We start from the raw sequence: 56872 nt of genomic DNA, 5'->3' as shown, positions 1-56872 counted from the left end.
CATCTGCTGCCGGCACAGCTGCGGCACGGCGCTGACGCCCAGCCCCTCGGCGACCATGCGTCCGACCGTCACCAGTTGATGACTCTCGAACGCCACCGGCAGCTTGCCGTGACTGGCGGTCACGCTGTCTTCCAGCAGCAGGCGCACCGCCGAGGGCCGCTGCAGGGTGATGAAGGGTTGCTCCAGCAACTGCGCCCAGGTCAGCGCCGACTGCCCGGCCAACTCGCTACCAGCCGGCACCACGGCGACGAAACGGTCCTCATACAGCGCGGTGAACTGCAGGCCATCGAGGGTCGCCGGCTCGAAGGCGATACCCAGCTCGACCCGACCATCGCGCACCATCTCCATCACCTGTTCGTTGATCACGTCATGCACCGCCACGTTGACCCGCGGATAAGCATCGCGAAAGGCGCGCAGCGCCGCCGGCAGGCGGTTGCCGGCGAACGACGGCATGGCCGCTACCGCCACTTTGCCCATCTGCAGGGTGAAGTGCTGACGCAGCAGATCCTCGGCGTTGTCCCAGTCGGCCAGCAGGCGCACGGCGATCGGCAGCAGGGTTTCGCCTTCCGGGGTCAGCGCGACGCTGCGAGTGGTGCGCACCAGTAACTGCCCGCCGAGGGACTGCTCCAGGTTCTTGATCGCCAGGCTCAGCGCCGGCTGCGACAGATGCAGGCGTTCGCAGGCCTGAGCAAAGCTCAGGCTCTGCGCCACAGCGAGGAAGGCGCGTAGCTGCTTGACGGTCATTGATTTATTTACCTGATCAATCGAGAGGAAAAACAAACTTAACAAATAAGCCTGCAGCGCTGAAGCTTGGCCACACCTTGGCAGTGCGCCACAACAACAAGAGGCAGCCTCGAATGAGCGGACTCGACAAACGCGTCGGCAGCTATGAAGAAGCTCTGCACGGCCTGCAGGACGGCATGACCGTACTGGCTGGCGGCTTCGGCCTGTGCGGCATCCCCGAGAACCTGATCGCAGAGATCCGTCGCCGTGGCGTGCGCGATCTGACCGTGGTCTCCAACAACTGCGGCGTCGACGGCTTCGGTCTCGGCGTGCTGCTGGAAGACCGGCAGATCCGCAAGATGATTGCCTCCTACGTTGGCGAAAACGCCCTGTTCGAGCAGCAACTGCTCAGCGGCGAGCTGGAAGTCGAACTCACCCCGCAAGGCACCCTGGCCGAGAAGCTGCGCGCTGGCGGTGCCGGCATCCCCGCTTTCTTCACCGCCACCGGCTACGGCACCCCTGTCGCCGAAGGCAAGGAGGCGCGCGAGATCAACGGCCGCCACTACATCCTCGAACCCGCCATCACCGGCGACTTCGCCATCGTCAAAGGCTGGAAGGCCGACCACTTCGGCAACGTGGTCTACCGCCATACCGCGCAGAACTTCAACCCGGTGGTCGCCACCGCCGGGCGCATCACCGTGGTCGAGGTCGAAGAGATCGTCGAACCGGGTGAACTCGACCCGACGCAGATCCACACGCCCGGCATCTATGTCGACCGGCTGATCTGCGGCAGCTTCGAGAAACGCATCGAAAAACGCACCCTGCGCAGCTAGCAGGTTGTTGAAAACGTTAACGAGGCAGCCGAGACAAGGCAAAAACAGGCGAAAAGCGGCCGGGGTCGCGACCGACTTTACGAGCTGTAAATGAGCATTTTGAGCCTGTTTTTAACGCCGTATCGGCAACGCAGGTAGTTTTCAGCAGCCTGCTAAGAGGACAAAGACCATGGCACTAACCCGTGAACAAATGGCCCAGCGCGTGGCCCGCGAGCTGCAAGACGGCTTCTACGTCAACCTCGGCATCGGCATTCCCACCCTGGTGGCCAACTACGTGCCCGAAGGCATGCAGGTGATGCTGCAGTCGGAGAACGGCCTGCTCGGCATGGGCGCCTTCCCTACCGAGGAGGAGGTGGACGCCGACATGATCAACGCCGGCAAGCAGACCGTCACAGCGATCAAGGGCGCAGCGATCTTCGACTCGTCACAATCCTTCGCCATGATCCGTGGCGGCCATGTGGACCTCACCGTGCTCGGCGCCTTCGAGGTGGACGTGCGCGGCAACATCGCTTCCTGGATGATTCCCGGCAAGCTGATCAAGGGCATGGGCGGCGCCATGGACCTGGTGGCCGGCGCCGAGAACATCATCGTCACCATGACCCACGCCTCCAAGGACGGCGAGTCCAAGCTGCTGGAGCACTGCAGCCTGCCGCTGACCGGCTGCGGCTGCATCCGCAAGGTGCTGACCGATCTGGCCTATCTTGAGATCGAGAACAACGCCTTCATCTTGCGCGAGCGTGCGCCGGGTGTCAGCGTCGAGGAAATCGCCGCCAAGACCGCCGGCAAGTTGATCGTCCCCGAACACGTCCCGGAAATGAGTTTCTAAGTTGTCTACCGTTCCGTAGGCGTCACCACGCACGGCGCCTGCGGAACGTTTTTCTACATTGTGGGAGGCGCTTTCGGCTCGGGCATCCTGCTTCGCTCTACCTCCTGCATCCATGCAGTCGTAGCGGCGAGCCTTTCCCGTCGAGGCTCAAGCCCCTCCCACAAGACACGGCCCATCAGCCGAGAGGAGTCATCCCATGCAAGATGTCGTCATCGTCGCCGCCACCCGTACCGCCATCGGCAGCTTCCAGGGCAGCCTGGCCGATATTCCTGCGCCTGAACTCGGTGCCATCGTGATCAAACGCCTGCTGGAGCAGACCGGCCTCGACGCAGCCCAGGTCGATGAGGTGATTCTCGGCCAGGTGCTCACCGCAGGTTCCGGGCAGAACCCCGCCCGCCAGGCAGCCATCCGCGCCGGCCTGCCGCACGCGGTGCCGGCGATGACCCTGAACAAGGTCTGCGGCTCGGGCCTGAAAGCCCTGCACCTGGCCACCCAGGCCATTCGCTGCGGCGATGCCGAGGTGGTGATCGCCGGCGGTATGGAGAACATGAGCCTGTCACCCTATGTATTGCCCAAGGCCCGTACCGGCCTGCGCATGGGCCATGCGCAGATGCTCGACAGCATGATCGTCGACGGCCTGTGGGATGCCTTCAACGATTACCACATGGGTATCACCGCCGAGAACCTGGTGGACAAGTACGGCATCAGCCGTGAAGCGCAGGATGCCTTCGCCGCTGCTTCGCAGCAGAAGGCCGTGGCCGCCATCGAAGCCGGTCGCTTCGACGCCGAAATCACCCCGGTACTGATCCCGCAGCGCAAGGGCGACCCGATCGCCTTCGCCCGTGACGAACAGCCGCGCGCCGGCACCACGGCCGAATCGCTGGGCAAACTCAAGCCCGCCTTCAAGAAGGACGGCAGCGTCACCGCCGGTAACGCTTCCAGCCTCAACGATGGTGCCGCTGCCGTGCTGCTGATGAGTGCAAGCAAAGCGCAGTCGCTCGGTTTGCCGGTGCTGGCGAAAATCGCCGGCTACGCCAATGCCGGTGTCGACCCGGCGATCATGGGTATCGCCCCGGTGTCCGCCACCCGTCGCTGCTTGGACAAGGCCGGCTGGAGCCTGGCTGACCTGGATCTGATCGAAGCCAACGAAGCCTTTGCCGCGCAGGCGCTTTCGGTCGGCCAGGAGCTGAGCTGGGATGCTGACAAGGTCAACGTCAACGGCGGTGCCATTGCCCTCGGCCACCCCATCGGTGCCTCGGGCTGCCGCGTGCTGGTGAGCCTGCTGCACGAGATGATTCGCCGCGACGCCAAGAAAGGTCTGGCCACCCTGTGCATCGGTGGCGGTCAGGGCGTGGCGCTGGCTATCGAGCGCGTCTGAGCGCCAGACAATCGCCGCTGAAGCGCCTCCCACACTGCCCGCCTGGCTCCTGTGGGAGGGGCTTTAGCCGCGACGATTTATAACGAGGTAGCCCGGATGCAATCCGGGGAGAAAAACCATGGACCTCCCGGATTGCATCCGGGCTACGCAAACAGCTCGGCCTCGTGCCGGGCTTTGTCGTATCCACCGCAACGCCCAGGCACAGCCAACCCAGAATGCCTGGTCAAAGTCCTTACACAACCATAAGAAAGAGGCATCCCCGCATGTTCAACACCCTCACCCGCATGAGCGTGGGCCTGGTACAGAAGTACCTGCCCTCGCCTTTCGTGTTCTCCGCCCTGCTCACGCTTGGCGTACTGGCTGCCGGTATCTTCTCCACCGGCCAGTCGTTGCCGGCCATGGTGCAGCACTGGAGCGGCGGCTTCTGGACCTTGCTCGGCTTCGCCATGCAGATGGCCCTGATCTTCGTCACCGGCCATGCCCTGGCCAGTGCGCCCATCATCAACCGCCAGCTCGACCGCCTGGCCGGCATCGCCCGGACACCGGGGCAGGCCATCGTCATGGTCACCCTGGTGGCGCTGCTGGGCTGTTGGGTCAACTGGGGCTTCGGCCTGGTGATCGGTGCGGTGTTCGCCCGCGCCCTGGCACGCAAGGTCGATGGGGTCGACTATCCGCTGTTGGTGGCATCGGCGTACTCGGGCTTCCTGGTCTGGCACGGCGGCCTGGCCGGCTCGGTACCGCTGTCGATGGCAACCGGCGGCCCGGATCTGGCGCGCATCACTGCAGGCGTTCTGACCGACCCGGTAAGCATTACCGAAACCCTGTTCAGCCCCCTCAACCTGACCATCGTCGCGTTGCTGGCAATCGGCCTGCCGCTGCTCAACCGTGCCATGCACCCGCGTCAGGGCGCCAAGGTGGCCGACCCGGCCAAGCTGGTGGAGTCGAAAGCCGAACTGCCGTCGCGCGAAACGCCGGCACAGCGCCTGGACGACAGTCGCATTCTGGGCCTGGCGCTGGTGGCCATGGCCGGCATCTACCTGTTCAACCACTTCGCCAACAAGGGCTTCGTCCTGGGTCTGGACGTGGTGATCGCGATCTTCCTGTTCTGCGGCCTGCTGATGCACGGCACCCCGGAACGCTACATGCGTGCCGTGGATGAGAGCGTGCGCGGTATCGGTGGCATCGTTCTGCTGTTCCCCTTCTACGCCGGGATCATGGGCATGATGATGGGCGCCAACGCCGACGGCATTTCCCTTGGCCGGCAGATCACCGAGACGTTCATTTCCTGGTCCTCGGCCGATACCTTCCCGCTGCTGGCCTTCCTCAGCGCTGGCGTGGTCAACGTGTTCGTGCCATCCGGCGGCGGTCAGTGGGCCGTACAGGGGCCGATCATGCTGCCGGCTGCTCAGGCGCTGGGCGTATCGCCGACCGTCACCGCCATGGCGATTGCCTGGGGCGATGCCTGGACCAACATGATCCAGCCGTTCTGGGCCCTGCCGCTGCTCGGCATCGTCGGCCTCGGCGCCCGTGACATCATGGGCTACTGCCTGATCATGCTGCTGTACTCGGGCGTGGTGATCTGCGGCGCGTTCTATTTGCTTGGCTGACAGTACAGCGAAACCTTACAGGGTGGGCTAAGCGCTCACCCTTTTTACCCTCTCGCGATCAACTCCCTGTGAAGCCTCGCGAGCTGGAGCGATGCAAGGCAGAAGGAGGCGAGCAAGCGGAGTGTACTTTTGTGCATGAGCATTCGACCGGGCTGGCGCTCCAGCCTGCTTCTAACGCAGCAGCGCCGACGCGCAGCAGGCTGTGCCTAACTTAATCCCCCATCAGCCCCTGCGCCTTGGCCATGGCCACCGCCTGGGTGCGTCGTTGCACGCCTAGTTTGACGTTGATCCGCCGCGCATGAGTCTTGACTGTATGCAGCGAGATGAACAGACGATCGGCGATCTCCTGATTCGATAGTCCCTGCGCGATCAGCTGCAGCACCGCCAGCTCACGCGAACTGAGTAGCGCGGTACCGGCACTGGCCGGCTCATCCACTGCGGGGACGGGCTCGAACAGACGCTGGTGCAGAGCGCTGCCCGGCTCACCCGGTAGCACCTGCTCCAGCCATTGCGGCTGCCGTTGCTGCAGCTCCTGCAACGGCCTCAACAGACGCAGTTGTCGCGCCTCATCAAGGGCCTGTACCAGCATCGCCTCGGCTGCATTGTCCTGCTGCTGATGCAGCAGGCACTCCGCCAGGCTGATACGGCACTCGCAGGCCAAGCTACGATGGCCCGATAGCTGACATTCATCCAGCAACAGACGCAAGGCATGTTCAGCGGCGGCGCGATGGCCGAGCAGCAGATCACTGACGGCCAGGTAGAGCCGCAGACGCGGTAACAGGTCGTAGAAGCCGGACGGAGCCAGCTGCTGGCGCTGCTGCAACTGCTGCAGCGTCTGGGCGAACACCTCGCGTGCTCTGCCGACCTGCTCCTGACGCAACAGCAGTCGCCCCGTCTGCAACTGCAATACGCAGCGATAACGTACCTCGGGCACATGCGACCACTGCATGGCGCGCTCTGCCTTCTGCAGCCACTGGTAGGCCTCATCCACATCGCCGCGTGACTCGGCCAGCTCCAGCAAGCCCAGATAGCCGGAAATGGTGTAGGCGTCCTCGCAGTGCTCGGCTTCCTGCAGCCCTTGGCGATAGGCGATTTGTGCCGCATCGTCGAGGCCCTGGCGCGCCAACAGGCTGGCGCGTAACAGCAACAGGCGACCGACGACCGGACTATGGTTGAAACGATCACGCAGCAAGGCCAGCGACTGTTCGGCCAGTTCGGCGGCGCGTCCGGCCTCACCTCGCATTTCCAGCAGCAGGCAATGATCGGTATTGAGCAGTGCCTCGTAGATCAGGCTGCCATGCAGACGAGACAGGCGCAGCCCTTCGTCCAGCGCCTGCTGAGCCTGGGCCAGGGCGTTCTCCGCGAGACACTGTTGGGCCAGCGCCTGGTAACAGAGAATGCGCTGCGACCAGCCGCTCTCATCCAGCGCCTGCAGCGCCTCCAGGCAGTGTTGACGCGCCTCGCGGCGGCCACACTGGCGCGCCAGCACGCCACTGAGGGCCTGCCATTGGGCGAGCAGCTTGCGCTGACGCCGGGCATCGGGCTGCGGCAGGAAGTGCGCCAGCGCCTGGGTGCACTCACCGGCTTCGTCGAAGCGGGCGCAAATGATCAATGCCCAGGCTTGCAGCACGATCAGCCGCGGCGAGCTGGCGAACAACCAGGCCGGCAGTTCCTCGCGCCATTGCAGAAACTGCGCGACCGAATGCCCCTGCAGCAGTTGCTCCTGGCTGAAACGCTGCAGATAGTTGACCGCCACCTCGATCTGCCCCGCCAGCAGCGCATGCTCGACAGCTTCACGAATGTCGCCATGTTGGGCGAACCACTGGCACGCCCGCACATGCACCGAAGCGGACGCCGAGGCGGCAGGCAGCTGGCGCAGCACCTGCGCCAGCGGGTGCCAGAGGCGAAACCAGGTGCCGGTGCTGTCCAGACTGCGTACGAACAACTGGCGCTGCTGCAATCCGTTCAGCAGGTCAGCGCCGCGTCCCTCCAGCAGGTGCGCACAGAGTGACGCAGAGAAGCGCGGCAATAGCGCCAGGGCATGCAGATCACCCAGCAGTTCCTCGTCCAGCTCGGCGAGCACCTCGCGCTGCACGTAGTCACGCAGCAACGGACAGCCCGATTGCAGGCGCTGCCTGAGCGCGTCCTCATCGGCATCGAGCAGCAACAGACGAATCGCCGCCAACCAACCCTCGGTGAAGCGCAGCAAGACTCGCTGAAGGTCATCGGGCAGCTCCAGCGACAATGCCGCCAGCAGCTGTTCGAGGGCATCGGCATTCATCGCCAGGTCCTCGCCCTTCAGCTCCAGAAGGTCCCCCTGCAGCAGCAGACGCGGCAGGTTCCAGGCCGGTGTACGGCGACTGGCGACCCACCAGACCACCTGTATCGGGGAAGCCGCGAACAGGCGATCGAGGCAGGCGTCGAGTTCGCCATCCTCGGCCCTGGGGTAGTCATCGATGAATATCCACAGACGGCCGCTGCGTGCGTGCAGCAGATCGAGCAGCGCCGCCTCGCTGCTTTCATCGGCCGGCAGTTGATGCTGCAGCGCGGCAGCCAGACGCTTGCACAGTTGCGCTGAGGTCAGGCCTCGCCCGCCCAGATCGAGCCAGACACGCTCGATGGCAGTCGGCGTCGAGCGTGCGCACTGGCCCAGTAGTACGCTCTTGCCGGCGCCCGCCGGGGCACAGAGCAAGCGCAGGCGTGACTCGCTGGCCAGCAGCCGCTGAACCAGCGAAGGACGGGGAACCACGCAAGGTGGCAGTCGAGGCAAGTCGGCAGGTTGCACCTGCACCGCACTCTGATGAGCGATGGCGAGGGTTGGCATGGCAGCGGTTCTCTCTGCTTGTCATTGTTGAACCACCCGCAGATGGTACCCCGACAGCCAGCCGTGACCACCCCGTGACACTTATGGCGCAAGATTCACGCAACCGCGGCCGGCATCACCTGTGGTGACGCCGGCCGGGTCAGATTGCCTGACGCGTCAACGCACGCCGGCGTTGCGCAAGGCTGCGGGAGTGAAGTCCTTCGCTGACGCCTGAGTGCCGTATTCGATCGAGCGTTTTTCCTCGTTGGCCATACCGATCGCCAGGTACCGTCCGGCGATGATGTCGTACAGCGCCTCGAAGGCGTAGACCGGGACCTTCTCCGCGTACTGCTGCATGAGCATGGCCTCACCGACACGCCACAGCTGACCGCGACCGTCATAGTGCTCGGACAAGGCGATCTGCCAGGAGTCCTCATCCACATAGAAACGGCGCTTGGCGTAGATGTTGCGCTCGCCTTCCTTCAGCGTCGCCTCCACTTCCCAGACCCGGTGCAACTCGTAGCGAATCAGATCCTGGTTGACGTGGCCGGCCTTGAGAATGTCCTCATACTTCACGCTCGGCATGGCGACCCGGTAGTTGTTGTAGGGGATGAGCATTTCGCGCTTGCCCACCAGCTTCCAGTCGTAACGATCCGGTGCGCCGTTGAACATGTCGAAGTTGTCCGAGGTGCGCAGACCGTCGGCGGCAGTACCCGGGCCGTCGTACGCCACCTGCGGCGCCCGTCGCACACGGCGCTGACCGGCGTTGTAGAGCCAGGCCATGCGCGGCTCCTTGACCTGATCGAGCGAGTCGTGCACCAGCAGCACGTTACCGGCCAGACGCGAAGGTGCGGTGACCCGCTGCTTGAAGAACAGTAGCGCATTCTCAGCCTTGCCCGGATCGACATCGGGAATGTTCTCCGGGAAGGCCACCTCGTCCTCGAAATGCACCAGGGTGTAGGCACCGTTGGTCTGCGGTGAGGCCTGAACGATGCTGCGCTTGAGGTTGCCGCCGCGATAGCGGGTGATGTGGTTCCACACCACCTCCAGACCATTCTGCGGGATCGGGAAGGCGTAGTAGCGGCTGTCGGTAAAACCGGTCAGACCGTTGCCGCCATCGCGCAGACCGGTTTTCACCGCGCTGGTCTTGGCGGCAGCGTAGATGGAGTCCGGCACCGCGCTGCTGCGATGGCTCGGATAGACCGCCATGCGGTAGCTCTCCGGATAACGCTTGAACATCGCCAGTTGCCCGGCAGACAGCTGATCGCGGTACTGCTCCAGATTCTGCGCGGTGATGGTGAACAAGGGTTGCTCACTGGCGAACGGATCACTGAGGTAGCCACGCTCGTCGACCTGCCCGGCGTCGCTGGCCAGGCCGCCGGTCCAGGCCGGGATGCTGCCGGCAGCATTGCCGGCCATCTCCGCGCCCAACGGGGTAAGGCTGTTACCGAGCTTGGCGGCTTCATCCGGGCTGACCGCAGCCAGCACGCTGCCGGCCAGCAGGCTCAGGGAAAGTGCGCCGAGCATCTTCAGGGTTGTATTCATCTGTATTCCTCAACTGGTCCCGATGGCCTAGAAGCTCACGCCGAAGCTGAGCGCCAGGAAGTCGCGGTCCACCGCGACGTTGTAATCGCCGCCAAAGAAGTCGGTGTACGACAGGCTGGCGGTGTAGGTATTGCGGTAGTCGGCATCGATACCGATGCTCACGGCCTTGGCGCCTTCGTTGAACAGGCCATTGGGCCCGTAGCCGTCGACGTCGTGCGACCAGGAGATATTCGGTTTCAAGTTCACGCCGGCGAAGGCGTTGCTGTACTCCCAGATGCCGCGCACGCGGTAACCCCAGGAGGTACTGGTGACGAAGCCATGGGTATCGCCACGGAAGCCGTAGGCACCGAACAACGAATCACGGCCGTAGCGCATGTCTTCGCGGCTCTCCAGCCCGCCCACGTGCGCCATGCCGATTTCACCCACCAGCGTGAAACGCCCCGCGCCCATCACCTGATCGAAGAAGTGGGTGAAGGTGGTCTGCAGCTGGGTGACCTCCTTGCGCCGGTAACCGATATTGTCCTGGCCGGCACCCGCAGAGACCGGCGCAGTACCGGGGGCGATGGGGTTGAGCAGGCTCAGGGTCATATCGGTGGTGTTGATCTGCAGCGGCAGATTGGGCCGGTAGCTGAGCTCACCAGCCCAGGCTGTGCCGGTGGGCAGAGTGGTGGAGAAGCTCAGTCCGTAGAGACGGATATCTTCCGGGTATTCGAGAAAGTAACGGCCGTTACCCAGCATCACGCTTTGTGCGAGGCCGGCGCCACTGCCGGCCACGATGCCTTCGGCTGTAGCGATGATATTGGGTAGCGCGGCCAGGGTCGCCAGACCAGCATTCTGCGTGCCGACGATTGGCGTACGGCTGTGGTAGTTCATGAAGTAGGCGCCGTACTCCGTCTCATCGCCCAGCCAGCGCAGTGCCACGCCCCACTGGCCGCTGTCACGGGCATCGCGATCACCGGCGCGCGGCAGAATCACCCCTTCGCTGTCGACCCTGAAGCCCTGGCCGAAGGCGGCTGCAACCGGTTGCAGCGGTGCAATCGCCGGAGAGCCGATGTGATAGCCGTTGTCGCAACCGTCGGCGGCGACATCCGCGGTGGAGAAGAAGGTGCCGCAGTTGTCGATGACGGTCTGGTCCCACTCCAACTGGTAGAACGCCTCCATGCTCAACTGATCGGTCAGGCTCTGCGACACATAGAACATGTTGACCGGAATCAGACCTTCCTTGATCTCCGCACCCGGACGGCGGAAGGCCGCGACGTCGATGGGGTTGATCGAGTTGATGCTGTTGCCGATGAAGGTGCTCTCACCCCAGCTCACCACCTGCTTACCGATTCGCACGGTGCCGGGCAGATCACCGATGGCGTAGTTGTGGTAGAGGAACGCATCGAGGATTTCCGCCCCAGAAGACTGCGCGCCCTCCTTGCGGTTGCTGTCGTCGATGTCCTTGAACCGGCGGCTCTCGTCCTTGAGTTCGAAGTCGTACCAGTACTTGCCCCGCACGAAAACTCCGGTATCGCGGTAGCGCAGTTCGAGGTCGTGAATACCCTTGAAGATCTTCGAGAAGGTCTCGCCCTTCTTGAAGTTCAGACGGCCGTCGTCACCGGTCTGCGCCTGTCCCTGACCGCCATTGTTGGGGCCGATCAGATCACGATCCGGGCTGCGCATCGACCAGCTGGCGCCGATCGAAAGCGAGCTGTCGAACTGCCCCTCGATCTCGCCCAGGTTGAAGGTAACGGCCTGTGCCGGTGCGGCGAAACCGACGGCGACGGCCAAAGCCAAGGTGTGCGGCTGGAATAGTCCGGGCCCTGTTGTTCTTGTCATGCGGGTCTCCTAGGTATTGGGTACAACAGAGCCAACCCTAGGCGGGGAGCGAACACCGGTTAAGCGCACCAAGGAGGGATTTCGCCTGTCGCTCGAAAGGATGAATGGCGCCCTGCAGCGGGCGCGCGCGGGCCGACCTCAGCTTGCTGAATGACGGCCTATCAGGCAGGTGGGGAACTATTCGCTGACAGAGCCTGGAGAGCGCTGCCAGAAGACGGGACGGTAGGTATTGAAGAGAGCGGCAGAGCCCGGGGCCAGGCTCTGCCAGGTCGCTCAGTCGCTGCTCGTTGCCAGCTCGCGCAACAGCGCCTCGTGAAACTGCGCTGGTGCTTCCACCTGTGGCGAATGACCCAGCTCGGGCCACTCCAGCAACTTCGCATCGGGGATCGCCTCGGCCGTCTTGCGGCCCAGTTCCGGGTAGTTGCCGAGACGCTGGGCGACACGTTCTGGCGCGCGGTTGGCGCCCGGTGCGGTGCGATCCTTGCCACCGATCAACAGCAGGGTCGGCACCTCGATGTTGGCGAACTCGTGCACCACCGGCTGGGTAAACAGCATTTCAGCGGTCTGTGCCTGGTTCCAGGCGACGATTTCCTTGCCCGGCCCTGCGTACATGCCATTGAGCATATCGACCCAACGGTCGTATTCGGGTTTCCACACACCGTTGTAATAGAACTTCAGCTGGTAGTTCTTGATGCGCTCGTAACTGGTGTTCAACTCGCCCTGGTAGAGCTGATCGATGGTCGCGTATGGCACACCTTCGGCCTGCCAGTCCTCCAGGCCGATGGGGTTGACCAGCACCAGTTTCTCGACGCGCTCGGCATGGTTGAGGGCATAGCGCGCGGCCAGCATCCCGCCCATCGAATGGCCGATGACCGTAGCCTTTTCCACCCCCAGCGACTCGAGCAGCGCGTCGGTGTTGCGGGCCAGTTGGCCGAAGCTGAACTGGTAGCCACGCGGCTTGCTGGAGCTGCAGAAACCGATCTGATCCGGGGCGATTACCCGGTAACCGGCATCGCTCAGCACATCGATGGTCGCTTCCCAGGTGGCCGCGCAGAAGTTCTTGCCGTGCAGCAACACCGCGGTTCTGCCATTGGCCTTGCCGCTTGGTTTGACGTCCATGAAGCCCATCGACAAATCCTGCTGCTGCGAGCTGAAGGCGAAGCGCTGCAACGAGTGGGGATAGTCGAAACCTTCGAGCTGTGGGCCATAGGCGCTTTGCTCGGCGGCCTGCAGAGGCGCAAGGGGCAGTAGGCTGGCGGACAGTGCCGTGATGAGACGGGTCTTGTTCACGTGCGGATTCCTGGTCTAGGCCTGTGCCGTGCGTGTCGGTCACACACGTCACGCAGCGGTTGCAAAGAACCCGGGACTATAACAATGGCCCGGCCGAGCACGACCGCCATTGGTTTTCCGAATGTGACGGCAAGGCCCGTTCTAGAGCCATCAGCCCCAGGACAGAGGCGCCCGCTCGCGGCGGTTCTCAGCGCCAGCGATCCAGCAGGTTGACCGCCAGGCGATCCAGCCAACCCCACAGCCGCTGCTGGGCGCGGCGCCACCAGGGCCTGCGGTGCCAATCCGCCAGGGTAATCTCACGGCTGACGTCGAAGTCCTCGATGAAGCTGGAGGCTACTGCCCGGGTAAAATCCGGGTCCAGCGCCTCGACATTGGCGTCGAGGTTGAAACGCAGGTTCCAGTGATCGAAGTTGCACGATCCGACGCTGACCCAGTCGTCCACCAGCACCATCTTCAGGTGCAGGAAACGCGGCTGATATTCGAAGATGCGCACACCGGCCCTGAGCAACTTGGGGTAGTAGCGCTGACCAGCGAAACGCACCGGAGGGTGGTCGGTGTTGCGACCGGCCAGCAGCAGGCGTACCTCGACGCCTCGCGCCGCCGCACGGCGCAGCGCACGACGGATCTTCCAGGTGGGCAGAAAGTACGGCGTTGCCAGCCAGACGCGTTGTTTGGCACCGCGCAACGCGCGCAGCAGCGACAACAGGATATCGCGATGCTGAGCCGCATCGGCGTAGGCCACCCGCCCCAGACCCAGCCCTGCGGGCGGGCAGTCCGGCAGACTTAGGGGAACCGGCTGATGCCTGGGCCGCCAGGCAAAACGTGCGCGCCATTGATGCTCGAAGAGTTGCTGCCAGTCGCCGACCAGAGGCCCTTCGATTTCCACCATGGCTTCGTGCCAGGGGCTGCGGGACTCGTTGGGCAGCCAGAACTCATCTGTGGCGCCCGTACCACCAACATAAGCCAGGCGCCCGTCCACCAGCAGCAACTTGCGGTGATCGCGATGAAAGTTGCGCACGCCACGGCGCCAGCGCAGCGGGTTGTACCAACGCAGTTGCACGCCTGCCACGAGCAGACGCTCGCGCATCACCGCGCCCAACCCCGCCGCGCCATAGGCATCGAACAGCGCACGCACCGTCACGCCACGCTCGGTGGCGCGGCACAGGGCATCGATCAGACGTTCGCTGCACTGGCCGTCTTCGATCAGGTAGAGCTCCACTTCCACCTGTTGCGCGGCCGTTTCGATCGCCGCCAGCATACGCGGAAAGAACACCGCACCATCGCGCAGCAGCTCGAAACGATTACCCGCTCGCCAGGGGTAGATGGTGCCACGTGCCGACATGTTCAGCGCACCCTGACGCAGAGTTGAGCGACCTGCCGGTACCGACTCAGCCACGCATTGCCGCACGCCCGCTCAGCCTCGTTGCGGGCAGCGGCAGCAAGCAGTGGCAGGAGCGGTGAATGGCGCATGAGAGCTCGGATAACGGCATGTCCGGTCGGCCACCATAGCCGCCATCAGCAGCCTTGCAAAGCCCGACTTGAGGCGGTTTGTCCCACGGATGAAGGTTCCGCCCCGAAGCGAGCTGCCGCGCACAACGGCGTGTTGCAGCCCTGTTCTCGGTTCACTCGCTCGGCAGCAGCTGACAGCCCTGACGGGGCCCCATCCAGGCGGCGCTGTGGGTGCGACCCAGACCGCTGGCAGTCACGCGCTTGGCACTTTCGTCATCGAGCAGACTGCTGATCGGCACGTACTGCTGCACATAGCCTTCACAGTAAGCGGCCGGATTGCCGCTGACATAGCGACACGAGCAATACTCCTTGGCGGTGTAGGCACCGATGATGTCGGGGAAGGCCGCCAGATGTGCGCGGTTCGACCATGCCCAGGCCAGCGCCACAAGGAGCAACAGCGCCAGCACGCTGAGCACAGGATGACGGCGGATCATGGCTGCACCTCCGCGGCGAAAGCCGCCTGCACACGCTTGAGCAATTCGTTGTGCTGGAAGCTGCCGTCGCGATCATCGGCATAGCGCACCACCACCAGATTCTCCTCCGGCATCACGTACAGCCCCTGCCCCCAATGGCCCAGCGCGGCGATGGTGTCGAGCGGAGCATCCGGCCAGGGCCGCGAGCTGCCCGGCAGCTCGACATTGAGCCACCACTGCCCGCCAGGCACGGCGTCTCCCGGCGCGAACCCCTCAGGCCGGTAGCCGGCGAATGGTGTGGACACGAAGTTGACCCAGGCGGCTGGTAGCAACTGGCGCTCGCCCCAACGCCCACCGCGCTGCATCAGCAGACCGACGCGGGCCAGGTCGCGCGCGCTCAGATAGGCATAGGACGAGGCGATGAAGGTACCGCTGGCATCGCGCTCCCATGCCGCGCTGCGGATGCCCAACGGCTCGAACAGCGCCGTCCAGGGATAATCGGCATACGCCTGCTGCTCGAGCATGCCGCGCAGGGTGGCAGCCAGAACGTTGCTGTCGCCACTGGAATAACGAAAGCGCGTACCCGGTGGGGCATCGGCCTCATGCGCGGCGGTGAACGCGGCCATGTCATCGCGCCCGCGGGTATAGAGCATCGCCACCACCGAGGATTTGAGCGGCGCATATTCGTAGTCTTCCTGCCAATCCAGGCCCGACGCCCAGTTGAGCAGGTGGCCCATCTTGATTTGCGGGTGCGCGGCCATTGCCGGGTAGTACTGCGCAGCCGCCGCATCGAGCTTGAAGCGCCCTTCGCCATAGGCCACGCCGAGTACGGTGGCGAACAGGCTCTTGGCCATCGACCAGGTTAGGTGCGCGCTCTGCGCCGTGGTCGGCTCGGCATACCGCTCGTAGACGATCTGCCCATCGCGTACCACCAGCAGGGCATCGGTACGAATCCCCGTACGCCCGGCATCGTCACGCTCGGGAAAGGCGTAGCGCTCCAGCTCTGCCACGGCTGCTGTCGGCGGTGCAGCGTGTGTTTGCCAGTCGGGTTGCGGCCAGTTTTCCGCCTGGACGGTACTGGCAGCCAAGCTGAAAACGAGCGTCAGGCTCAGCCGGCGAAGAGAAGGAGTGAACATGATGGGCCTCGGTTAATGACCGAGGCGCACCCTAGCACGGCCATGATGACGGCTTGAAGCGACGAAACCGCCATCCCCCACCCTCATTTGGGCAGTTGGTAATCCTCCGGCCCCATCAGGTCGAGACCACATTCCAGGTTCTCGATCCAGTAGAGGAAGGCGCTGATCATCTCCGGGCCAACGAAGGGCCGACCGTGCTGCGGCACGATCATCGCCACATCCATCTCACGGACCATCGCCGCCCAGAGACGACAGGCCTTGTTGCCGGCCATGTAGCGACGGTGGAAGCCCTCCATGTTCGGCACATGGTTGACGAAGTCGCGCACCGGCGTGGCGTCATCGACCATCGACGCGCCCATGTCGCCGGAGAACAGGATCTTGCTCACCGGGTCATATAGCTGAAAGTTGCCCACCGAGTGCAGGAAGTGCGCGGGCACCGCCTTGAGCTTGCACTTGCCCAACGGAATGCTCTGACCACGATCCGGCAACGCGATGATGCGGTCGTAAGTATTGATGCCGCGACTCAGTGCCAGGTAATTGGCCGTCAGGTGCGGCAGGAAACGCGCCCACAGTTTGGAGCAGATCACCCGGGCACTGGTGTGCAGCAACCACTTGTCCAGCGAGGCGATGATGTCCGGGTCCTGGTGCGAGGCGAAGATGTAGGTCAGATCCTGCACCGGGATGTGCTTGGACAACTCCAGCGACAGTGGGGTGTAGGTCAGGTCACCGCCCGGATCGAGCAACAGGTACTGCTCGTTATCGGTGATCAGGAACTGGTTGGATTGCACGCCCTCGCCGCTGACCAGGTCATCGAACATCAGGCATTGGTGGCTGCCGTTATCGAACAGCACGATGGGCTCGCGGCGCATGGAAACCTCTCGGAAGAAACGCGAGGCCAGATTAAGCCCATGCCCGCAGGCCGGCACTGATATGGATCAACAGCCGGCGACAATCCGTCGCGCTTTCTCCAGGCGCTTGCTGCGCGCCGCCTCGGCAATGCGCAGCAGGCCCTTGTCACGCGCCCACAACTCGGCCCAGTGCGCCGGCCCTGCGGCCAGCGCCGCATCCAGCTCGCTGGCCATTGCCTGCTGCTCGGCGAACAGACCGGCCAGCAGCAGGTGCGTGCTGGCCGCATTGGGTGCCTGCCGCGCCACCTCGGCGCAGCCGGCCAGCAATGCCTGCAGGCGCAGCAGTAGCGGCTCAGGCCAGGCGCATTCACGCCCCACGCCGAACAGCCATGCCGCCACGGCCGTCAGCACGTGTACATCTTCAAGGGTACGGAAGGGTTTGACGTAGTCGTCCCAGCCATCGCCGGCCAAGCGTTCGCCCTGCGCCTGCTCCAGGTGCAGGCGAGCATGGCCGATGTCGGGCATCAGCGGCAGCGCCGGCAAGGCTTCGATACGCACACCTGGCGCGCCCTGACGCACAACGCCGAGAGCCAGGCGCGGCGACTCGCCCTGCGCCTCTTCGCGAGCGGCCACCAGCAGCCAGTCGGCACATTCGGCGGCGGTGACGAAATCCTTGCGCCCGCTGATCTGTAGGCCGTCGATACGCGTGCTCATATCCGCTGGCCGTGTGCTGCGGTTCTCCGTCACGCACAGCGCGCCGGCGGTCCAGGGTGCTGCAGGCCAGAGCACGCGCAACGCTGCCTGATAACCAGCTAGAAAGGCCAGCCCCGGCGTCGCCGCCTGCAAGCCGCCGACCAACGCCAGTTCGAAGGAAACCGGCGTGCCGCCCAGGCGCTGCAACAGGCGCCCATACCAATCTTCCAGACCCTGCTCGGACGTCAGGCGGTCGATGGGCTGAAACAAGTTTGACCAAGGCATTGCAGACCTCCTCACAGCAGCGCCTCAGGCCCCGTCACACAAGCATCAAAAAAGCGTCACGGTGGTGACACCACGCCAACCTAGCCTGAGATTGCCCAACAAGATCGATCGGCTGCAAGTAACCAGCCGGCACACGGAGGATCTGGCATGACTCAAACCGCTCGCCGTCTGCAGGCCGAACGCCTGCAAGGCCCCGCCGCCCTGCGTGAAGCTCAGGCCTTGCGCTACCGCGTGTTCAGCGCGGAATTCGACGCCAAGCTCAATGGTGCCGAACTGGGTCTGGACATGGACGACTACGACATTCATTGCCGTCATATCGGCGTGAGAGACATGCAGAGCGGTGAGTTGGTGGCTACCACCCGCCTGCTCGACCATCAGGCCGCTGCCGGCCTGGGGCGCTACTACAGCGAGGAAGAGTTCGCCCTGCACGGGCTGACCCGGTTGGAAGGCCCGGTGCTGGAAATCGGCCGCACCTGCGTCGACACCGCCTACCGCAACGGCGCCACCATCGCCGTACTTTGGGGCGAGCTGGCCGAAGTGCTCAACGAGGGCGGCTACCGCTACCTGATGGGCTGCGCCAGCATTCCCATGCACGACGGCGGCATACAGGCTCAAGCGATCATGCAGCGCCTGCGTGAGCGCTACCTGTGCACCGAGCATCTGCGCGCCGAACCCAAGCACCCACTGCCGCAGCTGGACCTGCCGGGCAACGTCATCGCCGAAATGCCGCCGCTGCTCAAGGCCTACATGCGCCTGGGCGCGAAGATCTGTGGCGAGCCCTGCTGGGATCGCGACTTCCAGGTGGCCGACGTGTTCATCCTGCTCAAACGCGATGAGCTGTGCCCACGCTACGCTCGGCATTTCAAGGCTGCAGTCTGAAACCTGCCGGCAGCGGCACGCTGCTACCGGCAGACAGTTTCGACGGCCATCGCCAAATGCCGCTATCCATGGATAATGCCGGCACTGGTTTTCAAGCGGAGGCCTCGATGGCCAAACTGCGTCTTTCCCTGCGCCTCTTCCACCTGGCCCTGGTGATCGCCTTCGGCGCCCTGCTGGCCGGCATCGTCAGCCTGTGCGAACGCCTGGTCCGGCATGACCTGATGCCCCTGCGTCAGCGCCTGACACGCTGGTTTCTCGCACGGCTGGCCGGTGCTCTGCCATTTCGTATCCGGGTCGAAGGCGAACTGCCCAGCCAGCCAATGCTCTGGGTATCCAACCACGTATCCTGGACGGACATTCCGCTGCTTGGCGCCCTGCAACCGATTTCCTTCCTGTCCAAGGCAGAAGTGCGTGCCTGGCCGGTGGCCGGCTGGCTGGCGCACAAGGCCGGTACCCTGTTCATCCGCCGTGGCTCGGGTGACAGCAACCTGATCGGCCAGCAGATCAGCCGCCATCTGCAGCAAGGTCACCATCTGCTGATCTTTCCCGAAGGCACCACCACCGACGGTCTGGCTGTGCGCACCTTTCACGCTCGCTTGTTGAGCAGCGCCATCGACAGCGGCGTCGCCCTGCAGCCAGTGGCCATCCGCTATCTGCGCGAAGGCCAGCCCTGCACGGTAGCGCCCTTCATCGGGGACGACGACATGCTCTCGCACCTGCTGCGCCTGCTGTCCAGCTCGGCCTGCGAAGTGGAGATCCGCCTGCTCGCGCCCATCCCCAGCGAATCACGCAGCCGCAACGAACTGGCGCGTCACAGCCAGGCCATAATCGCCGACGCCCTGCAACCCGACGTGCCAGTGGGCCAGGCCGAAGCGGCCTGACCCGGCGTCCTGCAGCTTCAGTCGACCGGCGGGACGACCAGCGCATCGCGGTCGATTGTCGCCAGCAAACGGCTGGCGACACTGCCCAGAAAGAAGCGCGAGATACCTTCGCGAGCATGCGTTCCCAGTACCAATAGATCGGCACCGGACTGACGCAATACATCACCGACTACCCCCTCGGACGAACCGACCTGCACCACCAGGCGCTCGTCGCTCAGGCTCACCCCGACATCGGCAAGGCGCTCGGTCAGCTTCTGGCGCTGTATGTCCTGCTGGTTCTCCAGCACTTCTGCGGTGATCCCGGCCTCCATCACCGCGCCTGCGGCCAATGGCTCCACGGAGCTGGCGACATGCAACTGCTCGGCGTTCAACAGGCCCAGCTCACGGGCACGCACCAAGGCCTGCTGCGAAGTCCGCGACTGATCCATCGCCAGCACGGCGTGGCGGTATTCATGGGTCACCGGTCCGTTGACCCGCAGGACCGGAAGGTGGCTGCTGCGAATGACGCGCTCGAGCGTGGTGCCGGTGAAGAAGTCGCGCACCGGAGACTTGCGATGCGCACCGACTACCAGCAGATCGACACCTGCGCCCTTGGCGCTTTCGACAATGACGGCATCGGGCTCGCCGGTGGCCACCAGCACACGCGGACAGCTGCCAGCCTGCTCGGCCAGTCGCTCAGCCTGACTCTGCAGCAGAGCCTCGGCCTGTTGCACCTGGCGCTGCACGACTTCCGCCGGCGCGTCATCATCGATCACGTGTAGCAGGCACCATTCGCCACCACCCTGGTGACGGATCAGTTGCACGGCTCGCTGCACCGCATGCGCCGAGCGTTCGGATAGATCGGTCGCTACCAGAATATTGATCATCTCGTTTCCTCCATGGGTTTAACACCGCGTTACATTCAAGCTTCTCCCGATACCCCACTCCTTGATGCAAGTCAGGTCGGACGCGGTAAAGCCAACTAGGGTAGTCATGACCCTACGCTCGACCGCCAGGTGCGGTAGCCAGCCAATGTAGCCGGCCCATTCAAGGAGACTCGCCCCATGGATAACCGCCCCTCTGCAGATACTGACCGCGCCTGGCACGAATTGACTGCACAACAAGCACTCGACGCTCAGAGCAGCAGCGCCAGCGGGCTCGATGCAGGCGAAGCGCAGGCACGCCTGCAGCAGCACGGCGCCAACCGCCTTCCACCGCCGAAGCGCCGCGGGCCACTGCTACGACTGCTCTATCAATTTCACAACGTCCTGCTCTACCTGATGCTGGCGGCGGCCTTGATCGCCGCCCTGCTCGGTCACTGGGTGGACATGGCCGTCATTCTGGCCGCGGTGCTGATCAACGTGCTCATCGGTTTCATCCAGGAGGGCAAGGCGGAAAGCGCCCTGGACGCCATACGCGACATGCTTTCCCCCCGCGCCATGGTGATGAGAGACGGCGAGCGGCGCGAAATCGATGCCGAGCAATTGGTCCCTGGCGATGTGGTGTTGCTGGTCTCGGGTGACAAGGTGCCCGCCGACCTGCGCCTGCTCAGCGTGAAGAACCTGCTGGTGGAAGAAGCGGCATTGACCGGCGAATCGCTACCCGTGGAAAAGTCCGTGGCCCACTGCAGCAAGGACGCCGCTCTCGGTGACCGACGCTGCATGGCCTATTCCGGCACCCTGATCAGCAGCGGTCAGGCCAGTGGCCTGGTGGTCGCCACCGGCGCCGACACCGAACTGGGGCGTATCGGCGCCATGCTGCAACAGGTGCAGGCGCTGTCCACCCCGCTGCTGCGGCAGATCGAACATTTCAGCCGCTGGCTGGCGGTGATCATCCTGATCCTGGCACTGGCCACCTTCATCCTCGGCACGCTGTGGCACGGGCAGGAGCCAGGCGACATGTTCATGATGGTGATCGCCCTGACCGCCTCGGCGATTCCCGAGGGGCTACCGGCCATCATGACGGTGATCCTGGCGCTCGGCGTGCAGCGCATGGCCGGGCAGAACGCCATTGTGCGGCGCTTGCCGGCAGTGGAAACCCTCGGCTCGGTAACCGTGATCTGCTCGGACAAGACCGGCACCCTGACCCGCAACGAGATGACCGTGCAGCGCGTGGTCAGCGCCGAACGCATCCTTGATGTCAGCGGCGTCGGCTATGCACCGGAGGGGGCCTTCCATCTGGATGGCAAGCTGCGCGAGCCGGATGCCGAACTGCTGGAAATCGCCCGCGCCGCGCAACTGTGCAACGACGCCCGGCTGGAACAGGACGAACGCAATAACTGGAACCTGCATGGCGACCCGACCGAAGGCGCCCTGCTCACCCTGGCGTTGAAGAGCGGCCTCGACATCCAGGCCCTGCACGCACAGCTTCCGCGTAGCGACGCGATTCCGTTCGAGTCCGAACATCGCTTCATGGCTACCCTGCATCACGACCATACCGGTCATGGCCAGGTCTACCTCAAGGGCGCGCCGGAGCGTCTGCTGGAAATGTGCACGGCGCAGCGCATGGCCGATGGCAGCTGCGCAGCGCTGGACGCCGACTACTGGCGGCGCCAGGCCACCGACCTGGCGGCTCGCGGTCTGCGCCTGCTGGCTCTGGCCAGCAAACCGGCCGCAGCCGACCAGCGCACGCTGAACTTCGCGGATGTGGAAAGCGGCCTGACCCTGCTCGCCCTGGTCGGCATCATCGACCCGCCCCGTGAAGAGGCGATCGCCGCCGTCGCGCAATGCCAGCGCGCGGGCATCCGGGTGAAGATGATCACCGGCGACCACGCCGAAACAGCGCGCGCCATTGGCGCCCAGCTGGGCATTGGCGTCGGCCTGCCGGCCATGACGGGTGCCGAACTGGAACTGCTCGATGACCGCCGCCTGCGTGAGGTACTGCCGGGCGTCGAGGTCTTCGCCCGGGCCAGCCCCGAACACAAGTTGCGCCTGGTGCAGGCCATGCAGGACAGCGGCGAAGTGGTGGCGATGACCGGCGACGGCGTCAACGATGCGCCGGCGCTCAAGCGTGCCGATGTTGGCGTTGCCATGGGCAACAAGGGCACGGAGGCGGCCAAGGAGGCAGCCGAAGTGGTGCTGGCTGACGACAATTTCGCCACCATCGCCGGCGCGGTGCGTGAAGGCCGGGCCATTTACGACAACCTGAAGAAATTCATCCTCTTCGCCTTGCCCACCAACGGAGGTCAGGCCCTGATCGTGATCTTCGCCATTCTCTTTCAGGTGGTGCTGCCACTGACGCCGGCGCAGGTGCTGTGGATCAACATGGTCACCTCCAGCACCCTGGGCCTCGCCCTGGCTTTCGAACCCAGCGAGCGAGGCCTGATGAACCGAGCACCACGGGCCCCGGATGAGCCGCTGCTGTCGGCCTTTTTCGTCTGGCGCGTGCTGATGATCTCGGTCCTCATTGCCGGTGCCGGTATCGGTCTGTTTCTCTGGGAACTGCAGCGTGGCAACCCGTTGGAAAGCGCCCGCACCATCGCGGTCAATGCGGTGGTTATGTGCGAAATCTTCTACCTGTTCAGCAGCCGCAGCCTGCTCGGCCCGGTGCTCAGCCGTGAGGGATTGCTGGGCAACCCAGCAGTATTGCTGACCATCGGCATCTGCTTGCTGCTGCAACTGCTGTTCACCTATGCACCGCCACTGCAGCGCGTCTTCAGCTCGGTCGCGATGAATACGGATGAGTGGCTGCGGGTGCTGCTTGCCGGGATAGCGATGTTCATCATCGCGGAGCTGGAGAAATGGCTGGTGCGGCACTGGCGCCTACAGCCGCAGGCGGCCTGAACGCTGGAGGACAGGTTTCAGTCATGGTCGTCGCGGCTGACCCCTCCCACGATGCTCGCGCATCACCAACCACCTCCAGACGAACAGAGAGGCGCTTCAGTGGCGAATCCCTGGTGCGCACGCGCACCCTACGGAGGCCGAGCAACCTTGTAGGGTGCGCCGTGCGCACCGCCGCTATCGCGATGCATTCAGCTCCGCCTCGGCAAAGGCTATCAACTCGGGATAGAAGGCGCGAAAGTCCTCGCTGAGCGGTTCGTACAGCCTCTCCAGTTCGATCAGACTGCCGTCGAGCAGCTGCGGGCGCGACAAACGCCGCTGCATGCCGGCGATGACCTGCTCCAGCACGGCGAAATCGCGGTAGCTGCCCAGCCAGTCCTGCGCGGCCATGCGCGGTGCCATCAGTGCCAGGCGTCCTGGCAACTCGGGCTCGGCGGCCAGCACCTCGTAGACCTGCCCGGTGAAGTGCTCGAGCGGCTGCTCGGCATAGTCGTGCCAGTCGCGCGCCAGGCAATGGTCGAAGAACAGGTCCAGCAACATGCCGGCCATGCGCCGCCGCGCAACGGGAAAACGCGAGCGTGCCTGCGCCTGCAGCGGGTGGCTGTCGGTGAAGGCATCGATGCGTCGGTGCAAGCGAATGGCCGCCTCGATCTCGGCCGGCCATTGGCCGTTCAGGGGGCCTTTGACGAAGTCGCCATACAGGCTGCCGAGCAATTGCGGGCGAGCGTTACCGCCAAGATGCAGATGGGCCAGATAGTTCATCTCGCGAGCTTAGCGCTAGGCGCCGGACAATCGAAGTGGTTGATGAAGACTATCGGAACAATCGATCTGTATATCGTTCAGAGACGATATATGGTTCGCCGCATGACGATACACACCGACATACTCATGGATATCGACCTCGACGCCATCATCAAGGCCCTGGCCCACCCCGTACGCCGCGACATCCTCGACTGGCTGAAGGAGCCGCAACAGCACTTCGCCGAACAGGATCACCCGCTGGAGATCGGCGTCTGCGCCGGCAAGATCTTCCTGCGCACGGGGCTTTCGCAATCCACCGTATCCGCCCATCTGACCACTCTGCAGCGCGCCGGTCTGGTGACCAGCCGCAAGGTCGGCCAGTGGCACTTCTTCAAACGCAACGACGAGTTGATCCAGGCCTTCGTCGAGCGTCTCGGCCAACAGCTCTGAACCCGGAGGAAACACCATGCCCACCTTGTTCGACCCTATCCAGATCGGCGATCTGCAACTCGCCAACCGCATCATCATGGCGCCGCTGACCCGCTGCCGCGCCGACGAGGGCCGCGTGCCCAATGCGCTGATGGCCGAGTACTACGTGCAGCGCGCCTCCGCCGGCCTGATCATCAGCGAAGCCACCGCTGTCACGCCGATGGGCGTCGGCTACCCGAACACGCCCGGCATCTGGTCTGACGAGCAGATCCGCGGCTGGAGCAACGTCACCCAGGCGGTCCATGCCAATGGTGGCAAGATCGTGCTGCAGCTGTGGCACGTGGGGCGCATTTCCGACCCGATCTACCTCGATGGCGAGCTGCCGGTGGCACCGAGCGCCATCCAGCCGGCCGGGCATGTCAGCCTGGTGCGCCCGATCAAGGATTACGTGACCCCGCGCGCCCTGGAAACCGAAGAGATCGGCGATATCGTCGAGGCCTATCGCCAGGGCGCCGAGAACGCCATGGCCGCCGGCTTTGACGGTGTGGAAATCCACGGTGCCAATGGCTACCTGCTCGACCAGTTCCTGCAGAGCAGCACCAACCAGCGCAGCGACCGCTACGGTGGCAGCCTGGAGAACCGTGCCCGCCTGCTGCTGGAAGTGACCGACGCCGCCATCTCCGTGTGGGGCGCTGGCCGTGTCGGCGTGCATCTGGCGCCGCGTGCCGACTCGCACGACATGGGCGATGCCAACCGCGCCGAGACCTTCGGCTACGTGGCCCGCGAACTGGGCAAGCGTGGCATCGCCTTCATCTGCGCCCGCGAGAAGGAAGGTGACGACAGCCTGTCGCCACAATTGAAGAAAGAGTTCGGCGGGGTATTCATCGCCAACGAGCGCTTCACCAAGGACCAGGCCAATGCCTGGCTGGCCGAAGGCAAGGCCGACGCTGTGGCCTTTGGTATTCCCTTCATCGCCAACCCTGATCTGCCGGCACGTCTGGAGCAGGATGCAGCGCTGAACCCGCCGCACCCGGAAACCTTCTATGGTGCCGGCCCGGTCGGTTACATCGACTACCCGCGCCTGTAATCGCCAGCCCCTCCCGAGGCATGACAGCTGTGGGAGGGGCTTTAACCGTGCTCCAATAAAAACGCCCCGCAATGCGGGGCGTTGGTTGATCCGGCGAAAGACTCAGCGCTGATCGATCTGCTGCTGCAGGTTGATCACCTGGCTTTGCAGCGTATTGATGTTGCGCGTCATCTGCGCGCGGAAGGCGTCGAACTCGGCTGTATTCGGACCAGCGCTGGCTGGCGCCGGACGGTTGTCCATTTCACTGCGCAGTACCAGCAGATCCTGCTCCAGGCTGCGAATGGACTGGCTCGGATCGCCCTGTTTCTGCAGCGTCTGGATATCAGCGCTGAGCGTCTTGATACGAGTGTCCAGCTTGGCCAGTTCTGCCTGCGCCGCCTTGGCATCGCCCTGCGCCGTCTTCAGGGCGGCCTGCTCGGTGGTGAGCGCCTGCAGGCGCTTGTCGACCTCGGCGCTGGCCCCAATGCCTGCCTTCAGCTCACTGCCAAGCTGTTCCACACGCTTGTCCAGAGCCGTTTGTGCCGTCGCGCCCTGCTGCTGTTGCTTGGTCAGCTCGGCCAGGCGGTTCTCCAGCTGTTTGACCTGCAGTTTGAGCGCTTCGCTGCCGGTGGTGACGCTGGACTCTGTCGCCACCACCTTGCCGGAAATGTCCTGAATTCGCCCTGCCGCTTCCTCGCTGATACGCGCGAAGCTTTCCTGGGTCGCCACCAGACGCTGCTCCATCAGCCCGATCTGCTGCAGGCTCCACCATCCCAAGCCGGCCAATGCGAAGCTCAGCGCCCCGACCAGCGCCCACAACGGGCCGGTACTGGGCCCCTTGACCACAGGCGCCTTGCTGGTGCTGGCGCGACTGCTGCGCGGCGATGCCGGCTCGTCGTGCACGTCGGCGAAATCCTCACGGCGCTCGGGGGTCAGGCTGGGCAGATTGTCGAGCTCGTCATTGGCGTCGTTACGCATGGTCGGACCTATGGTTGAAACGGATAAACGGAAATGCCGCGCAGTATACCGATTCGCCATTGCACCTTCAGCGTCGCGCCACACAGGTGCACGGCGCACCGACGAGGAGCGCAACAGGGCCATCGACCTGCGCAGAGCCACAGCAGTTCCAGCAAATTTGAACTGGTACGCACTTTGCTTTTCATCCTGTCGTGAAACGCCTACCGGGCGTCGCTCACAAGCCAGCAGACGGCCTGAAAGTTCTGCAGCAGAAAAACAGGTTTCCCAGCCGACAGGACACGGCTGGTAAGGTTACGGACGGAGAGGAATGCCATGCACCGTGACCCTTCAACCAACCGGGGGAAGTGGCGATGGAACTGAACAAAGAAGTACTCGATTGCATGAAAGCACTGCGACGCCGCCTGCGTGACGAGCAAGAAGTGGACATCCGCCTGAGTCAGGTTGACGCCGTGAGCGCCATGCTCGATGGCAGCCTGAAGTCCGACGATGAAGAAACCCGCCGCCTTGGCCAGCGCCTGGCAGAACTCTCGGATCAGCCACAACGAAGCAACGTCATGCCACTGGCCGCTGTCGAGCGCCCCGCCAGCGCCCCCACCGGCTCCGTACGCATCTACCGCGGCCAGCGCATCTACGCCTGAGCGCCACCCTGCACCTGCCACCAGGTGCAGAACTCATCCAGCGCATCCCACAGACTCACCGTCGGCTCGTAGCCGAGAAACTCACGTGCTCGATCGATGTTCAGCGAGAAATCCCTGGCCATCACCGCGACCCCGAGGCGGAACAGCCCCGGCTCGGGTCGTCCCGGCAGAGTCCGGCAGACGCCTTCGTTGAGCGAGGCGGCGGCATAGGCCAGTGCGAATGGCATGTGCCGCGTGACCGCTGGCAGCTCCAACCTGCGCAACACGTAATTGACCACATCCCACAGCGGTACCGGCGTGCCGTTGCTGATGTTATAGACCTGGCCGAGCGCCGCCCCATTGACCTGCAGCGCACTGAGCAGCGCGGCATTGAGGTTATGCACGCTGGTGAAGTCGACCTTGTTCAGGCCATTGCCGATGATCGCCAGGCGCCCCTTGCGCTGCATACCGATCAGCCGCGGGAAGATGCTGGTATCGCCAGCACCGGTGACGAAGCGCGGACGCAGGGCAATCACTTCCAGGCCGAACTCCTGGGCAGCGAACACCTGCTGCTCGGCCAGATACTTGGTCTTGCCGTAATGATCGGAGAAGCGCTTGGGCACCTGCTCTTCGCGGATATCGACATGGCTGCGGCCATCGAAGTAGATCGACGGTGAGGACAGGTGCACCAGGCGCCGAACCTTCTGCTTCAGGCAGGCCTCGACGATATTTTCGGTCACTGTCACATTGGCCTGATGAAAATGCGCATAGTCGCCCCAGACGCCCACCGCACCCGCGCAGTGCACCACGGCGTCGACATCCCGACACAGCATCTGCGCCAGCTCGGCATCACCCAGATCGCCCGGCACGAATTCGGCACCACGCTTGAGCAGATGCTGCACGCCCTCCGCACGCCGGCCGTTGACCCTGACCATCAGGCCCTGCTCGAGTGCGAAACGAGCGAAGCGCCCACCGATGAAACCGCTCGCGCCGGTGACCAGAATCCTCATCACATCCCCCTGTCATTATTGTGTTTGCCGCACTCTAGCAGCGCCAAAACAGCCTCACCCTGTCGCTGCCGGCCAGAACAGCGACTCGGCGGGCCGCTCCCGCTTTCGCGTCACGGCCCGGGCGACGTGACCAGTAGCGTGGCAGCCGCACGCTGCAGCTGCTGAGTCAGCCCCGCCAACAGTTCACCGCCATTGCGCCAGTGATGCCAGTAAAGCGGCACATCGATGAAGCGCTCGGGCAACAGGTCGACCAAACGACCACGGGCCAGTTCCTCACGTACCTGCAATTGCGGCACCAACCCCCACCCCAGACCGGCCTCAGCCATCCGCACGAAGCCTTCCGATGACGGACACAGGTGATAGGCGAACGCTCCGCTGATACCGAACCCGGCCAGGTAACGATGCTGCAACTGATCGTCCGGGCCGTAGACGATGGCCGGCGCCTGCGCCAGCGCATCAGATGTCACCCCCGAGGCGAAATGCCGGGCGATAAACGAAGGGCTGGCCAATGCACGGTAGCGCATGGCCCCGAGAGCCAGGCTGCGTGCCCCGGACACGGGACGCTCGGCGGCACACACACAACCGGCGACCTCGCCTGCACGCATGCGTTTGAGGCCGACCTCCTGATCCTCCACCACCAGCTCCATCAGCACCCGCTGACTGGCGCAGAACTCGCTGGTGGCCGCGGCCCACCAGGTCGCGAGGCTATCGGCGTTGAGGGCGATGCGCAAACGCTCGGGCAAAGCCTGCTCGTCCAGCCCTGGCACCTGAACCTGCAAATCCCGCTCGAGCAGGCGCACCTGCTGCACATGGTTGAGCAGACGCCGGCCGGTCTCGGTTGGCGTGGGCGGCGTGGCGCGCACCAGCACCGGCTGACCCACCCGCGCCTCGAGCAACTTGACGCGCTGCGACACCGCCGACTGCGACAGGCCCAGCACCTGGGCGGCACGCTCGAAACCGGCCTGCTCAACCACTGCAGCCAGGGCGGCCAGAAGTTTGTAATCGAACAATCGATTTTCCTAATGCCTGATCAACAATATTTGTTTCTCTTATATACCCATACACAGCAGACTCGCCAGCATTCACTCGATCAGGAGCCCGCCATGGCCGGCGAAACCAACCTCGCAAAACTGCTGCACAGCATGACGCCGCACCTCAACCCAGGTCAGTACGTATTCTGTTGCGTTGCCGACGATCATGACTGCAGCTCCCTGCAACCACTGGTCAGCGTGCGCGAGCTCGAGGGCCTGACCCTGGTACTGCCGCGGGCCGTCGCCGATGTTCATGGCCTGGACTATGACTACGTAGCGGCCTGGATCACCCTTGAAGTGCATTCGTCGCTGGCAGCCGTAGGCCTCACTGCATCCTTCTCCGCTGCCCTGGCGCAAGCCGGTATCAGCTGCAATGTGGTCGCCGGCTTTCACCACGACCACATCTTCGTGGCCAGCGAAAGCGCTGAACGCGCGCTGTCCACCTTGCACGCCCTGTCAGCTGCGTCCACGCCGGAGCCCGCCTGATGTGGCAGAGCTACAGCAACGGCCTGCTCGTCGCCATCGGCCTGATCATGGCCATCGGCGCACAGAACGCCTTCGTCCTGGCGCAGAGCCTGCGTCGGGAACATCATCTGCCGGTGGCGGCCCTGTGCATTCTCTGCGATGCGCTGCTGGTCGCAGCCGGCGTATTCGGTCTGGCCACTCTGCTGGCGCAGAGCCCGACGCTGCTGGCCATCGCCCGCTGGGGCGGCGCAGCCTTCCTGATCGGGTACGGCAGCCAGGCGCTGCTGCGCGCCGCACGCCCACAGTCGCTGCAGGCTGCCAGCCTCGAGCCACGCTCACTGCGTGCGGTGATGCTCGCCGCACTGGCGGTCACCCTGCTCAATCCGCACGTTTACCTGGATACGGTGCTGCTGATTGGCTCGCTGGGCGCCCAACAGCCCGCACCTGGCGCCTATGCAGCTGGCGCTGCCAGCGCGTCGCTGCTGTGGTTCAGCGCCCTGGCACTCGGCGCGGCGTGGCTCGCGCCCTGGCTGGCCCGCCCACTGACCTGGCGACTGATCGACCTGGGCGTGGCGGTGATGATGTTCACAGTGGCCGCACAACTGATCCTCGGCGCGCTGTAATCACGCATAATGCGACTGGCTCATTACGCCAGGAGCAACAATGGATACCTTGCATGGCATGCGCGTGTTCGTACAGGTGGTCGAACGCGGCAGCTTCACCGCAGCGGCGCAGGCGCTGGACCTGTCTACCGCGCAAGTGTCGCGACTGATCTCGGATCTGGAGCAGCACCTGCAGGCGCGCCTGCTGCAGCGCACCACGCGGCGCCTGGCACTGACCGAAACCGGCGAGCGCTATCTGGAACGCAGCCGGCGAATCCTCGAGCAGGTCGACGAGGCCGATGCCGAAGCTCGCGGCGCCCATCAAACCCCCTGCGGGCGTCTGCGCGTGCACACCATGACCGGCCTCGGCCTGCAGCACATCACTCCACTGATCGCCCGCTATGCCAAGCACCATCCTCAGGTCGTGGTGGAGCTGACCCTGGCCCAGCGCACCCCTGATCTGCTCGAAGACGGCCACGACGTGACCATCGCCTTTGCTCGCGACCTGCCGGACTCGCAACTGGTCGCGCAGCACCTGGGAGCGATCCACAGCGTACTCTGCGCGGCGCCCAGCTATCTGGCCCAGCACGGCATCCCGGAGCGTCCGCAGGACCTGCAGCAACACCGCTACCTGCGCCTGACCGACCCGTTGTATCGCGGGCAATGGGATTTCGGCGATGAGCACGAGGGACTGGAAGCGATGCCCGCCGAGCATTTCCAGGTCAATGTCGCCGAGGCGCTGGTCAAGGCAGCGCAGGCAGGCATGGGGTTCTGCCTGCTGCCTTCCTTCGTTGCCAGCCAGCCCCTGCGCGAGGGGCGCTTGCTGCGTATCCTGCCGCAGCATCGGCTGCGGGCACTGAACATCTATGCGATCTACCCGTCGCGACGCTTCCTCGATGCCAAGACGCGCACCTGGGTCGATTTCCTCAAAGCCGAGCTGCCGCCGCTGCTGCAAGGCGATGAGGCCATTCTGGATGAGCGCAAATGCTGGGCAACGCCTGACAGATTGTTGCATTCCAGGTAACGGTCATTCACCTGTAACACGGTTTTTCAGGCCTCTGCGCCTTATTAGGATGTCTTCGAACTCACGAAGAATCCCAAGAGGATCGCCCCCCATGAAAAACCTTCTGACTGCCACTGCCCTCTCCCTCACCACCCTGCTGGCCGCACAGGCCTGCTTCGCCGAAGAATCCGCAGCCTTCGTCGCCCACCAGCAGGCGCAGCAACAACAGCACTCGACAGCAGCCGAACAACAGGCGCAATCGAGCAGCACCAAGGACTCCAGCCAAAAGGGCTGAGCCTGATCGTCCCTGCCGCCGACCATCCTCCCGCTCCAGGTCGGCGTCCTTCGGGCCGGTTACCCGGCCCTCTTTAACCAAGAATCGAGGTCACCATGAACGCTAAAGCTATCGCCTGCCTGCTCGCCCTGGGCTGCAGCATCAACCTGGCTCAGGCCGCAACCGCCGAGCACTATCACTACGGAATGAAACTGGACATTGCTCAGGTCATCAGCCAGAGCTTGCCGCAAGGCTGCGACGTAGGCGAGGCGCGCATGGTCTACCTGGACTCCAAGGGCGAGCAGCACACGCTCATCTACCAACGTACCGGTGAGAATTGCTACGACTGACAAGCCCTTGGCGTCGGGCCAGGCCATGCAGCCCGTCACTCCAACCCACCACCTCATCGTCGCGGTCTACTCTGAAAGGATGGCAGCTCCTGCCAGAACGGGTATAACCCTGGTTGCACCTGACGTCTTCAGGCGCTCATCCTGCCGTACGAGCCATACCCTGAGCAATGCTCGCGCACACAACGCCAAGCGACGGTTCTCAGGCATATCAACGTTCGTCGCCTGACGAAAGTTATTGGTTGCACCTGGTTGCACCCTACATATTCTCGGGTTTAATCTCCCGCAACTTTTTTGTTGCCGTGCATAACCTGACAAGTAGGACTCCCCATGGCCACCACGACCCTTGGCGTAAAACTCGACGATGCCACCCGCGAGCGCTTGAAGAAGGCCGCTGCGCAGATCGACCGCACCCCGCACTGGATGATCAAGCAGGCGATCTTCAACTATCTGGAGCAGGTCGAGAGTGGCCTGACGCCCGCCGAGCATGCCGGCCTGGCCGCTGCTGCCGGTGAGGAAGCGCTGGAGTCGCTGAGCGATGCAGGGTTGCAGGTGTTCCTCGACTTCGCCGAGAGCATCCTGCCGCAGTCGGTGCTGCGCGCCGCCATCACCAGCGCCTATCGCCGCCCGGAAACCGAAGTGGTGCCAATGCTGCTGGAGCAGGCGCGCCTGACCAAGGAGCAAGCCGAGGCCTCGCAGAAGCTTGCCCTGGGGATTGCCGAGAAGCTGCGCAAGCAGAAGAACGCCAGCGGCCGTCAGGGCCTGGTGCAGGGTCTGCTGCAGGAGTTCTCGCTGTCGTCGCAGGAAGGCGTGGCGCTGATGTGCCTGGCCGAGGCGCTGCTGCGCATCCCCGACAAAGCGACCCGCGACGTGCTGATCCGCGACAAGATCGCCAACGGCAACTGGAGCCAGCACCTCGGCCAGAGCCCGTCGATGTTCGTCAACGCGGCGAGCTGGGGCCTGCTGATCACCGGCAAACTGGTCTCCACCCATAACGAAGCCGGCATGACCTCGTCGCTCAACCGCATCATCGGCAAGAGCGGCGAGCCGGTGATCCGCAAGGGCGTGGACATGGCCATGCGCCTGATGGGCGAGCAGTTCGTCACCGGCGAGACCATCGCCGAAGCCCTGGCCAACGCCGCCACCCTCGAAAGCAAAGGCTTCCGCTACTCCTACGACATGCTCGGCGAAGCCGCGCTGACCGAAGAAGACGCCAAGCGCTACCTGGCCTCCTACGAGCAGGCCATCCACGCCATCGGCAAGGCCTCGCATGGTCGCGGCATCTACGAAGGCCCGGGCATCTCGATCAAGCTCTCGGCACTGCACCCACGCTACAGCCGTGCCCAGTACGAGCGCGTGATGGACGAGCTGTACCCGACCCTGCTGAGCCTGACCCAACTGGCCAAGCAGTACGACATCGGCATCAATATCGACGCCGAGGAAGCCGACCGCCTGGAGCTGTCGCTGGACCTGCTCGAGCGCCTGTGCTTCGAGCCGAGCCTCGCCGGCTGGAACGGCATCGGTTTCGTCATCCAGGCTTACCAGAAGCGCTGCCCGTACGTGATCGACTACGTTGTCGATCTGGCCAAGCGCAGCCGCCACCGTCTGATGATCCGCCTGGTCAAAGGTGCCTACTGGGACAGCGAGATCAAGCTGGCTCAGGTCAACGGCCTGGAAGGCTACCCGGTATACACCCGCAAGCCGTACACCGACGTGTCCTACATCGCCTGCGCACGCAAGCTGCTGGCCGCGCCGGAAGCCATCTACCCGCAGTTCGCCACGCACAACGCCCACTCGCTGTCGGCCATCTACCACCTGGCCGGGCAGAACTACTACCCGGGCCAGTACGAATTCCAGTGCCTGCACGGCATGGGTGAACCGCTGTACGAGCAGGTGGTCGGCAAGATCGCCGATGGCAAGCTGAACCGTCCGTGCCGCATCTACGCACCGGTGGGCAGCCACGAAACCCTGCTCGCCTACCTGGTCCGTCGCCTGCTGGAAAACGGCGCCAACACCAGCTTCGTCAATCGCATCGCCGACCACAGCATCTCGCTGAAAGCCCTGGTGCTCGACCCGGTGGTGCAGGTCGAGCAGATGGCCTCGCAGGAAGGCAGCATCGGTCTGCCGCACCCGCGCATCCCCCTGCCGCGTGACCTGTACGGCTCGCAGCGAGCCAACTCCGCCGGCCTCGACCTGGCCAACGAACACCGCCTCGGCTCGCTGTCCTCGGCACTGCTGTCGACCGTCAACCACAGCTACCTGGCCGAGCCGATGCTCGGTTGCGATGGCGCTACCCCGGGCGAGCCGGAGCCGGTACGCAACCCGGCCGACCACCGCGACCTGGTCGGCCACGTGCGCGAAGCCAGCATCGCCGATGTCGACAGCGCCATCCTCTGCGCCATGGCCAGCGGGCAGATCTGGCAATCCACCCTGCCGAGCGAACGCGCCGCCGTGCTGGAACGCGCCGCCGACCTGATGGAAGCCGAGTTGCAGCAACTGATGGGCCTGCTGGTGCGTGAATCCGGCAAAACCTTCGCCAATGCCATCGCCGAAGTGCGCGAAGCCGTGGACTTCCTGCGCTACTACGCGATCCAGGCCAGCAGCTTCGGCAACGACAGCCACCGCCCGCTGGGCCCGGTGGTGTGCATCAGCCCGTGGAACTTCCCCCTGGCCATCTTCAGCGGTCAGGTTGCCGCGGCGCTGGCCGCCGGCAACACCGTGCTGGCCAAGCCGGCCGAGCAGACCCCGCTGGTCGCTGCCCAGGCCGTGCGCATCCTCCTCGAAGCCGGCGTGCCCGCCGGTGCCGTGCAACTGCTGCCGGGCCGCGGTGAAACCGTCGGCGCGCGCCTGGTGGGTGACGAACGCGTGCGTGGCGTGATGTTCACCGGCTCCACCGAAGTCGCCGGCATCCTCCAGCGCAATATCGCCGGTCGCCTCGATGCCCAGGGCCGCACCATTCCGCTGATCGCCGAGACCGGCGGCCTCAACGCCATGATCGTCGACTCCTCGGCACTGACCGAGCAGGTGGTGATGGACGTGGTCGCCTCCGCCTTCGACAGCGCCGGCCAGCGCTGCTCGGCGCTGCGCGTGCTGTGCGTGCAGGACGACGTGGCCGACCGTGTGCTGACCATGCTCAAGGGCGCCATGGCCGAATACACCCTCGGCAACCCGGAGCGCCTGAACACCGACATCGGCCCGGTGATCGACGCCGAAGCCAAGGCCGGCATCGAAACCCACATCGCCAAACTGCGTGAAAAAGGCCGCAAGGTCACCCAACTGGCGCGTGCCAATGGCGAAGAGATCAAGCGCGGCACCTTCGTCGTGCCGACCCTGATCGAACTGGACAGCTTCGACGAAATGAAGCGCGAGATCTTCGGCCCGGTGCTGCACGTGGTGCGCTACCAGCGTGCGGATCTGGGCAAGCTGCTGCAGCAGATCAACGACAGCGGCTACGGCCTGACCCTCGGCGTGCACACGCGCATCGACGAGACCATCGCCCAGGTCGTCGGTACGGCCAAGGTCGGCAACCTGTACGTCAACCGCAACATGGTTGGCGCCGTGGTCGGCGTGCAACCATTCGGTGGTGAAGGCCTGTCCGGCACCGGCCCGAAAGCCGGCGGCCCGCTGTACCTCTATCGCCTGCTGTCGACCCGGCCGCAGGAAGCCGTCGCTCAGTGCCTGCAACAGGCCGACGTGCAGACCCTGCCCGCACCGAGCGAGCTGGACAAACTGCGCGCCGCCTTCGCCGAGTGGGCTGGCAAGCAGGAGCCAGCCATCGCCGCCCTGTTCGAGCAGTACCGTACACTATCGCAGAGCTACAGCAGCCACCTGCTGACCGGCCCGACCGGCGAGCGCAACAGCTACACCCTGCTGCCGCGCGAACAGGTGCTGAACCTGGCCGACGAGCGCAGCGACCTGCTCACCCAGCTGGCCGCTACCCTGGCGGTAGGCTGCAAGGCGATCTGGCTGGAAAGCCAGCGCGCGCTGTACAGCGAGCTGCCGAAAGAGGTGCAGAAGCACATCCAGCTGGTCGCCGACTGGAACAGCATCGACGTGGAGCTGGACGCCATCCTCCATCACGGCGATTCCGACCAGCTGCGCGCAGTGAGCGAGCAAGCGGCCCAGCGCAAGGGCGCCATCGTCGGCGTGCACGGCCTGAACAAGGGCGAGACCGACATTGCACTGGAGCGCCTGCTGGTCGAGCACGCACTGAGCGTCAACACAGCTGCAGCTGGCGGTAACGCCAGCCTGATGACCATCGGCTGATCGCCGTCGTCATCACTGCGTCACACCGCGGAAAGCCAGCTGAAAGCTTTCCGCGGCATGCTGTCACCACACGCAACACTGCCTGCAGGGGCTATCCGCCCAGTTGCCGTGCCTTTCCCTAGCGACCGTCAAGGTCTGCGCCAGCCTATCCGGCAGGCGCTTCGAGCGGGGCCATCAGCCCCGCTTATCCTCCTCCACCCGCACAGACGAAAAAGCTTCATTTCGCCATCATTGCGTTGTCAGAAAACCTGGCTAGCGTTTCAACGACCTGGCGCTGCCTTGGTGTTACGCCACAGATCAACTGTCGGTCGGACGGCTTTTCGTAGGGTGCGCCGTGCGCACCAAGCAAGCACCGCGGTCTTCGCGATGCGCACGGCGCACCCTACCTGACCACATGCCGACATGTGACCCGTGCGGTGACACCAACGCCAGTCCGAGCAGATGTCCTGTCGTTCACCGGGTGCTCAGCCCCAGTTGGCCAGCAAGGATGTGCGTTGGCGCAACGGATAGCCGCCCATTGATCCAGGTCACCACGGCTGCCCTGCCAAACGCGCTCAATACCTATGTCCCCTTTGAGACAAGGAGGTAATTGAGATGTCTGACTCGACACAAAAACTCCGACTGGGCGCCCTCATCGCCCTGGTAGTCGGCTCCATGGTCGGCGGCGGTATCTTCTCCCTGCCACAGAACATCGCCGCCAGCGCCAGCGCCGGTGCCACCCTGGTCGGCTGGCTGATCACCGGGGTCGGCATGCTTACCCTGGCATTCGTCTTCCAGACCCTGGCCAATCGCAAGCCCGAACTCGACGGTGGGGTGTACGCCTACGCCAAGGCCGGGTTCGGCGACTACATGGGCTTCTCCTCGGCCTGGGGCTACTGGATCAGCGCCTGGATCGGCAACGTCAGCTACATGGTGCTGCTGTTCTCCACCCTCGGCTACTTCTTCCCGGTGTTCGGCGAAGGCAACACACTGCCCGCGGTGATCTGCGCCTCGATCCTGCTGTGGCTGCTGCACTTTCTGGTACTGCGCGGCATCAAGGAGGCGGCCTTCATCAATACCGTCACCACCATCGCCAAGATGGTGCCGCTGGCGCTGTTCATCGTCATCGCTGCCATCGCCTTCAAGCTCGACGTCTTCACCAGTGACTTCTGGGGGCGCGGCAACAGCGAGCTGGGCAGCGTGATGGACCAGGTGCGCAACATGATGCTGGTCACCGTCTGGGTATTCATCGGTATCGAAGGAGCGAGCATCTTCTCGGCCCGCGCCGAGAAGCGCAGCGACGTCGGCAAGGCCACGGTGATCGGTTTCGTCGGCGTGCTGCTGCTGTTGGTGCTGGTCAACATCCTGTCCCAGGGCATCATGGCTCAGGCCGAACTGTCTGGTCTGAAGAATCCCTCCATGGCCGGTGTGCTGGAGCAGGTAGTCGGCCCCTGGGGCGCGCAGCTGATCTCCATTGGGCTGATCGTTTCCCTGGCCGGGGCGCTGCTGTCGTGGACGCTGCTGTGCGCCGAGATTCTCTTTGCCAGCGCTCGCGACCACACCATGCCGGAGTTCCTGCGCAAGGAAAACGCCAACCACGTTCCGGCCAACGCACTGTGGCTGTCCAACGGGCTGATCCAGCTGTTTCTGGTCATCACCCTGTTCAACGCCTCCACCTACCTCAGCCTGCTGTACCTGGCCACCTCGATGATTCTGGTGCCCTACTTCTGGTCCAGCGCCTACGCCGTGCTGCTGGCCTTGCGAGGCGAGACCTACGAGAACGCCGCCGGTGAGCGCAACAAGGACCTGCTGATCGCCGCCATCTCCACGCTGTACGCGGTGTGGCTGGTGTATGCCGCCGGCGTGCAGTACCTGCTGCTCTCCGCCCTGCTCTACGCCCCTGGCGCCATCCTCTTCGCCAAAGCCAAGCGCGAGATGGGGCAACCCGTTTTCACCGGCATCGAGAAACTGATTTTCGTCGCCGTGCTGATCGGTGCCGCCATTGCAGCCTATGGGCTGTATGACGGTTTCCTGAGTATCTAACACCGCTGGCCGCGAGCGGCCAGCGACGGGTCGCCGGCCAGCCTGAAAACTCGCTCTACGAGAAGGAGTTCGACATGTCCAAGAAACCCCTCGGCGTTCATTCCGAAGCCGGCAAACTGCACAAGGTAATGGTCTGTTCCCCCGGCCTGGCGCACCTACGCCTGACTCCGGCAAACTGCGACGAACTGCTGTTCGACGATGTGATCTGGGTGTCACAGGCCAAGCGCGACCACTTCGACTTCATGACCAAGATGCGCGAGCGCGGCGTCGAGGTCGTGGAGATGCACAACCTACTGGAAGAGACCATCGGCAACCCCGAAGCGCTGAAGTGGATTCTCGACCGCAAGATCACCGCCAACAGCGTCGGCCTCGGCCTGCTCAGTGAAGTGCGCGACTTCGTCGAAGGCCTGGAGCATCGGCGTATCGCCGAATTCCTGATCGGTGGCGTGTCCGGCGCCGATCTGGCCAGGTACAAGGATTCCGAAGCGGCGAAGATGTTCAATGCCTACCTCGGCGAGTCCAGCTTCATCTTCCCGCCGCTGCCCAACACCCAGTTCACCCGTGACACCACTTGCTGGATCTACGGCGGCGTCACCCTCAACCCCATGCACTGGCCGGCTCGACGGCAGGAGACGCTGCTGGCCAGCGCCATCTACAAATTCCATCCGGACTTCGCCGGCGAACAGTTCGACATCTGGTACGGCGACCCGGACAAGGATCACGGCTCCGCCACTCTCGAAGGTGGCGATGTCATGCCCATCGGCAAAGGCACCGTGCTGATCGGCATGGGCGAACGCACCTCGCATCAGGCCATCGGCCAGGTTGCACGCGCGCTGTTTGCCAAGGGCGCGGCGGACAAAGTGGTGGTCGCCGGCCTCGGCAAGTCCCGTGCGGCCATGCACCTGGACACCGTGTTCAGCTTCTGCGACCGCGACCTGGTGACCATCTTCCCGGAAGTGGCCAACTCGATCGTGCCCTTCACCCTGCGCCCGGACGAGAGCCGCCCTGGCGGAGTCGATGTGCGCCGCGAGGAAAAATCCTTCCTCGAGGTGGTCGCCGAGTCACTCAACCTCAAACAGCTGCGCGTGGTGGAGACCGGTGGTGATGCCTATGAAGCCGAACGCGAGCAATGGGACGACGGCAACAACGTGGTCTGCCTGGAGCCCGGCGTGGTCATCGGCTACGACCGCAACACCTACACCAACACCCTGCTGCGCAAGGCCGGGGTAGAAGTCATCACCATCAGCGCCAGCGAACTCGGGCGCGGCCGTGGCGGTGGCCACTGCATGACCTGCCCGATCATCCGCGACGCTATCGACTACTGATCGAGCCAGCCCCGACGACCATCCGTCGTCGGGGCGTTCGGCCGCCCACAAGGAGAGAGAACCATGGCTTTCAACATGCGCAACCGTCATCTGCTCAGCCTGATGCACCACAGCACCCGCGAGCTGCGCTACCTGCTCGACCTCTCGCGCGACCTCAAGCGCGCCAAGTACACCGGCACCGAGCAGCAACACCTGCAGCGCAAGAACATCGCGCTGATCTTCGAGAAAACCTCCACCCGTACCCGCTGCGCCTTCGAAGTGGCCGCCTACGACCAGGGCGCCAACGTCACCTACATCGACCCCAACTCCTCGCAGATTGGCCACAAGGAGAGCATGAAGGACACCGCCCGCGTGCTCGGCCGCATGTACGACGCCATCGAATACCGTGGTTTCAGACAGGAGATCGTCGAGGAACTGGCGCAGTATGCCGGCGTGCCCGTGTTCAACGGCCTGACCGACGAATACCACCCGACGCAGATGCTCGCCGACGTACTGACCATGCGTGAACACAGCGACAAGCCCCTGCATGACATCACTTACGCCTACCTGGGTGACGCGCGCAACAACATGGGTAATTCCCTGCTGCTGATCGGCGCCAAGCTCGGCATGGACGTGCGCATCGCCGCGCCCAAGGCACTGTGGCCAAGCGACGAGCACGTCGCCGCGTGCCAGACGTTTGCCGAGGAAAGCGGCGCACGCATTCTGCTCACTGAAGACCCGAAAGAGGCGGTCAAGGGCGTGGATTTCGTCCATACCGACGTCTGGGTTTCCATGGGCGAACCGGTGGAGGCCTGGGGCGAGCGCATCGAAGAGCTGCTGCCCTATCAGGTCAACGCCGAGATCATGAAGGCTGCCGGCAACCCGCGCGTGAAGTTCATGCATTGCCTACCGGCCTTCCACAACAGCGAGACCAAGGTCGGCAAACAGATCGCCGAGCAGTACCCGCACCTGAAGAACGGCATCGAGGTCACCGAAGACGTCTTCGAATCGCCCTGGAATATCGCCTTCGAGCAAGCGGAAAACCGCATGCACACGATCAAGGCGATCTTGGTCGCGACCCTGGCGGATATCTGAGAAATGCACCTGTAGGAGCTGGCTTGCCAGCGATCACTGGCGGCGCCATCGCCAGCAAGCCGGCTCCTACGCAAAGCCAGCACCGTAGCCCGGATTGCATCCGGGCTACGCATCCAAACAAGGAGCAGCACCATGCGACTCGTCATCGCTCTGGGTGGCAACGCCCTGCTTCGTCGCGGCGAAGCCATGACTGCGGAAAATCAACGCGACAACGTACGTATCGCCTGCCAACAGATCGCCAAGGTAGCCCCCGGCAGCGAGCTGGTAATCGCCCACGGTAACGGTCCGCAGGTTGGCCTGCTGGCCTTGCAAGGCAATGCCTTCGACGCCGCCAACCCCTACCCCCTGGACGTGCTCGGTGCCGAAACCGAAGGCATGATCGGCTACATGATCGAGCAGGAACTGGGCAATCTGCTGCCCTTCGAGGTGCCCTTCGCCACCATCCTGACTCAGGTCGAGGTGGACAGCGCCGACCCTGCGTTCAAGGCCCCGAGCAAGCCCATCGGCCCGGTCTATGCCAAGGAGGAAGCCGAGCGCCTGGCCGCCGAGAAAGGCTGGAGCATCGCCCCGGACGGCGACAAGTTTCGCCGCGTGGTGGCCAGCCCGAGGCCGCAGCGCATCTTCGAAATCCGCCCGATCAAATGGCTGCTGGAAAAAGGCAGCGTGGTGATCTGCGCTGGCGGCGGCGGCATCCCGACGATGTACGACGGCAACCAACTGCGCGGCGTCGAGGCGGTGATCGACAAGGACCTGTGCTCGGCGCTGCTGGCCGAACAACTCAATGCCGACCTGCTGGTGATCGCCACCGATGTGGATGGCGCCTATATCGACTGGGGCAAGCCGACGCAGAGAGCCATCGCCGAAGCCCATCCCGATGCGATCGAGAAACTCGGCTTCGCGGCTGGGTCCATGGGGCCGAAGGTACAGGCTGCCTGCGAGTTCGCCCGTAATACCGGTAGTGCTGCGGTGATCGGTTCGCTGGAGAATATCGAAGCTATCGTCCAGGGTCGCTCGGGCACACGCATCACCCTGGACTGCACCGACATCATCTATCGCTAAGGAGGGCTCTGCCATGTTCACGCCCGGCCACATGCACCGCGACAACCTCGACCGTCCGGAGTCCTTGCGCCACCTCCCGCCCTTCTCGGTCGACTTCTACTACGAGGTACGCCAGGACCCACAGCAGGGGCCGATGCTGCATATGCGCCTGGCCGGTGAAGTGCGCGGCAAGCCGTTCGAGGAGGAGTTCGAACTGCACCGCGACGTCGCCTTCAACTTCGCCAGCGTGGCCACCCGGGCAGCCGCTCGCCATGGCTTGCCCATCAACGCCAGCCCGGTGATGCGCGGCCACGACGAGTACGACAAGGTGTTCGCCGACATCCGCGCCAAGCTCCACACCCGACCAGGCGAGCCAGTCAACCTCGACCACGTGCTCTGATGTAGCTCGGATGCAATCCGGGGGCGCTCGTCACATCTCCCGGATTGCATCCGGGCTACACGATGACCACCGGCTGATTGTCGCCATATTGCACTAACGCTGTGGAAAGCAGGCAGGGGCAACCCGCCCCATCCTCTTTCTGCTTCAGTTATCGATACTTCAAGCTTCTCGATTCCAGGCCGACAAACCGGTTAATGGCCAGCGACGCCTGCTCAACGCCGGGTTTCGCCAAGCATGGGGCAGGCCGGATCAAGGGACACTGGTAATGATCAACTTCACTGTCGAACACCTGCTGAACGGACGCTCATACCAGGCAGGCTCAGCAAGCAAACTCATAACGAATGCCGGAAATACCGCACGCCAGGCAGCGAGTACACCGGCGAGCACGGACAGCCAGGTCAGCCTCTCCCCTGCCGCCAAGCAGATTTCCCTGCTGCTGAAGAACGCATCCACCATGGGCAAAGATGCTGCAGCTAGCTTCGACGCCTTTCTCGACGGCAATCATCAGCAGATTGAGGCTCAGGGTAGCGACGCAGCCTTTCTTGGCGAACTCCCCGATGACCTCCAGCCGGATCGGCAGACACTGGCCAAGCAAGCGGCCAATTACCTGCTGGCCTTCCACTATGGCGAGCCGCAACGCTACCAGGATGCCTCTGCAGAGAACCCGTTCGCCGCACTGGACCGGGTCGTGCTCTCCAACATTGCCTTCAATGATTCCGGTTTGTTCACTGCCGCAGAGCGACAGGTGGCCTTTCTGGAAATGACCAACCGCGACATACAGCATCGCAATGCCACCTATGACCTGGCCGAAGAACTCAGGCGCAAGGACGGCGCCACCCCTGAGGCCATGGCCGTCCCCTTTCTGCGCGATGCACAGTTGTTCGACAACATGAGCGAAGGCGAAAAAGTCTGGCGCAAGTGGCCGCCGGCCTCGGAAATGCGCGCCATCGCCGCCTCGATGCTGCGCAATGACAGCAGCCGGGAACCGACCCTGCCGGAGTATCAGAACCTCAATAACCAGGACAAACCCCTCCTGGCCTACATGGTTGGCAAGGATGGCTCGGGTAGCTGGCAGAATGTTGCGCTCGAGGAACTGGCATCGGATCTCATGCCACTCAGGCTCATCCATTCCCTGATCGAAAAAAACCAAACCAGACAACCCGAGCATCCTTGGCTATCGATCTATCTCAGCATCGACAGCCTCGGCCGCTAGCCCGCGCTCACGCCTGCATGGTCCAGCCATGCACGCCCATTGCGGCCTGGCGCCCGGCCTCCGAGCGGGTCGGGTGCGGGTGGCAGGTCAGCGCGATGTCTTCGGCCGAAGCGGAGAACTCCATGGCCACGCAGTATTCGCCGATCAACTCGCCGACGCTCGGGCCGATCATGTGCACGCCGAGAATCTGGTCGGTATTGGCGTCGGCGAGAATCTTCACGAAGCCTTCGGTCTCGTGGTTGATCTTCGCCCGGCTGTTGGCCGTGAAGGGGAACTTGCCGACCTTGTAGGCGCGCCCTTCGGCCTTGAGCTCCTCCTCGCCCTTGCCGACACTGGCCACCTCTGGCCGTGTATAGATCACGCCGGGTATCACCCCATAGTTGACCTCCGCCGCATGCCCGGCGATGCGCTCGATGCAGGCCACTGCCTCATCCTCGGCCTTGTGCGCCAGCATCGGCCCGGAGGTGACATCACCGATCACCCAGACGCCCGGCACGCCACTGCGGTGCTTGTCATTACTGAGCATGCCGCGCTTGTCGGTGTTCAGACCGACGCTGTCCAGGCCCAGTCCCTGGGTGTAGGGACGCCGGCCGATAGCCACCAGCACGTAGTCGGCGTCCAGGGTTTCACTCGCACCGCCAGCCGCCGGTTCCAGATTCAGGGTCACACCAGACTTGCTCGTCTTCGCGCCCGTGACCTTGGTACCCAACTTGAAGCTCATGCCCTGCTTGCCCAGGGTGCGTTGCAGGGTCTTGGCGGTCTCGCCATCCAGGCCGGGGCAGATACGATCGAGGTACTCCACCACCGTGACCTGGCTGCCCAGGCGGCGCCATACCGAACCCAGCTCGAGGCCGATCACCCCGGCACCGATCACCACCAGATGCCTGGGCACTTCAGGCAGCGACAATGCACCGGTGGAATCGAGAATGCGCTGGTTGTCGATCTCGACGCCTGGCAGCGGCGTAGGCTCGGAACCAGTCGCGATGACGATGTTCTGCGCCTCGAGCAGGCGCTCGCCGCCATCGTGCAGCTTGACCTGCACCCGACCTGGGCCGTCGATACGCCCCCAACCCTTGACCCATTCCACCTTGTTCTTGCGAAACAGGAACTCCACGCCCTTGGTCAGCGCTTCGACGCTGCCTGCCTTCTGTTTCATCATCTGCGCCAGGTTGAGCGTCGGCGTGACCTCCACGCCGAGGGCACTCAGGTCGCCGGCGGCCGCCGCTTCGTATAGCTCCGAGGCATGCAGCAGCGCCTTCGAGGGCATGCAGCCGACATTCAGGCAGGTGCCCCCCAAGGTTTCACGCCCCTCCACGCACGCCACCTTCAACCCCAGTTGCCCGGCACGGATGGCCGCGTTGTAGCCGCCAGGGCCGGCGCCGATGATGACCACGTCATAGCTGCTCATAGCTTGTTCCTCGGATCAGGGAAGTTTGCCGGCCAACGCAGTCGCGACGACCGGACGTGCCCGCAAGAGATGAAAGAGTAGAAACGCCAGGCCAGCGAACAGTGCATTCAAGGCAACCATAGGCCAGGCCGAGCCATCCTGCAGGGCACCGAGCAACAAACCCGCGACAGTGGCACCAGCCATCTGCGAGAACCCCATCAGCCCCGCCGCCAGCCCCGCACGCTGCGGGTTGGGAATAACCGCCCCGGCCACGGCTGCGGGCAGCAGCATACCGCCACCCAGCGTCACCAGTACCTGGGGCAGCGACAGGCCCAGCAGCGACAGGCCGAACGCCAGGTAGATCAGCAGCGTCAGCAAGGCGCCCACGAGCACCAGGCCGACCCCGATGCCCACCACCCGCAGCGGCCCCAGGCGCTGCACGTTGTGCAGGGTGAACAGCGCGCCGCCGAGCAGGCCGGAAACGATCAGGGCGAAGGTCAGGCCGTACTGCGCGGCGCTCAGCCCCAGCAGCCCGATGTACACCGACGACGAGCCGGCCACCACGACGAACATCGCGCCGTAGGTACAGGCGATGGTCAGCGCCAGCGCGCGGCAACTCGGCAGCACCTGCAGGTAGCTAGCCAGCACGCCCCTAAGGCGGCCGGCCTGTGGGTCCCGCTGCAGATGGGTCTCGCGATAGCTGAACAAGGTCGACAGCAACGCCAGGCCGCCCAGCCCCAGGGTAGCCAGCAGCGGTGCGCGCCACCCGCCGTACTGGGTCAGCAGGCCGCCGATCACCGGCGACAGGACGATGGCGGCGAACATCCCCAACACCGTCAGCGCCAGGGCCGGCCCCGCCTGCTCCTGCCACACGTCGCGGACGATGGCGCGTGCCAGCACCAGCGCCGCGCAGGCGCCCAGGCCCTGCAGTACGCGCATGCCGATCAGCACCTCGATGTCTGGCGCCAGCAGCATGCCCAGGGTCGCCAGCAGGTACAGGCTCAGCCCAGCGAGCAGCACCGGCCTGCGCCCCAGCCGGTCGGACAGTGGCCCCAGCAGCAGCTGGCCCAGGCCGAAGGCCGCGACGAACAGCGAGAGCGCCAGCAGGCTGCTGCCGGGCTCGGCGTGCAAGCCACGCTCCAGCTCACCCAGCGCGGGAATCAGCAACTGCGTGGAGGTCTCCCCCAATGCCGTGAGCAGCATGAGGATGAGCAACAGAATGCGGGAAGGCTGCATGGCAAGGCTCCGAGTGACCACGACTGACGGCTATTTATATTTCAACCATAATATGAAAAATTGAATGTCGTCCATCATATTTATCAGGAGTCGCCATGACCACTTCATCCCGAGATGCCCGCCTTGCCACCTGGATCGCCGAAGAACAGGCGGTGCGCAGCCAGCTTGCCGACCCGGGCACACTGAGCCTGGCGGAAGTTGCCACCATGGCGCCGATGGATTTCTTCGACGGCATTGGTCGTGGCGACCTGCCCTCGCCGCCAATTGGTGCCGTGCTCGACTTCACCCCGGTGCAATGGGCCAGCGGCCTGTTCGTCTTCCAGGGCGCGCCCGACCAGCGTCATTACAACCCATTGGGTAGCGTGCACGGTGGCTATATCGCCACCCTGCTCGACTCCTGCATGGGCTGCGCCGTGCATACGCTGCTCAAGCCAGGCCAGGGCTACACCACCACCGACCTGCGGGTAAGTTATATCCGCGCCCTGCGCAGCGAAGCGGGTCCGGTGCGCGCTGAAGGTCGCATCGTCCACGTCGGCCGCTCTACCGCCCTGGCCGAAGGCCGCCTGTACGATGTCGACGAGCGCCTCTACGCTGTCGCGTCCACCACCTGCCTGATTCTCGACATGAACACGGCGCGCCAGAACAACGACGCGAGTGTAAGATGACAGCCAACATCTGAAAGACGGGAAAGCCCATGCGCTATTCGGAAGATCACAAGGCCAAAACCCATCAACGCATCATCGAGGAAGCCGCGCTGCGCTTTCGCCGTGACGGCGTGGGGGCAACCGGCCTGCAACCATTGATGAAGGCGCTGGGCCTCACCCATGGCGGCTTCTACGCCCATTTCAAGTCCAAGGACGACCTGGTGGAAACCGCTCTGCAGCATGCCGTGCAGACGCTGGCGAGCGACATGAAACAGGCTCAGGGAGACACCGGCTCGCCGCTGCGGCTGCTGATCCAGCGCTACCTGTCCGACGCTCACCGCGCCACCCCCGGCGCTGGCTGCCCACTGCCGACGATGTCGGCAGAACTGGGCCAGCGTGGCGAACCGAGCGCGACCACCGACGCGATGGTACTTAACCGCCTGGCGCTGATCGAGAAGGAGCTGGAAGGCGAAGACGCCGCTGACGAGAGCGTGCTGCTGCTCTCGGCCATGGTCGGCGCACTGCTGCTGTCGCGCAGCGTCAAGGACCCGGAACTGTCAGACCGCCTGCTGCACACCACCCGCGCCAAACTACTGGAAAAAGCCGGCAGCCCGAGCGAATGACGCGAAAGCCGGGCGCCATTCGACGCCCGGCCCGCGCCGTTATTTGTAACGTGCGGCCGCCTGGTTGTGCGAAAGATTCGGCCCCAGCGCCGCGCGAGCGCTGACGAAGGCCTCCCAGTCGGTCGCATTGGGCAATGAAGGGATGGTCACCAGCTCCTGCTGATCGAAGCCGGCCAACGCCGCATCGACCATCTCCCCCACCTCCATGATCATCGACGGTGGCAGCGCCGAGGCATCGGTGCCGCTGCGCTCCCAGATCTCGGTGCGGGTCACACCCGGCATCACCGCCTGCAGCTGTACGCCAGAACCTCGCAATTCCCCCGCCAAAGTCTGGGTCAGGCTCAGCACATAGGCCTTGGTCGCGCTGTAGACGGCATTGAACATCTCCGGCGCCAACGCCACCACCGAGCCCAGGTTGATGATGCCGCCGCGCCCGGCTGCGGAGAAATTGGCTGCCGCCGCGGCTGCCAGCCGCGTCAGCGCGACGACGTTCAGCTGGATCATGATTTCCGCCTGATCCAGATCCGCCCCGGCCAACGTGCCGTTCATAGCTATGCCGGCGTTATTGACCAGCAGCGCAATGTTCGGATCCTCGCGCAGGCGCTGTTCCACCCGTAACACATCAGCCTTGCGGGTCAGATCCGCAGGCATCACTTCCACTGCGACGCCGTACTCGCCACTCAAACGATCAGCCAATGCCTGCAAGCGCTGTGCATCGCGCGCCACCAAGAGCAGGTCATGACCACGCCGGGCAAGGCGGTCGGCATAGGTGGCACCGATGCCAGACGAGGCGCCGGTGATCAAAGCGGTTCCGAGAGAAGCTTGAGCATTCATGAGAAGTTACCTGCTGGGGACAATGAACGAGAGGAGATCCTCTCACCATTTAAATTACAGTCATAATTTAATATTTATATGACGACCATAATCAATCCAGTCAAGCACTCCCATATAAAAGCGCTGCTCATTCCGCCAGACGGCAGCGCACCAAGTTATGGCTTTTTTGTCCTCTCGGTCAGAAAAGGTGCAGTACCTGCAGCAAATGCTCCCTTGGTTATCCGTGCATCTGGTTGATTTGCAAGGGATAGCAACAAACACGAGAATTGGCGCCTTTTTTGCTCTGGCAGCACCTGCCTGACCAGATGGACAGGTTTAAAACCATAACGACATGCCTTAACCACCAGGAGCTTGGCCCTCATGAATCGCCCCCTCTCTTCGCTGCTCGTCGCCGGCAGCATGCTGGCTGGAAGCCAGGCCATCGCCGGCGATCTGCTGCAGTGGCAGAACAACAGCCTGACCTACCTCTACGGACAGGATTTCAAGATCGACCCGGAAATCCAGCAGACCGTTACCTTCGAGCACGCCAGCGGCTGGAGCTTCGGCGATCTGTTCGTGTTCCTTGACGTGATCAAGTACAACACCGATGCCACTAACGGTGCCGGCGATGGCCACACCTTCTACGGCGAGATCAGCCCGCGCCTTTCCCTGGGTAAGATCAGCGGCGCGGACCTCTCCTTCGGCCCGATCAAGGACGTGCTGATCTCCGCTACCTACGAGTTCGGTGAAGATGATGTCGATGCCTACCTGATCGGCCCGGCCGTCGACCTGGATATCCCTGGCTTCGACTACTTCCAGCTCAATACCTACCTGCGCACCCCCGATGGCAATCGCGCGGGCAGCAATGTCTGGCAGATCACTCCAGTGTGGAGCTACACCATCCCGGTGGGCGAGTCGGACATTCTCATCGATGGTTTCATGGACTGGGTGGTGGACAACGATGAGAACCGTCGCGGCGACTACCACGCCAACCTGCACTTCAACCCACAAATCAAGTACGACCTGGGCAAGGCGCTGAAGTGGGGCGAGAAGCAGCTCTACGTCGGTATCGAATACGACTACTGGAAGAACAAGTACGGCATCAAGGACGGCGGGTTCGTCAGCGAGAACTTCGTGGGCTCGACCGATCAGAACACCGCCAGCCTGCTGGTCAAGGTGCACTTCTAAGGAAGCGCACGAAGATGGGCCTGGCCAAGGTCGCAGGGATTTGCGACCTTCTGCCAATGCCCTCCGCTAGCTCAGCGTGCTTAGCTAGCTGGCATCACCAGACCTTCAACCAAGGATGGCCGATGTCACCGCGTACCCTGCTGCTCACCACCCTCGCCATGCTGGCGTTCGCTGGCAACTCGCTCCTCTGCCGCCTTGCGCTGCGGGAAACCGACATCGATGCGGCAAGCTTCACCGCCATTCGCCTGCTCTCCGGCGCCCTGGCCCTCTGGCTGCTGTTGCGCCTGCGCCAGAACGGGCAAGCCATGGCCGGCAGTTGGGCTGGCGCAATAGCCCTGTTCACCTATGCAGCCGCCTTCTCCTTCGCCTACCTGCAGCTGGATACCGGTGTCGGCGCCCTGTTGCTGTTCGGTGCGGTGCAATTGAGCATGCTGCTCTGGGGGTTGCTGCGCGGCGAACGCCTCGGTCTGCTCGCCAGCACCGGCACGGGTCTGGCCATGCTCGGCCTGTTTGCCTTGTTGCTACCCGGCGCCAGCGCACCATCACTGCCGGCAGCATTACTGATGCTGCTCGCCGGCATCGCCTGGGGCGCCTACTCGTTACTGGGGCGCGGGCAAGGCAACCCGCTGGCCGTAACCGCCGGTAACTTCCTGCGTGCCGCGCCCCTGGCCTTGCTGCTGGCACTGGTATTGCTGCCGCACTTGCAATGGGATGGACCAGGGCTGTTCTACGCGGTGCTGTCTGGTGCACTGACCTCCGGCGTCGGCTACGCCATCTGGTACAGCGCATTGCCCGGCCTGCACGCCAGCCAGGCCGCAACCGTACAACTCAGCGTGCCGATTCTCGCCGCGCTCGGCGGTAGCCTGTTGCTGGGTGAGGCGCTGTCATTACGCCTGCTGATTAGCGCCCTTGCCGTGCTCGGCGGTATCGCCCTGGTACTCGGTAGCCGGCAACGCGCCGGGAGCTAATGCCGCGCACGGCGGTCTTCTATCCTGAGCCCATAACGTCCAGGGAAGACCGCCATGCCTCACATACTTCGCCTTTGCCTTATCGCCTTGCTCGCGGCGGGCCTCAGCGCCTGTGCCAGCCTAAGCAATCGTGATCCGCTACGTGTCGACCTGGTCGGCCTGGAACCCTTGCCTGGTCAGGGCCTGGAGGTGCGCTTTGCAGTCAAGCTACGCGTGCAGAATCCCAACGACAGCGCGGTGAACTTCAATGGCATGGCACTGGATCTGGATGTCAACGGCCAGCCGCTGGCCAGTGGCGTCAGCGACCAGAGCGGCAGCGTAGCGCGCTTCGGTGAGACAGTACTGAGCGTGCCGGTGAGTATTTCGGCCTTTTCGGTGATGCGCCAGGCCTGGGGCGCTGCCGGCTATCAACCCGGCCAGGAGGTACCCTACAGGCTACGAGGCAAACTGGCCGACGGCCTGTTCGGTACCCGCCGCTTCAGTGACAGCGGGACCTTGAACTGGCCGCAGCCGCCAAGCCCCTATTGAGACAGGAGCTGGCGGCAGCAGTTGGCTCAGGCGGCCTGACGACCATTGCCTGCGGCGACTCGGCGCTGACAGGCTTCACCGAAGGCCTGGAAGATCTTCACCGAATCGGGGTTCTGCGCGGCCTGCCACTCCGGATGCCACTGCACCGCAAACAGGAACGGCGACAGACTGGGCGCGTGGATCGCTTCGATCAGGCCATCCTCGGCAGTCGCCAGCACCTCGACGCCCTTGCCCAGATTGCGAATGGCCTGGCCGTGCAGGGAGTTGACCTGAATCTCGTCCTTGCCCATCAGCTCGGCGAACCAGCTGCCCGCGACCGGGCGCACGCCATGGCTCGGTGCATACTGCACGTCGACCGGATCATCGGGATTCTCCCGGTGATCGTTGAAACCAGGCTCGGCATAAACCTTCTGGTAGATATCGCCGCCCAGCGCGACGTTGATTTCCTGCATGCCACGGCAGATGGCGAAGATCGGCAGGCCACGGGCGATGGCGGCATGAATCAGCGGCAGGTCGAACAGGTCGCGGTCACGGTCCTGGGTCTTGTTCGGCGTCTCGTTTTCCTGGCCGTACAACGCCGGATCGATGTTGCTGCCGGCGCCGGTCAGATACACGCCGTCGGCCATGTCCAGATACTGCTCGAGATCATCGGTACCGCAGCAGGTCGGCACCAACACCGGCACACAACCGGCAAAGTCGACCAGTGGCTGAATGTACTTGTGAGTCATGACTTGATAGTCGTGGCCCTTGCGCGCTTGAGTGCCCATGGACATCAACACGACGGGCTTGCGGGGATTGTTCTTGCAAAGAGTGTTGCGAATCTTGTTGTCGGACATACGTCACCTTGAGACAGGCCGGGCCTGTCGTTGCTGTGCAGACCGATACCAGCGAAAGGTCTCCGCTGTCGTACCCATGGCCTGTTTGGCTAACCCCGTGCACCCAGTCTCATCCTGAGCCTGAGTGCCGCCATCCGACGGCGGCTCGAACCGGGTCCACTCGCGCCTGAGCGGGGCGATGACACAACTACCCGTTACCCGGTTCGGCAGCGGAATCTGCAGCCAGTCTGCCCGAGCCGTAAAATATGTCAAACAAAAGCGCGCATGATTATTTGCCGGAGCGCTTGCCAATCTACGTTAATCGCCCGTCACAAGCGAAATCAGGCGCACGAAGAGGAATAACCAACCGACACAAAGTCCAATATTTTAAACACCAGGACTCTCCAACCTATGCTCCCTGGAGCGGCGCCCACTCATAAAACCCTATATAATCTGCGGTTTATTAACACTCACCGAGGACCTCCCTTGACCGCCTTGCCACCCTGCCCCAAGTGCAACTCCGAATACACCTATGAAGATGGCGATCAACTGGTCTGCCCCGAATGCGCCCACGAGTGGAAGGCAGGCGAGAGTGCCGAGAGCGGCGACGATGCGCGCGTGATCAAGGACTCGGTCGGTAACCTGCTGCAGGATGGCGACAGCGTCACCGTGATCAAGGACCTCAAGGTCAAGGGCTCGTCGCTGGTGGTCAAGGTCGGCACCAAGGTGAAGAACATCCGTCTGGTCGATGGCGACCACGACATCGACTGCAAGATCGACGGCATCGGCGCAATGAAGCTCAAGTCGGAGTTCGTGCGCAAGGTCTGATTCGCCGCTCTCCTCGCAGAAATTGGCTAGCCTGAATACAGGCCGGCCATGAGGACACCCACCATGCGCGTTTTACTCCTTACTCTGATGCTGCTGGCCACATCTGCGGCTGCACAGCCCTGGCGGGTGGTCGGTGACGAACAGTTCGCACCCTACAGCTTCGTCACTGCCGAGGATGAAACGCCGCGTGGGCTCGATGTCGAGTTGGTCGATGCGGTGCTGCACGAAGCGCAAGTACCGTACGAAATTCGCCTTTACCCCTGGGAGCGCGTCAAGCGCATGCTGGATCGCGGCGAGGTACAGATGGCCTTCCAGTTCGCCGGCACTGCGCAACGCCAGCAACAGTATGAACTGGTCGGCCCCTTACGCAGTGGCTCCACCGTCTTCATGACCACCGCCAAGACCGCGATCAGCGACTGGAAAACACTGGATGACCTGTCGCCATACGTGATCGGACAAGTTCGCGGTTACGCCTACGAAGAAGCCTTCGACAGTGCCGCACTGTCGCGTGATACCAGCGCACAGAACCCGCGCCAGCTGGTATCGATGCTACTGGCCGGCCGCATCGACATCATCGTCGGCGACCATACGCAACTACTCTATTTCGTGCGTGAACAGCGGGCGCTGGAACAGGTGCGCATACTGCCGCGCCCGCTGATCGAGATGCCCCGCTTCGTGGCTTTTGCCAAGGGTGATATCGAGCGCGCGCGGCAGTTTTCCGAGGCACTGGTACGCCTGCGCCAGGCCGGCACTCTGGACCAGATCCAGCGACGCTGGAATCAGTGAAAGGCTACTGCACCGGCAGGAAGTTCAGCAGAAACAGACTCTGCGCATAGTTGGCTCCCATACGCCGGTAGCGCTCCTCCAGCACATGGGTCAACAGATCGAGACGCGCGACCATCTTGCCGAACTCGACGGCATAGCTCAGGTTGCTGCCATGCTCGGAAATCTCGTTGGACAGCAACAGTGGCCGCCCGGCCGCATCCCGCCGTTGAGACAGCATCCAGGCAGCCTTTTCCAGATTGCGCGCGGCGTTGTAGATGAACTGCGCGTTGAAGCTGTCGGTCAGGTAGAACTCGGTACGCCCGCCATGAGCGGTGACCAGCATGCTGCCGATGGCATAGGTGAAGGCCGCCACCCGATCCCCACGAAATGAGGCGCTGAGCGAATAGTCCAGCGCGGCGACATCGCGACGCCCACCCAACGTCGGCCAATCCTGGTTGTACTCGATGGCCTGCTGGATCGCGCGTTCGGCAGCCGCAGCGTCAGGAAAGTTGCTCTTGCGCCACTCTCGCGGATTGCGCAGATACAGCTTGTTCATCAAGCGATACAAGCTGTTGAGGTTGTTACGCATGGCCAGGGTCGCCATGCGGTCCACATCGCTTTGTAACAGTTCGGCCGGCTTCAGCGGGTTGCGCTTGTTGACGATGGAATCGTTGTCCAGACGACCGCTGCAACCACCCAACAGCAATAGCAAAGCCAGCAACGGCAGAAACAACCGTTGCCACTGGGCTGAACTGTTCGTTGGCCTTGACCCCATCCTGAGCTTCCCTGGCTGGCCGGCGCCGGTACGGCGCGAGCATCACTCAGAACATCAGTAAAGCGCAAAAATTCCGCAAGACCTGTGCCGTAGCGCATAAAGCGTGCCGATCAATACTCGGCACGCCGAAAAAACGCGGGTTCAAGCTGGATTGACGGCCCACTGCTCCAGCCTTACCACGCTCTCGCGATAAGGTTTGAGGCTCTTGGCCAGCAAGGTGATCGAGCTCAGTACCGCCAGCGTCGTGACGATCAGCAACGAATAGCGCAGCGCCGCATCGTCGGCAAAGACGAAGTCAGTCACCAGCGCCACAGCGGTCGGGCCGATGCCCAGGCCAACCAGGGTAATGACAAACAGGTAGATAGCCGAAGCCTGGCCACGCATCGAGTTGGGCATGATTTCCTGAATGGCCGCCGGCGCCACGCCAAAAGGCATGCTCAGACAAAACACCGTGGGCGCCATCAGCACGCTGGCCCAGAAGGCACTGTCCATCAGCGGGAACAGCACCACCATCGGCAACGCACCCAACGCAGCGTAGAGGCCGACGCGCATGTTCGCGTCACTGCGCCCGCGCTTGGCCATCCAGTCCGCGAGACGCCCACCGAAAACGATCCCCAGGCAACCGAACACCGCAACGATGCTGCCGTAGACGATGCCAACCTGGCCGGCATCCCAGCCATAGGTACGGATATAGAACGTCGGCACCCAGGCAGCACTGCCGTATCCGGCGAAGGCCAGCCCGGCGAATCCGAAGTTATGCAGCAACACGGTACGGCGGTTGGCGCGAATGTAGCGCCCGACCTCGCTCAGCGGTACCGCCACTCCGGCACCGGCACCACGCCGTGCAGGCTCCTTGATCGCCAGCATCAACAGGGTAAAGGTCACGCCAGCGGCGCCCAGGATGAGAAAGATCAGTTGCCAGGGGCGCACTTCACCCAGCACCGGCAGGACAACGTCGCCTTGCGCCGAGGCGAACTGAATGACCAGGCCGCCAACCAGAAAGGCCAGCCCCGAGCCGAGGTAAACGCCCATGGAGTAGACACTGATCGCCGTGGCGCGACGTTCGGCCGGAAAGCTGTCAGCTATCAGCGAATAGGCCGCCGGCGACAGGGCCGCCTCCCCCACACCCACACCGATGCGGCACAACAGGAACTGCCAATACATCTTGGCCATGCCACAGGCCGCGGTGGCGGCGCTCCAGAACAGCACGCCAACAGCGATCAGCCCGCGCCGGCTGCGGGTGTCGGCCACACGCCCAAGTGGAATGCCACACACGGTATAGAACAGGGCAAAGGACAACCCCATCAGCAGGCTCATCTGCGTGTCGTTGATCACCAGGTCACGGCGGATGGGCTCGACCAGCAGGTTGAGAATCTGCCGATCGACGAAGGACAGCACGTAGGCCACCATCAGAATGGCGACAGTGACCCAGGCTCGGGCACTGGAGGGATAGCCGTTATTGTTGTTATGCACGGACGCTCTCCTCGGCACCACTGACGCGGTGCGCGGCGGTTGAAAGTAGCGTCAGATTAGGACGATATAAACAGCGCTGAGTATCGCTCGAAGGTGTTATCAGATCGGCGAATGCTTCATACCCGCCGAGGCGAATGGCTCACCTCGGCGATCAGTGATGCCGGCTTACAAGGACTGCGGAGCCCGTTCGCACAGGACATTCAGAGCTGCCGCCCATTGCGGGTGGTCATTCAGGCAGGGCACCAGTTGCAGGCTCTCGCCGCCAGCTTCGACGAACTGCTCGCGGCCGCGGTCGCCGATTTCTTCCAGCGTCTCGATACAGTCAGCGACGAAGGCCGGACACATCACCAGCAGCTTCTTCACCCCTTGCGCTGCCAGTTCGTCGAGACGGGTCTCGGTATAGGGCTCGATCCACTTGGCGCGCCCCAGGCGCGACTGGAAGCTCACCGACCACTGCTCCGGGCGCAGACCCATGCGCTCGGCGAACAGCTCGGCGCTGCGCAGGCATTGCGCGCGATAGCAGTTGGCGAGCACCTCGGGCGAAGCACTGCGGCAGCAGTCGTCGCCTTTCAGGCAATGACCACTGGGATCGAGCTTGTGCAGGTGGCGCTCGGGCAGACCATGAAAGCTCAGCAACAGGTGATCGAAGTCCTGCTCCAGGTAGGGCCTGGCACTGGCCACCAGGGCGTCAAGGTATTCCGGCTGATCGTAAAACGGCGGCAGTGTCGACAGACGCAGGTCGAGACCGTGCTCACGTATCACCCGCTTGACCTCCTCGATCACCGTGGTGGTGGTGCTGTCGGCGAACTGCGGATACAGCGGCGCCAGAGTGATCTGACGCACACCCTGGGCAGCCAGACGCTGCAGAGTCGACTCGATGGAAGGCTCGCCGTAGCGCATGGCCAGCTCCACCGGCCCATGCTTCCAGTGCGCCTTCATCACCTCCTGCAGGCGACGGCTGAGCACCACCAACGGCGAACCGTCCTCCCACCAGATCGATGCATAGGCATGCGCCGAAGCGGCCGGACGCTTGATCAGAATCAACGACACCAGCAGGCGCCGTAGCGGCCAGGGCAGATCGATCACATAGGGATCCATCAGGAACTGATTCAGGTAACGGCGGACATCGGCTACTTCGGTAGACGCGGGCGAACCCAGGTTAACCAGCAACAATGCGTGATCGGTCATGCGAAATCCTAGTCATTGATGGCTCATCAGGTCGACCAGAGCCACATCCAGATGGGTGAAACGAAAACTGAAACCCGCCTCGAGTAGGCGCGCCGGTACGGCACGCTGGCCGCCCAGCAGCAACTCGGACATCTCGCCCAACGCTGCGCGCAAAATGAAAGCCGGCACGGGGAGCATGGTCGGACGGCTCAATGCCTGGCCCAGCGCCTTGGTGAACTCGGCGTTGCGCGCCGGCAGCGGCGCGCAGGCATTATAAGGACCGCGAGCATCAACTTGCTGCAAGAGAAAATCCATCAGCGCGATTTGATCGGCAATATGGATCCAGGGCATCCACTGCCGGCCGTCGCCGAGCCTGCCTCCCAGGCCCAGACGGAAGGGCAGATGCAAACGTTTGAGCATGCCGCCTTCGTCGCTCAGCACCAGACCGGTGCGTATCAGCACCACGCGCATGCCCAGTTCCTCGGCACGCAGCGCGGTCTCTTCCCAGGCACCGCACAATTGCGCGGCAAAGT

52 protein-coding genes (2 of these 52 cut by a window edge) are annotated in these 56872 nt (G+C 63.7%); 29 read left to right on the top strand and 23 right to left on the bottom strand.

Going from position 1 to position 56872, the window contains the following annotated elements; translation table 11 throughout:
* Positions 1 to 744 carry the 5' portion of a LysR family transcriptional regulator gene (locus tag ACJRW5_RS20845; protein WP_484572398.1) on the bottom strand. Its footprint begins 144 nt before the window's first position, so 744 of the gene's 888 nt are visible here — the first part of the coding sequence; it begins with the start codon at positions 742 to 744; its stop codon lies beyond the left edge, outside the window.
* A gap of 113 nt (positions 745 to 857) precedes the next feature.
* Between ACJRW5_RS20845 and ACJRW5_RS20840 the strand changes: the two genes are divergently transcribed.
* The 4 genes from ACJRW5_RS20840 to ACJRW5_RS20825 all read left to right on the top strand — a co-directional run bounded on the left by ACJRW5_RS20840 (position 858) and on the right by ACJRW5_RS20825 (position 5367).
* Positions 858 to 1556 (top strand): CoA transferase subunit A, encoded by a 699-nt coding sequence (locus ACJRW5_RS20840; RefSeq protein WP_484572397.1) that lies wholly within the window; start codon positions 858 to 860, stop codon positions 1554 to 1556.
* Between the two features lie 169 nt (positions 1557 to 1725).
* Positions 1726 to 2382: a CoA transferase subunit B gene (locus ACJRW5_RS20835; RefSeq protein ID WP_484572396.1), complete on the top strand. Its 657-nt coding sequence runs from the start codon at positions 1726 to 1728 to the stop codon at positions 2380 to 2382.
* A 196-nt stretch (positions 2383 to 2578) separates the two neighbouring features.
* A complete protein-coding gene (locus tag ACJRW5_RS20830) occupies positions 2579 to 3760 on the top strand; it encodes an acetyl-CoA C-acetyltransferase (protein ID WP_484572395.1) in 1182 nt (393 codons plus the stop codon).
* A 263-nt stretch (positions 3761 to 4023) separates the two neighbouring features.
* Positions 4024 to 5367 (top strand): short-chain fatty acid transporter, encoded by a 1344-nt coding sequence (locus ACJRW5_RS20825; RefSeq protein ID WP_484572394.1) that lies wholly within the window; start codon positions 4024 to 4026, stop codon positions 5365 to 5367.
* A 211-nt stretch (positions 5368 to 5578) separates the two neighbouring features.
* Here the strand turns inward: ACJRW5_RS20825 and ACJRW5_RS20820 are convergent, their stop codons facing one another.
* From ACJRW5_RS20820 to ACJRW5_RS20780, 9 genes are all read right to left on the bottom strand, one after another.
* On the bottom strand, positions 5579 to 8191 hold the full coding sequence (locus ACJRW5_RS20820) for a LuxR C-terminal-related transcriptional regulator (RefSeq protein WP_484572393.1): 2613 nt from the start codon (positions 8189 to 8191) through the stop codon (positions 5579 to 5581).
* A 156-nt stretch (positions 8192 to 8347) separates the two neighbouring features.
* Complete coding sequence (locus ACJRW5_RS20815; protein ID WP_484572392.1) at positions 8348 to 9715, bottom strand: DUF1329 domain-containing protein; 1368 nt, start codon at positions 9713 to 9715, stop codon at positions 8348 to 8350.
* Between the two features lie 27 nt (positions 9716 to 9742).
* Positions 9743 to 11536: a DUF1302 domain-containing protein gene (locus tag ACJRW5_RS20810; RefSeq protein WP_484572391.1), complete on the bottom strand. Its 1794-nt coding sequence runs from the start codon at positions 11534 to 11536 to the stop codon at positions 9743 to 9745.
* A 273-nt stretch (positions 11537 to 11809) separates the two neighbouring features.
* A complete protein-coding gene (locus ACJRW5_RS20805; protein WP_484572390.1) occupies positions 11810 to 12826 on the bottom strand; it encodes an alpha/beta fold hydrolase in 1017 nt (338 codons plus the stop codon).
* A 187-nt stretch (positions 12827 to 13013) separates the two neighbouring features.
* Positions 13014 to 14168, bottom strand: a complete 1155-nt coding sequence (locus tag ACJRW5_RS20800; protein WP_484572389.1) for a phospholipase D-like domain-containing protein — start codon at positions 14166 to 14168, stop codon at positions 13014 to 13016.
* Positions 14169 to 14448: 280 nt separating this feature from the next.
* Positions 14449 to 14769 (bottom strand): amidase, encoded by a 321-nt coding sequence (locus ACJRW5_RS20795; protein WP_484572388.1) that lies wholly within the window; start codon positions 14767 to 14769, stop codon positions 14449 to 14451.
* Positions 14766 to 15884, bottom strand: coding sequence for a serine hydrolase domain-containing protein (locus ACJRW5_RS20790; protein ID WP_484572387.1), 1119 nt, complete (start codon positions 15882 to 15884; stop codon positions 14766 to 14768). Before ACJRW5_RS20790 ends, ACJRW5_RS20795 begins: the two co-directional genes overlap by 4 nt.
* Before the next feature lie 83 nt (positions 15885 to 15967).
* Positions 15968 to 16753 (bottom strand): oxygen-binding di-iron domain-containing protein, encoded by a 786-nt coding sequence (locus ACJRW5_RS20785; protein ID WP_484572386.1) that lies wholly within the window; start codon positions 16751 to 16753, stop codon positions 15968 to 15970.
* Between the two features lie 66 nt (positions 16754 to 16819).
* Positions 16820 to 17710, bottom strand: a complete 891-nt coding sequence (locus tag ACJRW5_RS20780) for an acyl-CoA dehydrogenase (RefSeq protein ID WP_484572385.1) — start codon at positions 17708 to 17710, stop codon at positions 16820 to 16822.
* Between the two features lie 147 nt (positions 17711 to 17857).
* Between ACJRW5_RS20780 and olsB the strand changes: the two genes are divergently transcribed.
* Entirely contained in the window at positions 17858 to 18589 is a 732-nt protein-coding gene (gene olsB, locus ACJRW5_RS20775; RefSeq protein WP_484572384.1) for an L-ornithine N(alpha)-acyltransferase, read from the top strand.
* A gap of 107 nt (positions 18590 to 18696) precedes the next feature.
* On the top strand, positions 18697 to 19470 hold the full coding sequence (locus tag ACJRW5_RS20770) for a lysophospholipid acyltransferase family protein (protein WP_484572383.1): 774 nt from the start codon (positions 18697 to 18699) through the stop codon (positions 19468 to 19470).
* A gap of 17 nt (positions 19471 to 19487) precedes the next feature.
* Here ACJRW5_RS20770 and ACJRW5_RS20765 read toward each other — a convergent pair whose 3' ends face one another.
* Complete coding sequence (locus ACJRW5_RS20765) at positions 19488 to 20336, bottom strand: universal stress protein (protein ID WP_484572382.1); 849 nt, start codon at positions 20334 to 20336, stop codon at positions 19488 to 19490.
* A gap of 177 nt (positions 20337 to 20513) precedes the next feature.
* Here ACJRW5_RS20765 and ACJRW5_RS20760 point away from each other — a divergent pair, with 177 nt between their 5' ends.
* Positions 20514 to 23231 (top strand): cation-transporting P-type ATPase, encoded by a 2718-nt coding sequence (locus tag ACJRW5_RS20760; RefSeq protein ID WP_484572381.1) that lies wholly within the window; start codon positions 20514 to 20516, stop codon positions 23229 to 23231.
* Positions 23232 to 23405: 174 nt separating this feature from the next.
* Here ACJRW5_RS20760 and ACJRW5_RS20755 read toward each other — a convergent pair whose 3' ends face one another.
* Positions 23406 to 23990: an acyl carrier protein phosphodiesterase gene (locus ACJRW5_RS20755; RefSeq protein ID WP_484572380.1), complete on the bottom strand. Its 585-nt coding sequence runs from the start codon at positions 23988 to 23990 to the stop codon at positions 23406 to 23408.
* Positions 23991 to 24116: 126 nt separating this feature from the next.
* On the opposite strand from ACJRW5_RS20755, the gene ACJRW5_RS20750 reads away from it, so the two are divergent.
* Positions 24117 to 24419 carry an ArsR/SmtB family transcription factor gene (locus ACJRW5_RS20750; RefSeq protein WP_484572429.1) on the top strand — a complete coding sequence of 101 codons (303 nt, stop codon included), beginning with the start codon at positions 24117 to 24119 and terminating at the stop codon, positions 24417 to 24419.
* Between the two features lie 16 nt (positions 24420 to 24435).
* Positions 24436 to 25485 carry an alkene reductase gene (locus ACJRW5_RS20745; RefSeq protein WP_484572379.1) on the top strand — a complete coding sequence of 350 codons (1050 nt, stop codon included), beginning with the start codon at positions 24436 to 24438 and terminating at the stop codon, positions 25483 to 25485.
* Positions 25486 to 25587: 102 nt separating this feature from the next.
* Here the strand turns inward: ACJRW5_RS20745 and ACJRW5_RS20740 are convergent, their stop codons facing one another.
* Positions 25588 to 26442 carry an ATPase gene (locus tag ACJRW5_RS20740; protein WP_484572378.1) on the bottom strand — a complete coding sequence of 285 codons (855 nt, stop codon included), beginning with the start codon at positions 26440 to 26442 and terminating at the stop codon, positions 25588 to 25590.
* A gap of 350 nt (positions 26443 to 26792) precedes the next feature.
* Between ACJRW5_RS20740 and ACJRW5_RS20735 the strand changes: the two genes are divergently transcribed.
* A complete protein-coding gene (locus ACJRW5_RS20735; protein WP_484572377.1) occupies positions 26793 to 27080 on the top strand; it encodes a hypothetical protein in 288 nt (95 codons plus the stop codon).
* Here the strand turns inward: ACJRW5_RS20735 and ACJRW5_RS20730 are convergent.
* Positions 27071 to 28069 (bottom strand): NAD-dependent epimerase/dehydratase family protein, encoded by a 999-nt coding sequence (locus tag ACJRW5_RS20730; RefSeq protein WP_484572376.1) that lies wholly within the window; start codon positions 28067 to 28069, stop codon positions 27071 to 27073. The two genes, ACJRW5_RS20735 and ACJRW5_RS20730, sit on opposite strands and share 10 nt — an antisense overlap.
* A 110-nt stretch (positions 28070 to 28179) precedes the next feature.
* Positions 28180 to 29079, bottom strand: coding sequence for a LysR family transcriptional regulator ArgP (locus ACJRW5_RS20725; RefSeq protein ID WP_484572375.1), 900 nt, complete (start codon positions 29077 to 29079; stop codon positions 28180 to 28182).
* A 93-nt stretch (positions 29080 to 29172) separates the two neighbouring features.
* Between ACJRW5_RS20725 and ACJRW5_RS20720 the strand changes: the two genes are divergently transcribed.
* The 12 genes from ACJRW5_RS20720 (at position 29173) to ACJRW5_RS20665 (ending at position 43129) form a co-directional block, all read left to right on the top strand.
* Positions 29173 to 29586 carry an ACT domain-containing protein gene (locus tag ACJRW5_RS20720; RefSeq protein ID WP_484572374.1) on the top strand — a complete coding sequence of 138 codons (414 nt, stop codon included), beginning with the start codon at positions 29173 to 29175 and terminating at the stop codon, positions 29584 to 29586.
* Complete coding sequence (locus ACJRW5_RS20715) at positions 29586 to 30188, top strand: LysE/ArgO family amino acid transporter (RefSeq protein WP_484572373.1); 603 nt, start codon at positions 29586 to 29588, stop codon at positions 30186 to 30188. The genes ACJRW5_RS20720 and ACJRW5_RS20715 overlap by 1 nt, the downstream gene beginning before the upstream one ends.
* Before the next feature lie 40 nt (positions 30189 to 30228).
* Complete coding sequence (locus ACJRW5_RS20710; protein ID WP_484572372.1) at positions 30229 to 31191, top strand: LysR family transcriptional regulator; 963 nt, start codon at positions 30229 to 30231, stop codon at positions 31189 to 31191.
* Between the two features lie 91 nt (positions 31192 to 31282).
* On the top strand, positions 31283 to 31465 hold the full coding sequence (locus ACJRW5_RS20705) for a hypothetical protein (RefSeq protein WP_484572371.1): 183 nt from the start codon (positions 31283 to 31285) through the stop codon (positions 31463 to 31465).
* A gap of 95 nt (positions 31466 to 31560) precedes the next feature.
* Positions 31561 to 31794: a DUF2790 domain-containing protein gene (locus ACJRW5_RS20700; RefSeq protein WP_484572370.1), complete on the top strand. Its 234-nt coding sequence runs from the start codon at positions 31561 to 31563 to the stop codon at positions 31792 to 31794.
* A 327-nt stretch (positions 31795 to 32121) separates the two neighbouring features.
* Entirely contained in the window at positions 32122 to 36057 is a 3936-nt protein-coding gene (putA, locus tag ACJRW5_RS20695) for a trifunctional transcriptional regulator/proline dehydrogenase/L-glutamate gamma-semialdehyde dehydrogenase (protein ID WP_484572369.1), read from the top strand.
* A 594-nt stretch (positions 36058 to 36651) separates the two neighbouring features.
* Positions 36652 to 38079, top strand: coding sequence for an arginine-ornithine antiporter (gene arcD, locus ACJRW5_RS20690; RefSeq protein ID WP_484572368.1), 1428 nt, complete (start codon positions 36652 to 36654; stop codon positions 38077 to 38079).
* Positions 38080 to 38153: 74 nt separating this feature from the next.
* Entirely contained in the window at positions 38154 to 39404 is a 1251-nt protein-coding gene (gene arcA / locus ACJRW5_RS20685) for an arginine deiminase (RefSeq protein ID WP_484572367.1), read from the top strand.
* A gap of 63 nt (positions 39405 to 39467) precedes the next feature.
* A complete protein-coding gene (locus ACJRW5_RS20680; RefSeq protein ID WP_484572366.1) occupies positions 39468 to 40478 on the top strand; it encodes an ornithine carbamoyltransferase in 1011 nt (336 codons plus the stop codon).
* A gap of 132 nt (positions 40479 to 40610) precedes the next feature.
* A complete protein-coding gene (arcC, locus tag ACJRW5_RS20675) occupies positions 40611 to 41537 on the top strand; it encodes a carbamate kinase (protein WP_484572365.1) in 927 nt (308 codons plus the stop codon).
* A 13-nt stretch (positions 41538 to 41550) separates the two neighbouring features.
* On the top strand, positions 41551 to 41916 hold the full coding sequence (locus tag ACJRW5_RS20670; RefSeq protein ID WP_484572364.1) for a DUF5064 family protein: 366 nt from the start codon (positions 41551 to 41553) through the stop codon (positions 41914 to 41916).
* A 265-nt stretch (positions 41917 to 42181) separates the two neighbouring features.
* Positions 42182 to 43129, top strand: coding sequence for a hypothetical protein (locus tag ACJRW5_RS20665; protein WP_484572363.1), 948 nt, complete (start codon positions 42182 to 42184; stop codon positions 43127 to 43129).
* A 7-nt stretch (positions 43130 to 43136) separates the two neighbouring features.
* On the opposite strand, the gene lpdA is transcribed toward ACJRW5_RS20665, so the two are convergent.
* Both lpdA and ACJRW5_RS20655 read right to left on the bottom strand, forming a co-directional pair.
* A complete protein-coding gene (lpdA, locus tag ACJRW5_RS20660) occupies positions 43137 to 44537 on the bottom strand; it encodes a dihydrolipoyl dehydrogenase (protein ID WP_484572362.1) in 1401 nt (466 codons plus the stop codon).
* Between the two features lie 15 nt (positions 44538 to 44552).
* Positions 44553 to 45752, bottom strand: a complete 1200-nt coding sequence (locus tag ACJRW5_RS20655) for an MFS transporter (RefSeq protein WP_484572361.1) — start codon at positions 45750 to 45752, stop codon at positions 44553 to 44555.
* A 95-nt stretch (positions 45753 to 45847) separates the two neighbouring features.
* Between ACJRW5_RS20655 and ACJRW5_RS20650 the strand changes: the two genes are divergently transcribed.
* Both ACJRW5_RS20650 and ACJRW5_RS20645 read left to right on the top strand, forming a co-directional pair.
* Positions 45848 to 46417 (top strand): PaaI family thioesterase, encoded by a 570-nt coding sequence (locus tag ACJRW5_RS20650; protein WP_484572360.1) that lies wholly within the window; start codon positions 45848 to 45850, stop codon positions 46415 to 46417.
* A gap of 29 nt (positions 46418 to 46446) precedes the next feature.
* A complete protein-coding gene (locus ACJRW5_RS20645; RefSeq protein ID WP_484572359.1) occupies positions 46447 to 47019 on the top strand; it encodes a TetR/AcrR family transcriptional regulator in 573 nt (190 codons plus the stop codon).
* 39 nt (positions 47020 to 47058) lie between these two features.
* Here the strand turns inward: ACJRW5_RS20645 and ACJRW5_RS20640 are convergent, their stop codons facing one another.
* Positions 47059 to 47853 (bottom strand): SDR family NAD(P)-dependent oxidoreductase, encoded by a 795-nt coding sequence (locus ACJRW5_RS20640; RefSeq protein ID WP_484572358.1) that lies wholly within the window; start codon positions 47851 to 47853, stop codon positions 47059 to 47061.
* A 360-nt stretch (positions 47854 to 48213) separates the two neighbouring features.
* Here ACJRW5_RS20640 and ACJRW5_RS20635 point away from each other — a divergent pair, with 360 nt between their 5' ends.
* The 3 genes from ACJRW5_RS20635 to ACJRW5_RS20625 all read left to right on the top strand — a co-directional run bounded on the left by ACJRW5_RS20635 (position 48214) and on the right by ACJRW5_RS20625 (position 50516).
* Positions 48214 to 49020, top strand: coding sequence for an outer membrane protein OmpK (locus tag ACJRW5_RS20635; protein WP_484572357.1), 807 nt, complete (start codon positions 48214 to 48216; stop codon positions 49018 to 49020).
* Between the two features lie 122 nt (positions 49021 to 49142).
* Positions 49143 to 49988: an EamA family transporter gene (locus tag ACJRW5_RS20630; protein ID WP_484572356.1), complete on the top strand. Its 846-nt coding sequence runs from the start codon at positions 49143 to 49145 to the stop codon at positions 49986 to 49988.
* A gap of 54 nt (positions 49989 to 50042) precedes the next feature.
* A complete protein-coding gene (locus ACJRW5_RS20625; protein ID WP_484572355.1) occupies positions 50043 to 50516 on the top strand; it encodes an LEA/WHy family protein in 474 nt (157 codons plus the stop codon).
* Between the two features lie 26 nt (positions 50517 to 50542).
* Here the strand turns inward: ACJRW5_RS20625 and ACJRW5_RS20620 are convergent, their stop codons facing one another.
* A complete protein-coding gene (locus tag ACJRW5_RS20620) occupies positions 50543 to 51352 on the bottom strand; it encodes a gamma-glutamyl-gamma-aminobutyrate hydrolase family protein (protein WP_484572354.1) in 810 nt (269 codons plus the stop codon).
* A 465-nt stretch (positions 51353 to 51817) separates the two neighbouring features.
* Between ACJRW5_RS20620 and ACJRW5_RS20615 the strand changes: the two genes are divergently transcribed.
* Both ACJRW5_RS20615 and ACJRW5_RS20610 read left to right on the top strand, forming a co-directional pair.
* Positions 51818 to 52159, top strand: coding sequence for a zinc ribbon domain-containing protein YjdM (locus tag ACJRW5_RS20615; RefSeq protein WP_484572353.1), 342 nt, complete (start codon positions 51818 to 51820; stop codon positions 52157 to 52159).
* 63 nt (positions 52160 to 52222) lie between these two features.
* Positions 52223 to 52945 (top strand): substrate-binding periplasmic protein, encoded by a 723-nt coding sequence (locus tag ACJRW5_RS20610; protein WP_484572352.1) that lies wholly within the window; start codon positions 52223 to 52225, stop codon positions 52943 to 52945.
* Between the two features lie 4 nt (positions 52946 to 52949).
* Here the strand turns inward: ACJRW5_RS20610 and ACJRW5_RS20605 are convergent, their stop codons facing one another.
* The 4 genes from ACJRW5_RS20605 to ACJRW5_RS20590 form a co-directional block, all read right to left on the bottom strand.
* Entirely contained in the window at positions 52950 to 53699 is a 750-nt protein-coding gene (locus ACJRW5_RS20605; protein WP_484572351.1) for a hypothetical protein, read from the bottom strand.
* Positions 53700 to 53840: 141 nt separating this feature from the next.
* The gene (locus tag ACJRW5_RS20600; protein WP_484572350.1) at positions 53841 to 55172 is read right to left on the bottom strand and encodes a spinster family MFS transporter; all 1332 of its coding nucleotides are present in this window, start codon (positions 55170 to 55172) and stop codon (positions 53841 to 53843) included.
* 165 nt (positions 55173 to 55337) lie between these two features.
* On the bottom strand, positions 55338 to 56360 hold the full coding sequence (hemH, locus tag ACJRW5_RS20595; RefSeq protein ID WP_484572349.1) for a ferrochelatase: 1023 nt from the start codon (positions 56358 to 56360) through the stop codon (positions 55338 to 55340).
* A gap of 12 nt (positions 56361 to 56372) precedes the next feature.
* A protein-coding gene (locus ACJRW5_RS20590) for a TIGR01777 family oxidoreductase (protein ID WP_484572348.1) crosses the window boundary here: on the bottom strand, positions 56373 to 56872 show its 3' portion. The gene runs 403 nt beyond the window's last position; the window shows 500 of its 903 coding nt (coding positions 404–903); its start codon lies beyond the right edge, outside the window; its stop codon occupies positions 56373 to 56375.

Origin of the sequence: Pseudomonas pichavaramensis, from assembly GCF_050473265.1 — a bacterium.
In the GTDB taxonomy this organism is placed as follows: Bacteria; Pseudomonadota; Gammaproteobacteria; order Pseudomonadales; family Pseudomonadaceae; genus Aquipseudomonas.
The sequence above is the reverse complement of the archived record's forward strand: the minus strand, read 5'-3'. Positions and strand labels throughout refer to the sequence as shown.

Excerpts from the sequence above, each read along its gene's own strand:
- ACJRW5_RS20760 (WP_484572381.1), top strand. The coding sequence starts at position 20,514 with ATGGATAACCGCCCCTCTGCAGATACTGACCGCGCCTGGCACGAATTG.
- ACJRW5_RS20605 (WP_484572351.1), bottom strand. The coding sequence starts at position 53,699 with ATGGGGTCAAGGCCAACGAACAGTTCAGCCCAGTGGCAACGGTTGTTT.
- ACJRW5_RS20810 (WP_484572391.1), bottom strand. The coding sequence starts at position 11,536 with ATGACAAGAACAACAGGGCCCGGACTATTCCAGCCGCACACCTTGGCT.
- ACJRW5_RS20655 (WP_484572361.1), bottom strand. The coding sequence starts at position 45,752 with ATGCAGCCTTCCCGCATTCTGTTGCTCATCCTCATGCTGCTCACGGCA.
- ACJRW5_RS20670 (WP_484572364.1), top strand. The coding sequence starts at position 41,551 with ATGTTCACGCCCGGCCACATGCACCGCGACAACCTCGACCGTCCGGAG.
- olsB (WP_484572384.1), top strand. The coding sequence starts at position 17,858 with ATGACTCAAACCGCTCGCCGTCTGCAGGCCGAACGCCTGCAAGGCCCC.
- ACJRW5_RS20630 (WP_484572356.1), top strand. The coding sequence starts at position 49,143 with ATGTCACCGCGTACCCTGCTGCTCACCACCCTCGCCATGCTGGCGTTC.
- ACJRW5_RS20825 (WP_484572394.1), top strand. The coding sequence starts at position 4,024 with ATGTTCAACACCCTCACCCGCATGAGCGTGGGCCTGGTACAGAAGTAC.
- arcA (WP_484572367.1), top strand. The coding sequence starts at position 38,154 with ATGTCCAAGAAACCCCTCGGCGTTCATTCCGAAGCCGGCAAACTGCAC.
- ACJRW5_RS20835 (WP_484572396.1), top strand. The coding sequence starts at position 1,726 with ATGGCACTAACCCGTGAACAAATGGCCCAGCGCGTGGCCCGCGAGCTG.
- lpdA (WP_484572362.1), bottom strand. The coding sequence starts at position 44,537 with ATGAGCAGCTATGACGTGGTCATCATCGGCGCCGGCCCTGGCGGCTAC.
- ACJRW5_RS20665 (WP_484572363.1), top strand. The coding sequence starts at position 42,182 with ATGATCAACTTCACTGTCGAACACCTGCTGAACGGACGCTCATACCAG.
- ACJRW5_RS20610 (WP_484572352.1), top strand. The coding sequence starts at position 52,223 with ATGCGCGTTTTACTCCTTACTCTGATGCTGCTGGCCACATCTGCGGCT.
- ACJRW5_RS20790 (WP_484572387.1), bottom strand. The coding sequence starts at position 15,884 with ATGTTCACTCCTTCTCTTCGCCGGCTGAGCCTGACGCTCGTTTTCAGC.
- ACJRW5_RS20815 (WP_484572392.1), bottom strand. The coding sequence starts at position 9,715 with ATGAATACAACCCTGAAGATGCTCGGCGCACTTTCCCTGAGCCTGCTG.
- ACJRW5_RS20755 (WP_484572380.1), bottom strand. The coding sequence starts at position 23,990 with ATGAACTATCTGGCCCATCTGCATCTTGGCGGTAACGCTCGCCCGCAA.
- ACJRW5_RS20795 (WP_484572388.1), bottom strand. The coding sequence starts at position 14,769 with ATGATCCGCCGTCATCCTGTGCTCAGCGTGCTGGCGCTGTTGCTCCTT.
- hemH (WP_484572349.1), bottom strand. The coding sequence starts at position 56,360 with ATGACCGATCACGCATTGTTGCTGGTTAACCTGGGTTCGCCCGCGTCT.
- ACJRW5_RS20680 (WP_484572366.1), top strand. The coding sequence starts at position 39,468 with ATGGCTTTCAACATGCGCAACCGTCATCTGCTCAGCCTGATGCACCAC.
- ACJRW5_RS20780 (WP_484572385.1), bottom strand. The coding sequence starts at position 17,710 with ATGCCTTGGTCAAACTTGTTTCAGCCCATCGACCGCCTGACGTCCGAG.
- ACJRW5_RS20650 (WP_484572360.1), top strand. The coding sequence starts at position 45,848 with ATGACCACTTCATCCCGAGATGCCCGCCTTGCCACCTGGATCGCCGAA.
- ACJRW5_RS20765 (WP_484572382.1), bottom strand. The coding sequence starts at position 20,336 with ATGATCAATATTCTGGTAGCGACCGATCTATCCGAACGCTCGGCGCAT.
- ACJRW5_RS20830 (WP_484572395.1), top strand. The coding sequence starts at position 2,579 with ATGCAAGATGTCGTCATCGTCGCCGCCACCCGTACCGCCATCGGCAGC.
- ACJRW5_RS20620 (WP_484572354.1), bottom strand. The coding sequence starts at position 51,352 with ATGTCCGACAACAAGATTCGCAACACTCTTTGCAAGAACAATCCCCGC.
- ACJRW5_RS20730 (WP_484572376.1), bottom strand. The coding sequence starts at position 28,069 with ATGAGGATTCTGGTCACCGGCGCGAGCGGTTTCATCGGTGGGCGCTTC.
- ACJRW5_RS20740 (WP_484572378.1), bottom strand. The coding sequence starts at position 26,442 with ATGCGTAACGACGCCAATGACGAGCTCGACAATCTGCCCAGCCTGACC.
- ACJRW5_RS20715 (WP_484572373.1), top strand. The coding sequence starts at position 29,586 with ATGTGGCAGAGCTACAGCAACGGCCTGCTCGTCGCCATCGGCCTGATC.
- arcC (WP_484572365.1), top strand. The coding sequence starts at position 40,611 with ATGCGACTCGTCATCGCTCTGGGTGGCAACGCCCTGCTTCGTCGCGGC.
- ACJRW5_RS20750 (WP_484572429.1), top strand. The coding sequence starts at position 24,117 with ATGGATATCGACCTCGACGCCATCATCAAGGCCCTGGCCCACCCCGTA.
- ACJRW5_RS20820 (WP_484572393.1), bottom strand. The coding sequence starts at position 8,191 with ATGCCAACCCTCGCCATCGCTCATCAGAGTGCGGTGCAGGTGCAACCT.
- ACJRW5_RS20640 (WP_484572358.1), bottom strand. The coding sequence starts at position 47,853 with ATGAATGCTCAAGCTTCTCTCGGAACCGCTTTGATCACCGGCGCCTCG.
- ACJRW5_RS20710 (WP_484572372.1), top strand. The coding sequence starts at position 30,229 with ATGGATACCTTGCATGGCATGCGCGTGTTCGTACAGGTGGTCGAACGC.
- ACJRW5_RS20635 (WP_484572357.1), top strand. The coding sequence starts at position 48,214 with ATGAATCGCCCCCTCTCTTCGCTGCTCGTCGCCGGCAGCATGCTGGCT.
- ACJRW5_RS20800 (WP_484572389.1), bottom strand. The coding sequence starts at position 14,168 with ATGTCGGCACGTGGCACCATCTACCCCTGGCGAGCGGGTAATCGTTTC.
- ACJRW5_RS20735 (WP_484572377.1), top strand. The coding sequence starts at position 26,793 with ATGGAACTGAACAAAGAAGTACTCGATTGCATGAAAGCACTGCGACGC.
- ACJRW5_RS20840 (WP_484572397.1), top strand. The coding sequence starts at position 858 with ATGAGCGGACTCGACAAACGCGTCGGCAGCTATGAAGAAGCTCTGCAC.
- ACJRW5_RS20785 (WP_484572386.1), bottom strand. The coding sequence starts at position 16,753 with ATGCGCCGCGAGCCCATCGTGCTGTTCGATAACGGCAGCCACCAATGC.
- ACJRW5_RS20625 (WP_484572355.1), top strand. The coding sequence starts at position 50,043 with ATGCCTCACATACTTCGCCTTTGCCTTATCGCCTTGCTCGCGGCGGGC.
- putA (WP_484572369.1), top strand. The coding sequence starts at position 32,122 with ATGGCCACCACGACCCTTGGCGTAAAACTCGACGATGCCACCCGCGAG.
- ACJRW5_RS20770 (WP_484572383.1), top strand. The coding sequence starts at position 18,697 with ATGGCCAAACTGCGTCTTTCCCTGCGCCTCTTCCACCTGGCCCTGGTG.
- ACJRW5_RS20705 (WP_484572371.1), top strand. The coding sequence starts at position 31,283 with ATGAAAAACCTTCTGACTGCCACTGCCCTCTCCCTCACCACCCTGCTG.
- arcD (WP_484572368.1), top strand. The coding sequence starts at position 36,652 with ATGTCTGACTCGACACAAAAACTCCGACTGGGCGCCCTCATCGCCCTG.
- ACJRW5_RS20720 (WP_484572374.1), top strand. The coding sequence starts at position 29,173 with ATGGCCGGCGAAACCAACCTCGCAAAACTGCTGCACAGCATGACGCCG.
- ACJRW5_RS20700 (WP_484572370.1), top strand. The coding sequence starts at position 31,561 with ATGAACGCTAAAGCTATCGCCTGCCTGCTCGCCCTGGGCTGCAGCATC.
- ACJRW5_RS20745 (WP_484572379.1), top strand. The coding sequence starts at position 24,436 with ATGCCCACCTTGTTCGACCCTATCCAGATCGGCGATCTGCAACTCGCC.
- ACJRW5_RS20645 (WP_484572359.1), top strand. The coding sequence starts at position 46,447 with ATGCGCTATTCGGAAGATCACAAGGCCAAAACCCATCAACGCATCATC.